This is a genomic window from Serratia proteamaculans, from assembly GCF_949794035.1.
Taxonomy (GTDB): domain Bacteria; phylum Pseudomonadota; class Gammaproteobacteria; order Enterobacterales; family Enterobacteriaceae; genus Serratia; species Serratia proteamaculans.
In genome coordinates, this window is sequence record NZ_OX461105.1 from 288,358 (window position 1) to 346,028 (window position 57,671).

Consider the following 57,671-nt stretch of genomic DNA (forward strand, 5'->3'; position numbering starts at 1 on the left):
TCTGTTTTAACTAACAGACTGATGGCTGGTGACTTTTTGGTCACCAGCCTTTTTGCGCTGTAGGGCGTCAGTAGAGTTTCACACTGTTTGGCTACTGGCTAACCCCAATATTTCTTTCTATCGACGACTTAATATATTGCCTTCCCTGCCGCAGCAAAATCTGCCGCACACCGCAACGAAATGATTTAAGCGTGATAGAAACGAGTATTGCGGAGAGTGTTCCCGCTTTCCGGTCGACAAAATGGTGTTGCGTGAACCGTCCTTATATCCGGACGGACAAATAGGTTCGACTTTCCAGCGAGCTGAGGAACCCTATGGTTTACTCCTATACCGAGAAAAAACGTATTCGTAAGGATTTTGGTAAGCGTCCACAAGTTTTGGACATACCATATCTCCTTTCTATCCAGCTTGATTCGTTCCAGAAGTTTATCGAGCAAGATCCAGAAGGGCAGCACGGCCTAGAAGCCGCCTTCCGTTCTGTTTTCCCAATCCAGAGCTACAGTGGCAATTCGGAGCTGCAATACGTTAGCTACCGTCTTGGTGAGCCGGTCTTCGACGTCAAAGAGTGCCAGATCCGTGGTGTGACGTTCTCTGCACCGCTGCGCGTAAAACTGCGCCTGGTAATCTATGAGCGTGAAGCTCCGGAAGGTACGGTCAAAGACATCAAGGAACAAGAAGTCTATATGGGCGAAATTCCGCTCATGACCGAAAACGGCACCTTTGTGATCAACGGTACTGAGAGGGTTATCGTATCTCAGCTTCACCGTAGTCCTGGCGTATTCTTTGACAGCGATAAGGGTAAAACCCACTCTTCGGGTAAAGTGCTGTATAACGCACGTATCATCCCTTACCGCGGTTCATGGTTGGATTTCGAGTTTGACCCGAAAGACAACCTGTTTGTACGTATTGACCGTCGCCGTAAATTGCCTGCGACCATCATTCTGCGTGCATTGAGCTTCACCACTGAGCAGATCCTTGACCTGTTCTTTGCGAAAGTAGTTTACGAGATCCGTGATAACAAGCTGCAGATGGAGCTGGTTCCAGAACGTCTGCGTGGTGAGACTGCTTCGTTTGATATCGAAGCCAACGGCAAGATCTACATTGAGAAAGGCCGTCGTATCACCGCTCGTCATATCCGTCAGCTCGAAAAAGACGAAATTCAGAGTATTGAAGTACCGGTTGAGTACATCGCGGGCAAAGTGGTCGCGAAGGACTATATCGATACCAATACCGGTGAGCTGATCTGCGCAGCCAACATGGAGCTGTCGCTGGATCTGCTGGCCAAACTGAGCCAGTCAGGCCACAAGCGTATCGAAACGCTGTTCACCAACGATCTGGACCACGGTGCGTACATCTCTGAGACTGTACGTGTCGATCCAACTAGCGATCGTTTGAGCGCGCTGGTAGAAATCTACCGCATGATGCGCCCTGGTGAGCCGCCAACTCGCGAAGCTGCTGAAAACCTGTTTGAGAACCTGTTCTTCTCTGAAGACCGCTACGATCTGTCTGCGGTTGGCCGTATGAAGTTCAACCGTTCTCTGCTGCGTGACGAGATCGAAGGTTCGGGTATCCTGAGCAAAGACGACATCATTGAAGTGATGAAGAAGCTCATCGGTATCCGTAACGGTAAAGGCGAAGTGGACGATATCGACCACTTGGGCAACCGTCGTATCCGTTCCGTCGGCGAAATGGCTGAGAACCAGTTCCGTGTAGGTCTGGTGCGTGTTGAGCGTGCGGTTAAAGAACGTCTGTCCCTGGGCGATCTGGATACCCTGATGCCACAGGACATGATCAACGCCAAGCCGATTTCGGCGGCGGTGAAAGAGTTCTTCGGCTCCAGCCAGCTGTCTCAGTTTATGGACCAGAACAACCCGTTGTCCGAGATTACGCACAAACGTCGTATCTCTGCATTGGGCCCAGGCGGTCTGACCCGTGAACGTGCCGGCTTTGAAGTTCGAGACGTACACCCGACTCACTACGGTCGCGTGTGCCCAATCGAAACGCCGGAAGGTCCAAACATCGGTCTGATCAACTCCTTGTCCGTGTACGCACAGACAAACGAGTATGGCTTCCTGGAAACCCCGTACCGCCGCGTGCGTGACGGTTTGGTTACCGATGAAATCAACTATCTGTCTGCTATTGAAGAAGGCAACTTCGTAATCGCTCAGGCGAACTCCAACCTGAGTGAAGACGGCCGCTTCGAAGAAGACCTGGTCACCTGTCGTAGCAAAGGCGAGTCAAGCCTGTTCAGCCGCGACCAGGTTGACTATATGGACGTATCAACCCAGCAGATTGTTTCCGTTGGTGCTTCACTGATTCCATTCCTGGAACACGATGACGCCAACCGTGCATTGATGGGTGCGAACATGCAACGTCAGGCGGTTCCAACCTTGCGCGCTGATAAGCCGCTGGTAGGTACCGGTATGGAACGTGCTGTAGCTGTTGACTCCGGTGTTACTGCCGTAGCTCGACGTGGCGGTGTGATCCAGTACGTGGATGCTTCCCGTATCGTTATTAAAGTTAACGAAGACGAGATGCTCGCGGGCGAAGCAGGTATCGATATTTATAACCTGACCAAGTACACCCGTTCTAACCAGAACACCTGTATCAACCAGATGCCGTGTGTGAATCTGGGTGAGCCAATCGAGCGCGGCGACGTGCTGGCAGATGGCCCGTCCACTGACCTGGGTGAACTGGCGTTGGGCCAGAACATGCGCGTGGCGTTCATGCCGTGGAACGGCTACAACTTCGAAGACTCCATCTTGGTGTCCGAGCGTGTAGTTCAGGAAGATCGCTTCACTACCATCCACATCCAGGAACTGGCATGTGTGTCTCGCGACACCAAGTTGGGGCCTGAAGAGATCACTGCCGACATCCCTAACGTGGGTGAAGCAGCGCTCTCCAAACTGGATGAGTCCGGTATCGTGTATATCGGTGCTGAAGTGACCGGTGGCGACATTCTGGTTGGCAAGGTAACACCAAAAGGTGAAACCCAGCTGACGCCAGAGGAGAAGCTGCTGCGTGCGATCTTCGGTGAGAAGGCATCTGATGTTAAAGATTCCTCTCTGCGTGTACCAAACGGCGTTTCCGGTACGATTATTGACGTGCAGGTCTTCACCCGCGATGGCGTGGAAAAAGACAAGCGTGCGTTGGAAATCGAAGAGATGCAGCTGAAGCAGGCGAAAAAAGACCTGACTGAAGAACTGCAAATCCTGGAAGCCGGTCTGTTTGCACGTATCCATGCGGTGCTGGTTGCCGGCGGTGTTGAAGCTGAAAAGCTGAGCAAGCTGCCACGCGATCGCTGGCTGGAATTGGGCCTGACCGACGAAGAGAAGCAAAACCAGCTGGAACAGTTGGCAGAGCAGTACGACGAGCTGAAATCCGACTTCGAGAAGAAGATGGACGCCAAGCGTCGTAAGATCACCCAGGGCGATGATCTGGCACCAGGCGTGCTGAAAATCGTTAAGGTTTATCTGGCTGTTAAGCGTCAGATCCAACCGGGTGACAAGATGGCAGGCCGCCACGGTAACAAGGGTGTTATCTCCAAGATCAACCCGATCGAAGATATGCCTTACGATGAAAACGGCACGCCGGTTGACATCGTACTGAACCCGTTGGGCGTACCATCACGTATGAACATCGGTCAGATCCTGGAAACCCACTTGGGTATGGCTGCGAAAGGCATTGGTGAGAAGATCAACCAAATGCTGAAGCAGCATCAGGAAGTGGCCAAGCTGCGTGAGTTCATTCAGAAGGCCTACGATCTGGGCGACGATGTCTGCCAGAAAGTTGACCTGAACACCTTCACCGACGACGAAGTACTGCGTCTGGCAGAGAACCTGAAAAAAGGTATGCCAATCGCAACGCCGGTGTTTGATGGTGCGAAAGAGAGTGAAATCAAGCAACTGCTGGAAATGGGCGGGGTCCCAACCTCGGGTCAGATTACGCTGTTCGATGGCCGTACCGGTGAGCAATTTGAGCGCCAGGTTACCGTAGGCTATATGTACATGCTGAAACTGAACCACTTGGTTGACGATAAAATGCACGCCCGTTCAACCGGTTCTTACAGCTTGGTTACTCAGCAGCCGCTGGGTGGTAAGGCGCAGTTCGGTGGTCAACGCTTCGGTGAGATGGAAGTGTGGGCACTGGAAGCATACGGCGCAGCTTATACCCTGCAGGAAATGCTCACCGTTAAGTCGGATGACGTTAACGGCCGTACCAAGATGTACAAAAACATCGTGGATGGCGATCACCGCATGGAACCAGGCATGCCGGAGTCCTTCAACGTACTGTTGAAAGAAATCCGCTCGCTCGGTATTAACATCGAACTGGAAGGCGATTAATCGTTTTTCCAGCTCAGGCTCCCGACCTTAGGGAGCCTGAGGGTGGTTGTTCAGGTCACACGGGTGCGCGATTTGTCAGCGTGCACCCAACAGGTTTAACTCCGACAGGAGCCAATCCGTGAAAGACTTATTAAAGTTTCTGAAAGCGCAAACTAAGACCGAAGAGTTTGATGCGATCAAGATTGCTCTGGCATCGCCAGACATGATCCGTTCGTGGTCGTTCGGCGAAGTTAAGAAGCCGGAAACCATTAACTACCGTACGTTCAAACCAGAACGTGACGGCCTTTTCTGCGCCCGTATCTTTGGGCCGGTAAAAGACTATGAGTGCCTGTGCGGTAAGTACAAGCGCTTAAAACACCGCGGCGTAATCTGTGAGAAGTGCGGCGTTGAAGTGACCCAGACCAAAGTACGCCGTGAGCGTATGGGCCACATCGAGCTGGCATCACCGACTGCGCACATCTGGTTCCTGAAATCGCTGCCATCCCGCATCGGTTTGTTGCTGGATATGCCGCTGCGTGACATCGAACGTGTACTGTACTTCGAATCCTATGTGGTTATCGAAGGCGGTATGACTAACCTCGAGCGTCGTCAGATCCTGACTGAAGAGCAGTATCTGGATGCGCTGGAAGAGTTCGGTGACGAATTCGACGCCAAGATGGGTGCGGAAGCTATTCAGGCCCTGTTGAAAAACATGGATCTGGAGCAAGAGTGTGAAACTCTGCGTGAAGAGCTGAACGAAACCAACTCCGAAACCAAGCGTAAGAAGCTGACCAAGCGTATCAAGCTGCTGGAAGCGTTCGTACAGTCTGGCAACAAGCCAGAGTGGATGATCCTGACCGTGCTGCCGGTACTGCCGCCGGATCTGCGTCCGCTGGTTCCGTTGGATGGCGGTCGTTTCGCGACTTCAGATCTGAACGATCTGTATCGCCGTGTAATCAACCGTAACAACCGTCTGAAACGCCTGCTGGATCTGGCTGCGCCTGACATCATCGTGCGCAACGAAAAGCGTATGCTGCAAGAAGCGGTAGATGCCTTGCTGGATAACGGCCGTCGCGGTCGTGCGATCACCGGTTCCAACAAGCGTCCTCTGAAATCTTTGGCCGACATGATCAAAGGTAAGCAGGGTCGTTTCCGTCAGAACTTGTTGGGTAAACGTGTTGACTACTCTGGTCGTTCTGTAATCACCGTAGGTCCATACCTGCGTCTGCATCAGTGCGGTCTGCCTAAGAAAATGGCACTGGAGCTGTTCAAACCGTTCATCTACGGCAAGCTGGAGCTGCGTGGCCTGGCCACCACCATCAAAGCCGCCAAGAAAATGGTTGAGCGCGAAGAAGCTGTCGTTTGGGACATCCTGGACGAAGTTATCCGCGAACACCCGGTACTGCTGAACCGTGCACCAACCCTGCACCGTTTGGGTATCCAGGCGTTTGAACCGGTTCTGATCGAAGGTAAAGCTATCCAGCTGCACCCGCTGGTTTGTGCGGCATACAACGCCGACTTCGATGGTGACCAGATGGCAGTACACGTTCCGCTGACGCTTGAAGCTCAGCTGGAAGCGCGTGCGCTGATGATGTCTACCAACAACATCCTGTCACCTGCGAACGGCGAGCCAATCATCGTTCCTTCTCAGGACGTTGTATTGGGTCTGTACTACATGACCCGTGACTGTGTTAACGCCAAAGGCGAAGGCATGGTGTTGAGTGGCCCGAAAGAAGCGGAACGTATTTACCGCGCCGGTCTGGCTTCTCTGCATGCGCGTGTCAAAGTGCGTATCACCGAAGAGATCAAAAACACCGAAGGCGAGTCTGTACACCAGACTTCGATCATCGACACTACCGTAGGTCGTGCCATCCTGTGGATGATCGTACCGCGCGGTCTGCCGTACTCGATCGTTAACCAGCCTTTGGGCAAGAAAGCTATCTCCAAGATGCTGAACACCTGTTACCGCATCCTGGGCCTGAAGCCGACCGTTATCTTTGCTGACCAGATCATGTACACCGGTTTTGCTTACGCTGCCCGTTCAGGCGCGTCAGTAGGTATCGATGACATGGTAATCCCTGCCAAGAAAGCAGAGATCATCGAAGAAGCAGAAACCGAAGTTGCTGAAATCCAGGAGCAGTTCCAGTCTGGTTTGGTGACCGCCGGCGAACGCTACAACAAAGTGATCGATATCTGGGCCGCAGCGAACGAACGTGTTGCCAAGGCGATGATGGAAAACTTGTCTGTTGAAGACGTCGTCAACCGTGACGGTGTTGTTGAACAGCAGGTTTCCTTCAACAGTATCTTTATGATGGCCGACTCCGGTGCGCGTGGTTCTGCAGCACAGATTCGTCAGCTGGCCGGTATGCGTGGCCTGATGGCTAAGCCGGATGGTTCCATCATTGAAACGCCAATCACAGCGAACTTCCGTGAAGGTCTGAACGTACTCCAGTACTTCATCTCCACGCACGGTGCTCGTAAAGGTCTGGCGGATACCGCACTGAAAACGGCTAACTCCGGTTATCTGACCCGTCGTCTGGTTGACGTGGCACAGGATCTGGTGGTTACCGAAGACGACTGTGGTACTCACAACGGCATCCTGATGACTCCGGTTATCGAAGGTGGTGACGTTAAAGAGCCACTGCGCGAACGTGTTCTGGGTCGTGTGACAGCAGAAGATATCATCAAGCCGGGTACGGCTGATATCCTGGTGCCACGTAACACCCTGCTGCACGAGAAGACTTGTGACCTGTTGGAAGAGAACTCTGTCGACAGCGTTAAAGTCCGTTCCGTGGTTAGCTGTGAAACCGATTTTGGTGTGTGTGCAAACTGCTATGGTCGCGACCTGGCACGTGGTCACATCATCAACAAAGGCGAAGCTATCGGCGTTATCGCGGCACAGTCAATCGGTGAGCCGGGTACACAGCTGACGATGCGTACGTTCCACATCGGTGGTGCGGCATCTCGTGCGGCTGCTGAATCCAGCATCCAGGTGAAAAACAAGGGTACTCTGAAGCTGAGCAATGTGAAGTTCGTAATGAACGCCGCAGGCAAGCTGGTGATTACCTCTCGTAACACCGAACTGAAGCTGATCGACGAATTCGGCCGTACTAAAGAGCGCTATAAAGTGCCTTACGGTTCCGTCATGGGCAAAGGCGACGGCATCGAAGTTAACGGCGGCGAAACCGTTGCTAACTGGGATCCGCACACCATGCCAGTTATCACCGAAGTGAGTGGTTTCATCCGCTTCGCTGATATGGTTGACGGCCAGACCATTACCCGCCAGACCGACGAACTGACCGGTTTGTCTTCTCTGGTAGTACTGGACAGCGCAGAGCGTACCGGTAGCGGTAAAGACCTGCGTCCGGCACTGAAAATCGTTGATGCCAAAGGCGACGACGTATTGATCCCAGGTACTGATATGCCTGCTCAATACTTCCTGCCAGGTAAAGCGATTGTACAGCTGGAAGACGGCATTCAGATCGGTGCGGGTGATACCCTGGCGCGTATTCCTCAGGAATCCGGCGGTACCAAGGATATTACCGGTGGTCTGCCACGCGTTGCGGATCTGTTCGAAGCACGTCGTCCGAAAGAGCCGGCAATCCTGGCTGAAATCAGCGGGATTATCTCGTTCGGTAAAGAGACCAAAGGCAAACGTCGCCTGGTAATCTCTCCACTGGACGGCAGCGATGCTTACGAAGAGATGATTCCAAAATGGCGTCAGCTCAACGTGTTCGAAGGCGAAGTTGTGGAGCGTGGTGACGTTGTTTCTGACGGCCCAGAATCTCCGCACGACATTCTGCGTCTGCGTGGTGTGCATGCGGTTACTCGCTACATCACCAACGAAGTGCAGGAAGTTTACCGTCTGCAAGGCGTTAAGATTAACGATAAACACATTGAAGTTATCGTTCGTCAGATGCTGCGTAAAGGGACCATCGTTAGCGCTGGTAGCACCGAGTTCCTGGAAGGCGAGCAGGCTGAAGTGTCACGCGTTAAGATTGCCAACCGTCAGCTTGCTGCTGAAGGCAAAATCGAAGCAACCTTCTCACGCGATCTGCTGGGTATCACCAAGGCTTCCTTGGCGACCGAGTCCTTCATCTCCGCAGCATCGTTCCAGGAAACGACGCGCGTTCTGACCGAAGCGGCTGTTGCCGGTAAGCGTGATGAACTGCGTGGCCTGAAAGAGAACGTCATCGTGGGCCGTCTGATCCCAGCCGGTACCGGTTACGCTTATCATCAGGACCGCATGCGTCGTAAAGCTCAGGGTGAAACGCCAGTTGTTCCGCAGGTGAGCGCGGAAGAAGCAACGGCTAACCTGGCTGAACTGCTGAATGCAGGCAACCTGGGTGGCGGCAACAACGATTAATCGTTGAATGCGCCTTGGGGTTCGGCATTACCGGACTCCGACCAGATAAACCGCTCCTTCGGGGGCGGTTTTTTTTTGCCTTTATGACACCGTTAAACAGTCCAGGGGCAACAAAGCAGATTAGCCGGATATCAACAGCGGGAGGACCCGGAGTCACGCGGGAGGGTAATCCGACGTGATCCGGGAGAGGGTAAGGCGGAGCTGTCGAGGAGGTGACGGCTCCGGCTGGCACCGGGTTTGGCAACCAGCATCGCCACTATAGCGGGGCTGATTTGCCCCGCCAGCCACGTCGCTAGCTTCTGCGCAGCGCTCCCCTGGTTTTTTCAACGACGCTGCAAGGCTTGCAGATTACTGCGGGCTGCGCCCCAGGTATCCGTCCCAGTCTTTCCACACCGGCTGTAAACCGGCGTCGCTGATGGCTTGCGCCACCTGCTGTGGGGTACGGCCATCGTGCGGTTCGAACTGTTCCAGTTCAGGGGCGACATCGTCGGCATAACCGCCAGGCTGGGTTTTGGATCCGGCACTGACGCTGTTGATCGCCACCGGGATCATATGATCGCGGAAGAACGGTGATTCACGCGTCGACAAAGACAGCTCTACATCGGGGGCGAACAGCCGGAAAGCACAGATTAACTGCACCAGTTGCGGCTCGCTCATGATCGACGCCGGTTCGATACCGCCGGCACAGGGACGCAGGCGCGGGAACGAGATGGAATAGCGGCTTTGCCAGTAGGTCTGCTGCAGGTAGAACAGGTGTTCGGCCAACATATAGCAGTCGGTACGCCAACTGTTGGAAAGCCCAATCAGTGCACCAAGACCGATCTTGTCGATCCCGGCGCGACCCAGGCGATCCGGTGTGGCCAGTCGCCAATGAAAATCCTGTTTCTGACCGCGCAGATGATGCTGCAGGTAAGTGGCGGGGTGATAGGTTTCCTGATACACCAACACGCCATCCAATCCCAGCGCTTTCAGTTCGGCGTACTCTTTCTGCTCCAGGGGTTGCACCTCCATCATCAGCGAGCTGAAATGGCGGCGGATCGCTGGAATATGCTGTCGGAAATAGTCCATGCCAACCTTGGTCTGGTGTTCGCCGGTGACCAACAGCAAGTGCTCAAAACCCAGTGCCTTAATTGCCAGACACTCGCGTTCGATCTCGGCGGCATCCAGGGTTTTACGCTTGATGCGATTGCTCATCGAAAAACCGCAGTAGGTACAGTCGTTGGCGCACAGGTTGGACAGGTACAGCGGCACGTAGAAGCTGACCACGTTGCCAAAGCGTTGGCGCGTCAACTGCTGTGCACGCTGTGCCAATGGCTCAAGGTAGGACGCGGCGGCAGGGGAGATCAGCGCCATAAAATCTTCACGCGTCAGTTTTTCCGCATTCAGCGCGTGCTCGACATCACGTGCCGTCTTGCTGTTAATACGCAGCGAGATATCGTCCCAATCCAACTGCTGCCAGCGGCTACTGAAATCATCGGCCATCACAACATCTCCTCGCTCTGGCTGAGAAAAGCGGTCAGCGGGCTGGAGGCTATGGCATTGCGCTGGCTACTGCCCAATCCGGCCTGGCGTGCCAGCTCACCGGCTTCCAGCGCCAGACGAAACGCCCGCGCCATCTGCACCGGATCGCGCGCCACGGCGATAGCGGTATTCACCAGCACCGCATCGGCACCCAGTTCCATAGCCTCTAAGGCATGACTTGGCGCACCAATACCGGCGTCGATCACTACCGGTACCCTGGCTTGCTCGATAATAATCTCGAGAAAGTCGCGGGTGCGCAGCCCACGGTTGGAACCAATAGGCGCACCCAGCGGCATAACCGCGGCGCAGCCTGCTTCCTCCAACCGTTTACACAACACCGGATCGGCACCGCAGTAAGGCAGTACCACAAACCCCTCTTTTACCAGCGTTTCCGCCGCCTTCAGGGTTTCAATCGGGTCCGGCAGCAGGTATTTCACATCGGGATGGATTTCCAGCTTCACCCAGTGGGTGCCAAGCGCTTCACGCGCCAGTCGGGCGGCAAACACCGCTTCTGCGGCGGTCTTCGCACCGGAGGTATTCGGCAGCAGGCGTACGCCCAGCTGTTGCAGCGGCGCCAGAATGGCGTCATTACCGCCACGCAGATCAACACGTTTCATGGCCATGGTGACTAACTGCGAGCCCGAGGCCTGCAGGGCATCCAGCATCAGCGTCGGCGTGGCAAATTTGCCGGTGCCGGTAAACAGGCGTGAGGTAAAAGTGGTATCGGCGATTTGCAGCATGTCAGCCTCCGGCGATCGCTTGAAACAACAGAATGTCATCACCGTCTTGCACCAGGTGGTTAGCCCAGTCGGCGCGCGGGATGATGGTTTGGTTGATAGCCAGCGCGGTGCCCGGCTGGTGGCGCTGCAATTGCTCGAGCAGGGCGGTGACGCTCAGCGGTTGCGCCAGCTCCAGCGGTTGGTCATTAAGCCGGATCTTCATGCTGAGCCTCCGCACGCCGCGCAGCAGCTGGCCTGACTGAGTTGCAAAGTGCTCCAGCTTTGTTGTCTGCCGTCGAACAACCGCAGTTTGCCGCTGAGGGAAGAAGGCAGGCCCGCCAGCATTTTTATCGCCTCCAGCGCTTGCAGCGTGCCAATGACGCCGACCACTGGGCCAAGGACGCCAGCGGTACGGCAATTGCGCTGGGGTTCCGTTTGTTCCGGATACAGACAGGCGTAGCAGCCGTGGACATAGGGAGGTTCTATCACCAGCAACTGACCACTGAAACCTACCGCACTGCCGCTGATCAGCGGTTTACCGGCCTTGATACAGGCGGCGTTTACCGCATGACGGGTTTCCATGTTATCGCTACAGTCTAAAATCAGATCGGCGCGTTCAACGGCCTGCTGCAACACTTCCCCCTGCAAACGCTGCTCCAGTGCGATGGACTCCACCATTGGGTTTAGCGCCTGTAATTGACGCTGTGCCAGGGCGGCTTTGCTTTGGGTTACGTCGGAACTGCGGTACAGGATTTGACGCTGCAGATTAGTGAGGTGCAGTGTATCGTCATCGGCCAGCAACAAGGTACCGACGCCGGCGGCGGCCAGATAGAGCGAGGCGGGGGAGCCTAATCCCCCCAACCCGACGATCAGCGCCGTCGACTGTTTTAGCTTCTCCTGGCCTTCGGGGCCAATGTCCTCCAGCAATAACTGGCGGCTGTAGCGCAGGAACTCTTGATCGTTCAACATGGCATTACTCCTTGCCTTCGATCAGTTGTAGCAGTTGTGCGGTCGCTGCGCGCCAGTCCTCAGCCTGGGTAATGGCGCTGACCACGGCTACGCTGCCGACGCCACAATCCAGCACGGCCGCCACGCGATCGATGCTGATCCCGCCGATCGCCACCGTCGGATAGTCACTCAATCCGGCAATATGACGTTTCAGCTCCACCAGACCCTGAGGGGCGGAAGGCATGTCTTTGGTTTGCGTCGGGAAGATATGCCCCAGTGCAATATAGGAAGGTTTCACCGCAATGGCGCGGGCCAGCTCGCTATCATCATGGGTAGAAACCCCCAAACGCAGCCCGGCGCGGTGAATCGCCGCCAGATCGGTGGTAGCCAAATCCTCCTGGCCGAGATGCACGCCATAGGCACCGTGTTTAATCGCCAGTTGCCAGTAGTCATTGATAAACAATCGGGCATCGTACTGTTTGCCGAGGGCAATGGCCGCGGCAATGTCATCTTCGACCTGCTCATCCGGCCGATCCTTGATGCGCAACTGAATTGTGGTGACGCCTGCTTCCAGCAAGCGGGCAATCCATTCAACGCTGTCGACCACCGGGTATAGCCCCAACTTGTACGGAGTCGCGGGGAAAGGCGTGGTGATATCAGTCATTGCTCAGCTCCTCTTGCAGGTTGCTGGCGCTGTGGTACAGCTCACTACCGCGTGAGCGGAACTCGGCAGACATCTTTTCCATGCCGGTTAGCTGCACTTCTATCGGTTTGGCCGCTTCCTGCGCGGCGGCATAGTCGCGAACTTCTTGCGAAATTTTCATCGAGCAGAATTTTGGCCCGCACATGGAGCAGAAGTGGGCAATTTTGCCGGACTCCTGTGGCAGGGTTTCGTCGTGATAAGCACGTGCGGTGGCCGGATCGAGCGCCAGGTTGAATTGGTCTTCCCAGCGGAATTCGAAGCGCGCCTTGGACATGGCGTTATCGCGGATCTGCGCGCCGGGGTGCCCTTTAGCCAGATCGGCAGCGTGGGCGGCAATCTTGTAGGTGATCAGTCCCTGTTTGACATCCTCTTTGTTCGGCAGGCCGAGGTGCTCCTTCGGCGTGACGTAACACAGCATGGCGCAGCCGAACCAGCCGATCATCGCGGCTCCGATGCCGGAGGTAAAGTGATCATAACCCGGGGCGATATCGGTGGTCAGCGGGCCGAGGGTATAGAACGGCGCTTCGTGACAGTGCTCCAGCTCCTCGGTCATATTGCGGCGGATCATCTGCATCGGTACGTGGCCGGGGCCTTCGATCATCACCTGAACATCATATTCCCAGGCAATTTTGGTCAGTTCACCCAGGGTGTGCAGTTCGGCGAACTGTGCCTCGTCATTGGCGTCCTGAATCGAGCCCGGACGCAGGCCATCGCCGAGGGACAGAGAGACATCATAGGCGGCGCAAATCTCACAGATTTCGCGGAAGTGCTGGTAAAGGAAGTTTTCCTGATGATGCGACAGGCACCACTTGGCCATGATCGAACCGCCGCGGGAGACGATGCCGGTCAGGCGTTTGGCGGTCATCGGCACGTAACGCAGCAGTACACCGGCGTGAATGGTGAAGTAGTCAACACCTTGTTCTGCTTGCTCCAGCAGCGTATCGCGGAACATTTCCCAGGTGAGGTTTTCTGCTACGCCGTTCACCTTTTCCAGAGCCTGATAGATCGGTACCGTACCAATCGGTACCGGACTGTTACGCAGGATCCATTCGCGGGTTTCGTGAATATAGCGGCCGGTAGAAAGATCCATCACCGTATCCGCGCCCCAGCGGGTGGACCACACCAGTTTCTCGACTTCTTCCTCGATCGAAGAGGTCACCGCCGAGTTGCCGATGTTGGCGTTAACCTTCACCAGGAAGTTGCGGCCGATGATCATCGGCTCCGATTCCGGGTGGTTGATATTGGCAGGGATGATGGCGCGGCCGGCGGCCACTTCCTGGCGGACAAATTCCGGCGTGATGTTCTCCGGCAGGTTGGCGCCCCAACTTTGTCCCGGATGCTGGTGGCGTAACACCTCACCGCGGATGCGTTCGCGACCCATGTTTTCGCGGATGGCGATAAACTCCATCTCCGGGGTAATGATACCGACGCGGGCGTAGTGCAACTGGGTGACGCATTTGCCCGGTTGCGCCTTGCGCGGCAACGGCAGATGTTCAAAGCGCAGGTGATCCAGGCCTTCATCGGCCAGGCGCTGCTGGGTAAAACCAGAACTGACGCCCTTGAGGGCTTCGGTGTCACCGCGTTCGGTGATCCAACACGCGCGTAACTTCGCCAAACCGGTGTGCACGTTGAGTTCGGATTGAGGATCGCCGTAAGGACCGGCAGTGTCATACACCGGGATGGCTTCGTTCTGCTCGTACTGCGGGTTGTCCTTCTCACCGCCGATCAGCGTCGGGCTGAGCTGAATTTCACGCATGGGCACCTGCAGATCGCTACGTGAGCCTTGCAGATAGATACGGCGTGAATTGGGGAAGGAGACCCCTTGCAGGGTGTCGATAAACTGCTGGGCTTCTTCGCGTTGCTCTTTACGGGCACGGGGTTTTTTAACGTTAGACATAGCAAGTTCCTACCAGTGTGTTGGGTTGGGAAAGTTGCTTGTCTGGAGCTCGGAGGGAGTAATAATGCTGGCCGGGAAGGCGGGATTATCCCAAATCGGGTCACCTGCCTATGGCGATAGATTACTCTTGTTCCCTTCGCGGGTATTAACCCGATCAGGTTCCGCGGATCCCGAATTAACGGTCTCAGCCTGGCCAATTTGATGAACAAATCAGGCGCTAGGCACTCCGACAAGATGCCCTCCAGTATAGGAGGGATAATAAAATAGACTACAACATTTTAGCGGGCTGGATCCAGTGTCTTGTCCGGCTCCGCCTGTTGCCAAGTTTCAGCCGCCAGTTGGATCAACCTGTCTTCGAGGGTAAAACGTGCTGCCAGCGTTTCACCGATGTCGGACAAAGACTGATGCAATTCCAGACACAGGTCCTGATCGATATCCACTTCGGTATAGCGATCGTGGAAAGCCATGATCTGCTCGGTATTGGCCCACAGCTTGGGATAGATGTTGACCGCCAGAGACATTTTCGGACTGGATGCGCCTTCCACTTGTTTGATAATTCTGTCATAGATATGAAAATGGCCGGCGGAGAGATAATCCACCAGATTATGGCAAAAGTTCTCCAGCGCTTTTTCATTCAGCGGCGTATGCTTTTCTTTGTTCGGTTTGATGCCCACCAGGGCGCAATAGGCGACCAGCAATTGCTTGCGCGCCTGAAGCCATTGATCTACTAATTCATTACTACCACCAACGCGCTGAGTCAGGCTTTCCAAACGGTTGAGCATGTTTGACTCCGTAAGTAATAAAACGTAACAGTAAGTTATTAAAATGTAACAAGGCCGATTTGTAGAGTGCCAGTGAAGCTGAGGTTGTGCAACAACGATATGGAACTTGCATTAACGGGTAATGAAAATGGCTGGTGGATCGTCAGCCATGAAAGCAAACTTTGGTTACCGAACGGTGAATTACCGTGCGGTTCAGCGGCGTCATTCTCCCTGCAGGGGCGGATGGCTCGCGCTATTGGCGAATGGGAAGGGCTGCCGGTCTGGCTGGTGCGCCACGCGATGCCGCAGGAAATGGGCTCGGTGCGCCAACTGCTTGAACTCGATCGCGGGCTGTTCCAGCTCGCCGGGCGTGGCGTACAACTGGCCGATTTTTACCGTTCCCACCGCTACTGCGGCTATTGTGGCCATGAAATGCACCTCAGCCGCACCGAAAGTGCCTGCCTGTGCGGCAACTGCCGGGAGCGTTATTACCCGCAGATCGCACCCTGCGTGATTGTCGCCATTCGGCGTGACGATGAGATCCTGCTGGCGCAGCATGTGCGTCACCGCGGCGGTATTCATACCGTACTGGCCGGTTTTGTCGAAGTCGGCGAAACGCTGGAGCAGGCGGCTGCGCGTGAGGTTATGGAAGAAAGTAATATTGAAATCAAAAACCTGCGTTATGTCACCTCGCAACCCTGGCCATTCCCGCATTCGCTGATGATGGCCTTTATGGCCGATTATCACCGGGGCGAGATCCGCCACGATCCCAAAGAGCTGCTTAACGCCGGTTGGTACCGCTACGATCGGTTGCCACTGCTACCGCCACCCGGCACCGTAGCGCGTCGCCTGATAGAGGACACCGTAGCCTTATGCCGTGAACAATAAATCGCTACAATACCGGCAGATGAATAAGGGAGCCCCATAATGAATGAGTTGAAGAACGATCGTTACCTGCGCGCACTGTTGCGTCAGCCGGTGGATGTGACCCCTGTATGGATGATGCGTCAGGCCGGTCGTTATTTGCCGGAGTACAAGGCTACGCGCGCCGAGGCCGGTGATTTCATGTCGCTGTGCAAGAACGCGGAGCTGGCTTGTGAGGTCACGCTGCAGCCGCTGCGTCGTTTCCCACTGGATGCTGCGATCCTGTTCTCCGATATCCTCACCATTCCCGATGCTATGGGGCTGGGCCTGTATTTCGAAACCGGTGAAGGCCCGCGTTTCTCCTCACCGATCACCAGCTGTGCCGATGTCGACAAGCTGCCGGCGTTCGACCCGGAAGTGGAACTGGGTTATGTGATGAATGCGGTACGCACCATCCGTCGTGAGCTGAAGGGCGAAGTGCCGCTGATTGGTTTTTCTGGCAGCCCGTGGACACTGGCGACCTATATGGTGGAAGGCGGCAGCAGCAAGGCCTTCACCAAGCTGAAAAAAATGATGTACGCCGAGCCGGCGACGTTGCACCTGCTGCTGGATAAGCTGGCGGACAGCGTCATCTTGTACCTTAACGCCCAGATTAAAGCCGGTGCACAATCGGTGATGGTATTCGATACCTGGGGTGGCGTGCTGACCGGTCGTGACTACCGCGAGTTCTCACTGCACTACATGCATAAGATTGTCGACGGTCTGCTACGTGAAAACGACGGCCATCGCGTGCCGGTGACGCTGTTTACCAAAGGTGGCGGTCAGTGGCTGGAGGCGATGGCGGCGACCGGTTGTGACGCGTTAGGCCTCGACTGGACAACCGATATCGGTGATGCACGCCGTCGCGTAGGGGACAAAGTCGCGTTGCAGGGCAATATGGATCCTTCCATGCTGTATGCGTCACCTGAGCGTATCGGCCAGGAAGTGGAAACCATTCTGGCTGGTTTCGGCCACGGCGAAGGGCACGTGTTCAACCTGGGGCATGGTATTCACCTGGACGTGCCGCCGGAGAACGCAGGCGCCTTTGTTGAGGCGGTTCACGCGCAGTCGGGGAAATACCATCGCTAAGGATTGGACGTGATAGATACTCAGGCCCTGCGTACGGAGCAACTGCTTCGCGCCTCTGAAGTCATTCGCCAGGATGATTTTTTGGTCGATCCACCGGCCTTTATCGCCGGTGCCGACGTGGGCTTTGAGCAGGAAGGGGCGGTAACCCGCGCCGCCATCGCCATCCTGCGCTATCCGTCGCTGGAGCTGGTGGAATACCAGGTGGCTCGTGTTAGCACTAACATGCCCTATATCCCTGGTTTTTTATCATTCCGTGAATACCCTGCGTTGCTTGCTGCCTGGGAGCAACTGCATCAGAAACCGGACCTGGTTCTGGTCGATGGTCATGGCATCTCGCATCCGCGACGCCTGGGCGTTGCCAGCCATTTTGGCCTGCTGGTTGACGTACCGACCATCGGCGTAGCCAAAAAGCGCCTGTGCGGTAAATTCGCCCCATTGGACGCAGATGCAGGCGCATTGGCTGCGCTGGAGGACAAAGGCGAGCAGTTGGGTTGGGTATGGCGCAGCAAGGCGCGCTGCAATCCGTTGTTCATCTCCACCGGCCATCGTGTTGGCGCCGACAGTGCGCTCGCCTGGGTACAACGTTGCATGGCGGGTTACCGTTTGCCAGAACCTACACGTTGGGCCGATGCCATCGCCTCGCGCCGCCCGGCCTTCCAGCGCTGGTTACAGCAGCATCCGGAGGTGTCGCAATGACCGATTTCGGGTACACTGCGGCGCAGATAACGCGTAAGAGAGTGAATAATGCTACGTAACCCGATTCATTTACGTCTGGAAAAACTTGAGAGCTGGCAACATTTGACCTTTATGGCCAGTTTGTGCGAGCGTATGTATCCGAATTACCAGATGTTCTGCCTGCAAACCGAGTTCGGCGATCCGGCAATTTATCGCCGCATTCTGGATTTGGTGTGGGAAACGCTGGTGATCAAGGACGCCAAGGTCAACTTTGACAATCAGTTGGAGAAGTTGGAAGAGGCGATCCCCTCGGCAGAAGATTACGATCTTTACGGCGTTTACCCGGCGATTGACGCCTGTATCGCATTAGGGGAACTGATCCATTCGCGACTCAGCGGGGAGACGCTAGAGCACGCCATCGCCATCAGCGAAACGTCAATTCGCACCGTGGCGATGTTGGAAATGACTCAGGCCGGTAAGGAAATGACCGACGATGAGCTCAAGGTTTTGCCTGCGGTAGAGGAAGAATGGGACATCCAATGGGAAATTTTCCGCCTGTTGGCTGACTGCGAAGAGCGTGATTTAGAACTGATCAAAGGGTTACGTTCTGACCTCCGCGAGGCCGCAGTTAGTAATATCGGGATAAATTTAACGCAATAAGGCAAGAAAACGTGATTTAACGCCTGATTTGTCATGCCTTAAGGCTTCACATCCGCACCCTGTCTGGTCTACATTTGGGGGGCGTAAAAAAAGTGGCTATCGGTGCGTGTATGCAGGGAGTGCTGTACATCGGCATATCCGTCGCACTCGATGCTTTGCAAACGATAAACACACTGTAAGGATAACTTATGAACAAGACTCAACTGATTGATGTAATCGCGGACAAGGCTGACCTTTCCAAAGCACAAGCTAAACTGGCTCTGGAATCCACCCTGGCTGCTATTACTGAGTCTCTGAAAGAAGGTGATGCAGTACAATTGGTTGGTTTCGGGACTTTCAAGGTCAACCACCGCAACGAGCGCACTGGTCGCAACCCGCAGACTGGTAAAGAAATCAAAATCGCAGCTGCTAACGTGCCTGCGTTCGTTTCTGGTAAAGCACTGAAAGACGCAGTTAAGTAATACTGCGTGTTGGTGAAAAGATTAAACAGAGGGGCTATAGCGCCCCTTTTGTTTATCCGACAGGCGCTTATGGTCATCGGCATTGCCGGCGGCCTGAGCGCCTGCAGCAGTCATTCTGATCCCCCTGCCTTTACGGCCAGCGGCTATGTAGCCGACCAGGGCGTTATGCGTCTGTGGCGTAAAGATGACGATCGGCATCATCCACTGGTGTTGATGAGCGTCTACAGTCCCTATCGTGGTCCGGGTACCGTCACCACGCTGTACGAATATGAAAACGGCAAGCTGCGTCAGATTAAACGCACTGACGCCGATGGCGATCAAGACTCTATTCAATTGCGCTTTGCCGATGACGGCGGAGTGAGCTTTATGCAGCGCCAATTGGCTACGCGGCGTGAACAACTGACCGCCGATGAAATCGCGCTGTATCAATACCAGGCCCGACGAGTGCTGGAATTAAGCAATGCGCTGCGCGCCGGCAAGGTGAAGCTGCTGCAGGGGCGTTGGCAGCAAGGAGTAGTACAAACCTGCGATGGCCAAACGCTGAAGCCGGAACTGGACAGCAGTGCCGAAGCCTGGATTGCGCGACGCGCCCGCAATAGCAGCCAGCCGGTGAATATAGCCTGGTTGGATGCACCGGAAGGGCGTGAACTGCTGCTGGTGGCGAACGATGATTTTTGCCGCTGGGAACCGAAAGAAGACCAGCTATAAAAAAGGCTCCGCATTGCGGAGCCTGGCTAGCATTTCAGTGTTCAGATCATTTGCCGCGTGCAATCGCACGATAGCCAATATCCTTGCGGCAGAAACTCCCCGGCCACTGAATACCTTCCGCTAATTGATAGGCGCGTTGTTGCGCTTGTGCCACCGTTTCACCCAATGCGGTTACGCACAACACGCGCCCACCGCTGGTGACCACGTCATCGCCCTGCATGCGGGTACCGGCGTGGAACACCTTACCGTCGGCACTTTCCTGCTGTGGCAGGCCCTGAATGACTTCACCGTTGTTGTAATCACCCGGATAACCGCCGGCTGCCAGTACCACGCCCAGCGCAGGACGCTCATCCCACTCGGAGGTTTTCTCTCCCAGTTTGCCTTCTGCACCGGCCAGGCACAGTTCGATCAGATCAGAACGCAGACGCAGCATGATGGGTTGGGTTTCCGGATCGCCAAAGCGACAGTTGAACTCAATCACCTTTGGCTGGCCGTCGGCGGAGATCATCAGCCCGGCGTACAGGAAACCGACGTAGGTGTTACCTTCCGCTGCCATGCCGCGCACGGTTGGCCAGATGACCTGATCCATGGCGCGCTGGTGGATTTCATCGGTAACGACCGGTGCCGGGGAGTAAGCCCCCATGCCGCCGGTGTTTGGGCCGGTATCACCGTCGCCGACGCGCTTGTGATCCTGGCTGGTGGCCATCGGCACCACGTTCTCGCCGTCGACCATCACGATAAAGCTGGCTTCCTCACCTTCAAGGAACTCTTCCACCACGATGCGGTGACCTGCATCGCCAAAGGCGTTACCGGCCAACATGTCCTGTACTGCGTCTTCCGCTTCCTGCAACGTCATGGCGACGATCACGCCCTTGCCGGCGGCCAGGCCGTCGGCCTTGATAACGATGGGGGCACCTTTACTGCGCAGATAGGCCAGCGCCGGCTCAACCTCGGTAAAGTTTTGGTACTCGGCGCTTGGGATGTTATGGCGCGCCAGGAAGTCTTTGGTGAAGGCTTTGGAGCCTTCCAATTGGGCTGCCGCCTGGGATGGGCCAAAGATTTTCAGGCCCGCGGCCTGGAAGGCATCAACCACGCCAATCACCAACGGCGCTTCCGGCCCGACGATGGTGAGATCGATATCATGGCTCTGGGCAAAGGCAAGCAGCGCTGGAATATCGGTAGCAGAGATCGCCACATTCTCCAGATTGCTTTCCAGTGCGGTGCCGGCGTTACCCGGTGCAACGTAGACTTTATCTGCCAACGGCGACTGGGCCGCTTTCCAGGCCAGCGCATGTTCGCGCCCGCCGTTGCCGATAATTAAAATGTTCATTAGGTGCTCCACGCAGAGCGTGCGCCGGAGCGCACGCGGCAAAAGGGATTAATGGCGGAAGTGGCGCATGTCGGTGAAGATCATCGCGATGCCGTGCTCGTTGGCAGCGGCAATCACTTCATCATCGCGGATCGAACCGCCAGGCTGGATCACACAGCTGATACCTACCGCAGCGGCGGCATCGATGCCATCACGGAACGGGAAGAAGGCGTCAGACGCCATGGCGGAGCCTTTGACTTCCAGGCCTTCGTCCGCAGCTTTGATCCCGGCGATCTTGGCGGAGTAAACTCGGCTCATCTGGCCGGCGCCTATGCCGATAGTCATGTTGTCACGCGCATAGACGATGGCGTTGGACTTCACGAACTTGGCAACCTTCCAGCAGAACAGCGCATCACGCAGTTCTTGTGCGGTCGGCTGGCGTTCGGATACCACGCGCAGGTCGCCTTCGCTCACCATGCCCAGATCGCGATCCTGTACCAGCAGGCCGCCGTTGACACGTTTGAAGTCGAGAGCGGCAATACGTTGCTGCCATTGGCCACAGGCCAATACGCGCACGTTCTGCTTGGCCGCCAGCAGGGAGCGAGCCTCCTGGCTGATGCTCGGCGCGATAATCACTTCCACAAACTGGCGGCTGATGATCGCCTGTGCGGTGGCGGCGTCCAGTTCGCGGTTGAAGGCGATAATACCGCCGAAAGCAGAGGTAGGGTCGGTTTGATAGGCTCGCTCATAGGCCGCGAGAACATCATCACCGATCGCCACACCGCACGGGTTGGCGTGCTTGACGATCACACAGGCCGGCTCGGCGAACTCTTTCACACATTCCAGTGCGGCATCGGTATCGGCGATGTTGTTGTAAGACAGCGCTTTGCCTTGCAATTGTTCCGCGGTGGCGACAGAGGCTTCCTGAACGTTCTCTTCTATATAGAAGGCAGCTTGCTGGTGGCTGTTCTCACCGTAGCGCATATCTTGCTTCTTTATATAGTTGAGGTTCAGGGTGCGAGGGAAACGGCCGGCAGGTTGCTCAGTATCACCGTGGTAGGCCGGAACCAGCGCGCCGAAGTAGTTGGCGATCATGCTGTCGTAAGCGGCGGTGTGTTCGAAGGCTTTGATGGCCAGATCGAATCGCGTGGTGTATTGCAGCGAACCGTCGTTGTTATCCATCTCGGTAATGATAGCGGCGTAGTCGCTGCTCTTCACCACGATGGCAACGTCTTTATGGTTCTTGGCGGCGGAGCGCACCATGGTAGGGCCGCCGATGTCGATGTTCTCGACCGCGTCTTCCAGTGAGCAGTTCGGACGCGCCACGGTTTGGGCGAACGGATAAAGGTTTACTACCACCATGTCGATTGGCTTGATGTCATGTTGGTCCATGATGGCATCGTCCTGGCCACGACGGCCCAGAATACCGCCATGTACTTTGGGGTGCAGGGTCTTTACTCGTCCGTCCATCATTTCCGGGAAGCCGGTATAGTCGGAAACTTCGGTAACAGACAGGCCGGCATCTGCCAGCAGGCGGGCAGTGCCACCGGTGGAGAGCAGTTCAACGCCACGCTGGGATAGCGCTTCGGCGAATTCAACGATACCGGCTTTGTCAGAGACGCTGAGCAGGGCCCGGCGGATTGGACGAGGTTGTTGCATGGTTTTATCCCTTGGCTTTGGAGTCGCAATAAAAGAGCGTTACGTGAATTTCCACCTTCTACTCTCTATAAGGAAAGGTTTTTCTCTCTATAAAGGGGTGATCAGGCACAGATTCAGGTAACGCCCCCATAAAAAGGGGAGCGTTTCGTCGCGGGGAATTGTAGCGAAAACGTTTGCGTGGCGCTCGTAAATTTTCCGTGCAAATGACTTCTGTGGATAAGTTTGTGTACAACAAGGTATAAAGCGGGGTTTTGCTGTGGAATGCAGCAAACGATCGTTTTTGTCGAAAATACCTATTGCGGCCTGCTGAGAACTCCCTATAATGCGCCTCCATCGACACGGAACATGTGAACAACTTCACAGAGTCTCCGGGGTTCGAAGAGAAAAAATCCTGAAATTTAGGGGTTGACTCTGAAAGAGGAAAGCGTAGTATACGCCACCTCGAGATAGCAAGCTACGGCGGCTAACTCACTGCTCTTTAACAATTTATCAGACAATCTGTGTGGGCACTCCACAAGACGATATCCAGAACCTTCGGGTTCGAAAAAATATCAAGTCTTGAAGAGTGACCAAGCAATACGTTGTTTCGTTGGCTTGTCCAACAGAATGACTATTACGAAAGTTATTTTCGAGCATCGCTTCACGAGTTGAAGCAAATCAAGCTTTTAATTGAAGAGTTTGATCATGGCTCAGATTGAACGCTGGCGGCAGGCCTAACACATGCAAGTCGAGCGGTAGCACAGGAGAGCTTGCTCTCTGGGTGACGAGCGGCGGACGGGTGAGTAATGTCTGGGAAACTGCCTGATGGAGGGGGATAACTACTGGAAACGGTAGCTAATACCGCATAACGTCTTCGGACCAAAGTGGGGGACCTTCGGGCCTCACGCCATCAGATGTGCCCAGATGGGATTAGCTAGTAGGTGGGGTAATGGCTCACCTAGGCGACGATCCCTAGCTGGTCTGAGAGGATGACCAGCCACACTGGAACTGAGACACGGTCCAGACTCCTACGGGAGGCAGCAGTGGGGAATATTGCACAATGGGCGCAAGCCTGATGCAGCCATGCCGCGTGTGTGAAGAAGGCCTTCGGGTTGTAAAGCACTTTCAGCGAGGAGGAAGGGTAGTGTGTTAATAGCACATTGCATTGACGTTACTCGCAGAAGAAGCACCGGCTAACTCCGTGCCAGCAGCCGCGGTAATACGGAGGGTGCAAGCGTTAATCGGAATTACTGGGCGTAAAGCGCACGCAGGCGGTTTGTTAAGTCAGATGTGAAATCCCCGCGCTTAACGTGGGAACTGCATTTGAAACTGGCAAGCTAGAGTCTTGTAGAGGGGGGTAGAATTCCAGGTGTAGCGGTGAAATGCGTAGAGATCTGGAGGAATACCGGTGGCGAAGGCGGCCCCCTGGACAAAGACTGACGCTCAGGTGCGAAAGCGTGGGGAGCAAACAGGATTAGATACCCTGGTAGTCCACGCTGTAAACGATGTCGACTTGGAGGTTGTGCCCTTGAGGCGTGGCTTCCGGAGCTAACGCGTTAAGTCGACCGCCTGGGGAGTACGGCCGCAAGGTTAAAACTCAAATGAATTGACGGGGGCCCGCACAAGCGGTGGAGCATGTGGTTTAATTCGATGCAACGCGAAGAACCTTACCTACTCTTGACATCCACAGAATTCGGCAGAGATGCCTTAGTGCCTTCGGGAACTGTGAGACAGGTGCTGCATGGCTGTCGTCAGCTCGTGTTGTGAAATGTTGGGTTAAGTCCCGCAACGAGCGCAACCCTTATCCTTTGTTGCCAGCGCGTAATGGCGGGAACTCAAAGGAGACTGCCGGTGATAAACCGGAGGAAGGTGGGGATGACGTCAAGTCATCATGGCCCTTACGAGTAGGGCTACACACGTGCTACAATGGCGTATACAAAGAGAAGCGAACTCGCGAGAGCCAGCGGACCTCATAAAGTACGTCGTAGTCCGGATCGGAGTCTGCAACTCGACTCCGTGAAGTCGGAATCGCTAGTAATCGTAGATCAGAATGCTACGGTGAATACGTTCCCGGGCCTTGTACACACCGCCCGTCACACCATGGGAGTGGGTTGCAAAAGAAGTAGGTAGCTTAACCTTCGGGAGGGCGCTTACCACTTTGTGATTCATGACTGGGGTGAAGTCGTAACAAGGTAACCGTAGGGGAACCTGCGGTTGGATCACCTCCTTACCTAATGATATTGATTCGAGTGAAGTGCTCACACAGATTGTCTGATGAAAAAGTAATGAGCAAAAGCGCTACCTGTTGATGTAATGAGTCTCTGACTCATGCTGATACGAACCGATTAAGACGTTCAGTTTAATCGGATTTTCGTGTCCCCATCGTCTAGAGGCCTAGGACACTGCCCTTTCACGGCTGTAACAGGGGTTCGAATCCCCTTGGGGACGCCATCCGATAATGAGTGAAAGACATTATCACCGGTTCTTGCCGAACCGAAAACATCTTAAAGATGACTTTAACGAGTCGTGTTTAAGATATTGCTCTTTAACAATCTGGAACAAGCTGAAAATTGAAACATGACAGCTGAAACTTACTCCTCCGTAGATGTATTGGAGTAAGGATTAACCTGTCATAGAGTCTCTCAAATGTAGCAGCACGAAGGTGGAAACACTTTTGGGTTGTGAGGTTAAGTGACTAAGCGTACACGGTGGATGCCTAGGCAGTCAGAGGCGATGAAGGGCGTGTTAATCTGCGATAAGCGTCGGTAAGGTGATATAAACCGTTATAACCGGCGATACCCGAATGGGGAAACCCAGTGCAATTCGTTGCACTATCATACGATGAATACATAGTCGTATGAGGCGAACCGGGGGAACTGAAACATCTAAGTACCCCGAGGAAAAGAAATCAACCGAGATTCCCCCAGTAGCGGCGAGCGAACGGGGAGGAGCCCAGAACCTGAATCAGTTCTTGTGTTAGTGGAAGCGTCTGGAAAGTCGCACAGTAAAGGGTGATAGTCCCGTACACTAAAATGCATTAATTGTGAGTTCGATGAGTAGGGCGGGACACGTGACATCCTGTCTGAATATGGGGGGACCATCCTCCAAGGCTAAATACTCCTGACTGACCGATAGTGAACCAGTACCGTGAGGGAAAGGCGAAAAGAACCCCGGCGAGGGGAGTGAAATAGAACCTGAAACCGTGTACGTACAAGCAGTGGGAGCCTACTTTGTTGGGTGACTGCGTACCTTTTGTATAATGGGTCAGCGACTTATATTTTGTAGCAAGGTTAACCGTATAGGGGAGCCGTAGGGAAACCGAGTCTTAACTGGGCGAATAGTTGCAAGGTATAGACCCGAAACCCGGTGATCTAGCCATGGGCAGGTTGAAGGTTGGGTAACACTAACTGGAGGACCGAACCGACTAATGTTGAAAAATTAGCGGATGACTTGTGGCTGGGGGTGAAAGGCCAATCAAACCGGGAGATAGCTGGTTCTCCCCGAAAGCTATTTAGGTAGCGCCTCGTGAACTCATCTTCGGGGGTAGAGCACTGTTTCGGCTAGGGGGCCATCCCGGCTTACCAAACCGATGCAAACTCCGAATACCGAAGAATGTTATCACGGGAGACACACGGCGGGTGCTAACGTCCGTCGTGAAGAGGGAAACAACCCAGACCGCCAGCTAAGGTCCCAAAGTCATGGTTAAGTGGGAAACGATGTGGGAAGGCATAGACAGCCAGGATGTTGGCTTAGAAGCAGCCATCATTTAAAGAAAGCGTAATAGCTCACTGGTCGAGTCGGCCTGCGCGGAAGATGTAACGGGGCTAAACCATGCACCGAAGCTGCGGCAGCGACGCTTAGGCGTTGTTGGGTAGGGGAGCGTTCTGTAAGCCGTTGAAGGTGGCCTGTGAGGGTTGCTGGAGGTATCAGAAGTGCGAATGCTGACATAAGTAACGATAAAGCGGGTGAAAAACCCGCTCGCCGGAAGACCAAGGGTTCCTGTCCAACGTTAATCGGGGCAGGGTGAGTCGACCCCTAAGGCGAGGCCGAAAGGCGTAGTCGATGGGAAACAGGTTAATATTCCTGTACTCGGTGTTACTGCGAAGGGGGGACGGAGAAGGCTAGGCTAGCCGGGCGACGGTTGTCCCGGTTTAAGCGTGTAGGGGGAGTGACTTGGTAAATCCGGTTACTTATCTAACCCTGAGGCGTGATGACGATGCACTACGGTGCAGAAGTAGTTGATGCCAAGCTTCCAGGAAAAGCCTCTAAGCATCAGGTAACATCAAATCGTACCCCAAACCGACACAGGTGGTCAGGTAGAGAATACCAAGGCGCTTGAGAGAACTCGGGTGAAGGAACTAGGCAAAATGGTGCCGTAACTTCGGGAGAAGGCACGCTGGCGCGTAGGTGAAGAGACTTGCTCTCGGAGCTGAAGCCAGTCGCAGATACCAGCTGGCTGCAACTGTTTAATAAAAACACAGCACTGTGCAAACACGAAAGTGGACGTATACGGTGTGACGCCTGCCCGGTGCTGGAAGGTTAATTGATGGGGTCAGCCGCAAGGCGAAGCTCTTGATCGAAGCCCCAGTAAACGGCGGCCGTAACTATAACGGTCCTAAGGTAGCGAAATTCCTTGTCGGGTAAGTTCCGACCTGCACGAATGGCGTAATGATGGCCAGGCTGTCTCCACCCGAGACTCAGTGAAATTGAACTCGCTGTGAAGATGCAGTGTACCCGCGGCAAGACGGAAAGACCCCGTGAACCTTTACTATAGCTTGACACTGAACATTGAGCCTTGATGTGTAGGATAGGTGGGAGGCTTTGAAGCGTGGACGCCAGTCTGCGTGGAGCCAACCTTGAAATACCACCCTTTAATGTTTGATGTTCTAACTCGGCCCCATAATCTGGGGTGAGGACAGTGTCTGGTGGGTAGTTTGACTGGGGCGGTCTCCTCCCAAAGAGTAACGGAGGAGCACGAAGGTTAGCTAATCACGGTCGGACATCGTGAGGTTAGTGCAAAGGCATAAGCTAGCTTGACTGCGAGAGTGACGGCTCGAGCAGGTACGAAAGTAGGTCTTAGTGATCCGGTGGTTCTGAATGGAAGGGCCATCGCTCAACGGATAAAAGGTACTCCGGGGATAACAGGCTGATACCGCCCAAGAGTTCATATCGACGGCGGTGTTTGGCACCTCGATGTCGGCTCATCACATCCTGGGGCTGAAGTAGGTCCCAAGGGTATGGCTGTTCGCCATTTAAAGTGGTACGCGAGCTGGGTTTAGAACGTCGTGAGACAGTTCGGTCCCTATCTGCCGTGGGCGTTGGAAGATTGAGAGGGGTTGCTCCTAGTACGAGAGGACCGGAGTGAACGCACCACTGGTGTTCGGGTTGTCATGCCAATGGCATTGCCCGGTAGCTAAGTGCGGAAAAGATAAGCGCTGAAAGCATCTAAGCGCGAAACTTGCCTCGAGATGAGTCTTCCCTGGGGACTTGATCCCCCTGAAGGAACGTTTAAGACTAAGACGTTGATAGGCTGGGTGTGTAAGTGCAGCGATGCATTGAGCTAACCAGTACTAATGATCCGTGAGACTTAACCTTACAACACCAAAAGTGTTTTAGAGAGACAGATTTTCAGCGAATGTTCCGAGATTGGTTCTGATGGCTACGGGTAGTAGCGGTTGGAATGAAACAGAATTTGCCTGGCGGCAATAGCGCGGTGGTCCCACCTGATCCCATGCCGAACTCAGAAGTGAAACGCCGTAGCGCCGATGGTAGTGTGGGGTCTCCCCATGCGAGAGTAGGACACTGCCAGGCATTAATTAAAGTCGAAAGCCTCATGCGAAAGCATGAGGCTTTTTGCTGTGTGCACAATAAAGAATTGCCGCCATTCCTCTCAATTTTCACCCCAGTCTTCAATGTGCATCACATAAATCACGCTATATTCTTCGCCCGCTATTTCTGAGATATCCCTTCTAATATATAAACCTGGTTGTATGATTTATCACACGACATGGATAAATTTTCGTCTTAATACCCTCATGATATTGTCGGCCTACTTTTAAATCCTTTTAAAATGTAGGTGAAATAATATGAGCGAAGAATATAAAGAAACCGTCTCCCTGAGGGAACATGCTGATAAAACGGCTGCTTTATTGGCAAGAATAGACTTTAATACGGAAATTAAAGATGTTTCAGGTAATAACAGTATAGAAAAAGTCACAGGAAATATTGTTCTCACTAAAAACAATATTGGTCAGGACGGATATTTCGAAAAAGGCTCTATTTCTTTGGTGAAGGATAAATTTTTATTCTCTACCGATCGTAACCTGAGTCTATCATTCTGGATTAAATCTGGTACATCAAGTGATGGCGTAATTATCTCTAATAAAGACTGGGGGAAAGGTTCTAATATTGGTTGGTTGCTGGGTATTAATAAGGATTATTTGGTTTGTAACTGGAAAGGTGCCTCCCGATCCCGCCTGGACCTGGGAGCTGAACAAAACATTAAAATTGCAGACAACCGTTGGCATCATGTTGCCGTTACGTTTGATCGTCAGGGTGACGCTGTCTTCTATAAGGATGGAGAAGAGGTTTATACCATTAACATTGCCAACTCTGGCAATATTGATAGTAACTATGCCACGGTGATTGGGGCTGATGCGCTGGGTAAATATTCTCTGGATGGTTGTCATCTGGATGAGTTGGAGATCCATGATAAGCTCCTAAGCCACGAGGAAATTAAGCAAAGATTTTATGATCTAAAAGATAAACTACAAAAGTCATTAGCAGTATTGATGAACTTTGACGATGATTTGAAAGACAGTTCAGACCAAGGCTACCATGGTGTGGCTACCGGAGATATTAGCTTTGTTCGTGGTTTTGACGGCAAAGCGGCTAAGTTGACGAAATCTTATATTACACTGCCTCAAAGTGAGCTGTTCCCGGCGCTGGATGAGGATTTCAGCGTTTCTTTCTGGATTAAAAGCAATGCACAATATGAGGGTGTTATATTTTCGAATAAAGACTGGAGTGTTGGTGGAAATATAGGTTGGGTTATCGGTATTAGTGGTGAAAAAATGCGATGGAACTGGAAAGGTATTTATGGTGGCCGGTTAGATGTCAGTGATATTCTCATCGCTGACTTTAAATGGCACCATGTTGCTATTACGCATAATAGGCGTGGAGACGCTATTTTTTATATCGATGGGCAGGAGAGAAAACGCATCTCCATCGCCGGCAGTGGCCATACCAATACTCATTTGGATTTCAATATTGGCGCCGATGGATGGGGTAAGTACCGCCTGGAAAATGCTTTGCTTGACCGCGTTCAGATATCAAACACTATTATTTCGCCTCAGCAGGTTCAACAGGAGTATGAAGCTTATGCCCAACAGCTTGTTCCTGTTCTTAAAACCCTTCACTACTCGTTTGATGGCACTTTGAATGAAAGCACAGATAAAGGCTACCATGCTATCGCTCACGGCAAAGAGGCATATACACCAAACTTTGCCACCAGTGCATTTCTGTTCGACGGAAAAACCTTCCTCACTGTTCCCAATGCAGAATTACCAAACGATTTAGCCGGTGATTTCAGCCTGTGTTTTTGGATCAACTCCCCAACGGTGAATCAAGAACAAACGATTATCGCGAATAAAGACTGGAACAGCGGCAGCAATCCAGGCTGGCAGGTGGGGATCCATGAAAATACGTTGAGCTGGAACTGGAAAGGCAGTAATGCAAGTCGTTACGATCTTGGCGCGGACCACCCGATCCATATGGCTGATGGCAGATGGCACCAAATCACGGTGAGTCACGATCGTGCTGGCAATGCTTGTTTTTATAAAGATGGTGTACTGCAACGACAGATTGATATTCGCTCTTCGGGTGATACAACAACGGTTCTGGATATCGCTATTGGTGCAGATGCCAAGGGCCAATTTCGTTTAAGTAACGAAACGCAGATTGATGAATTACGGATTATCAACCGAGTCGTCAGTGCACCAGAGGTGCTGGCATTTTACGAGGAATACCGTGATCTCGTCGTTAAACCGTTAACAGAGAAATTTAGCGGCAGCCTGGCATTAGTTGGGGCAGAACAAACGGTAGCGGACTCTGCGTTTACGCTCAATCTGCATTTGCGTACCGAAAATATGGTCAACGTGATTGATGAGTTCACCAGTGAACTTCATTATGATCCTTCATCATTTGAATTTATTGAGGCTATCGGTAGAGATATCTCTGTGCAGGTGACTGATGGGGGGATCTTGAAAATCAGCGGCTATGGCGGTCGTACATTTAATGATAATGATCCTCTAGACTGGCAAAAAACGAAAATGGGGGAATTACGTTTCAACACCACCGCTGTATTGGGTAATGGTGCATTCTCTTTATTGAATAGTCAGTTCTATGAAAATGGTCGCTTATATCAGATTGATTCTTTGAATGCAGAAACGCATCACGTGACTATTAATCCGGCATTATCTCTGGATCGCAATCAGGATGGCGTGATCACGCTGGCTGACGTTATTGGCGCACCCGCTGAGCAGCAAACCCGAATTGCAGAACAGCTTATTTTTATGCCTTATAAGAGAGTGTTATTTATTGGCATGGATGGTGCGGGAGCCAGTGTGAGCCCACAAGCCCCTTATTGGCCTTCAGTCGATGCGAAAAAAGAAATTGTTGGTGATCGGTTAGGTATTCCATGTTTACGAGGAGTGATCGAGCATGGTGCGGTGACCTACACGGCACAGTCAGTCATGCCATCCGACTCGGCCCCAAACTGGGGCGCGATACTTACCGGTGTAGATACCAGTAAACACGGGGTTACCAATGGTGTGGCTGCCGAAAGTTATTATCCGGAAAATAGCCCCTATCCGACGTTGTTCAAGCGGCTGCGCCAGGCGATGCCAAACCGTAAGCTTGCGGCCTACGTCTCTTGGGAGGCCATTGCCAACAGTTTGATTGAGCCTTCGCTCGGGGTGGAATGCGTCAAGGGTGATGACGAGGCCATTGTGAACAAGGCTACGGCTTATATTGCTGCAGGCAAGTTGAAAGATACCGCATTCATGATGGTTCATCTGAGCGAGATCGACTTGGCCGGGCATGTGAATGGCTATTATGGCCCTGCGTACTATCAGGCATTAGCCATTGCCGACAAACAAATAGAAACACTGCTCAGTGAGTTGGATCGGCAGGGCTTACGTGAAGATACCCTGGTGATTGTCTCGCCCGATCATGGTGGTGGCACTGAACAAGTCGATGGAACCCAAACTCAGAATTTTAGTCATGGACAAAATTCCGCCATGGCGCGAACCATCTTTATCGCGGCGAATGGTCGAACCGTGGCCAGAGAAACTCGGGGTGAAAAAATTGTTTCAGGGGGATCGACTAAAGATATTGCCGGTATGGTGCTACATGCTTTGAATATTCCCTACGTCAGCAATGAGACAGGTTTACAAAGTATGTTTGCGGCGCAGGAGAATTTGTCAGATGCCGACCTGCCGGAATGGGTAATGACCAAAGTGGTGAATACACCTTCGAATAGTGTCGCTAGCTACCAGCTGGCGCTGAAAAATAGCGAATACGATCTTTGTGCCGGTGATTTGACTATCGAATTGGAGAATACTCTGGTAGAGCGGGTTACTCCTCATTTGGAGGGTATTACCCTATTGCGTCAGGAACTGACGGCAGAAAGGTTACGTTTGGTGTTTATCTCTGACCAGCCGTTACCTGCCGGGCAGGCATTATTTACCTTCACAACGCGCAGACATTCAGCTCAGCACGGCCTGCATATTAAGGATGCGATGGTAGCCACTCAGCAAGGACGCGAGATCTTGCCGAAATTAACAGAGCAGCAGCAGACGCAAGACGATCCATTTGGCATCACGCTAAATGAAGAGATGATGACGTTGGAAGTCGGTAAAGGTTTTACTTTAATCGCCAATATTAAGGCAGTGAATGCCGGGGATCTGAACTGGGGCAATACGCACAAAGAAGTTGCTGGCTTGCAAGTGAATGAAACCTCTTGCGTGGTTACGGCGTTCCATCCTGGTCTCACCCAAATAACGGTCACCAGTGCTGACGGTGCCTATTCTGCCGTTTGTGAGGTGACGGTGGTTGCGGCTTTCACCCTGGATAACCAAGGCGTTACCGATAAAAGTCGTTATTTAATGGGCGCGGCAACGCCGGGTAGCACCCTTGAAATTACCACGGACAGCGGGGTATCGCTGAGCGGTTTGGTGGCTGATGATGGGCGTTTCAAACTTGAGCTACCGCCATTGTTGGAACATTCTCAACTTTATATTCAGGAACGTTATCCTCACGGCATCAAAGGGGTGACGCACCAATTTGAGGTGCGGCCAAGCTATAACCTGTTGTGGGATATCGCTGCCAAGGCCAGTGCCAGCAGCATATGGTTTAACCAGGCACAGTATACGGCGGATAAAGCCATTGATGGTGATAGCGGGAGCCGCTGGGCATCTCATAACCTTCCGCTGCCCGCATGGCTTACTGTGGATTTTGGGAACGAGATTAATGTCGATCTGGTGCAGATTAAAGAGTATGAGTCTCGGGTAAGTGCTTTTACCCTTGAAATTCTGCAAAACGGGCAGTGGTTACCGGTTTATCAGGGAACGACTCTTGGCCCACAGGCCAAACTTTATTTCCCGCGCGTTAAAGCATCACAAATCCGGCTGAATATTACGGCAGCAAGCGATTTACCTTCCATCTATGAACTGCAAGTTTTTGATACGGAAAAGCCGCCGGTTCGTGAGATTAGCGATTCAGCGTTGATTGATCTGGAAGCCAGAAAAAGCTTCAATTTCTTCTGGGAAATGGCGAATAGTGATCCTGCCAGCCCTGGTTACGGATTGGTGAGCGATTCGAAAACATCCGAAATTTGTAATGTGGCACAGGTCGGTTTTGCCTTGTCGGCGATTCCGATTGGCATTGATTATGGGTGGATTAGCAGAGAAGAAGGGGTTTCCCGCACGGTGGGCACGCTGAATATGCTGCTGAACCATGCCGAACAGCACAAGGGGTTCTTCTATCATTTCCTGAACAAGTCGACCGGGAAACGAGCCTGGACTTCTGAACTTTCAACCATTGATACCACGCTGGCGCTGAATGGGGTGATTGTTGCCGGCGAATACTTCGGTGGTGAGATAAAACAAATGGCGGACCAGATTTATCATAAGGTCGAATGGCCATGGTTCCGCGATGCCAAGACCAATCAGTTTTATATGGCCTGGTTCCCGGAAAATGGCGGCGGGTTCCATGATATCAAATGGTCAGGTCCGGTAGAGCAAGCCAGCATGTATGTTCTGGCGGCAGGTTCCCCGACGTATCCGGTCAGTGGCGATATGTTCTATAGCATTGGTCGTGACAAGCGATCCTATCGTGGCAGTAAACCGGTATTTGACACCTGGTTCGGGTCCAGTTTTACCAATCAGTTCTCGAATGCCTGGGTCGATTTCCGTGGCAAGGTCGATAAGCTGGGTGATGACTGGTTTAATGACGGGGTGCTTAGCTCGCAAATCAGTCGCCAATACAGCATTGATGAACAGGATAACTTCAAGACCTTCGGTCCTGACTCATGGGGGTTATCGGCGGGCCAGGGGCCGGATGGCAGTTATCATGGCAACTATGGTGCGCCGCCGGCAACCGCTGCCAATACGGATGGCACCATGGTGATCTCCGGTGCGGTAGGGGCAATGGTGTTCACGCCAAAAGAGTCACTGGCAGCCATGCAAAACTATTACCGAAATCACCCATATACCTGGGGGAAATACGGTTTTAACAGCGGGTATAACCTGGATGTTACGCCACACTGGTACGCTTCATCGGTCAACGGCCTGGAAAAAGGGATTAGCATTGTCATGCTTGAAAACTATCGCACCGGCATCATTTGGCGGCTGTATATGCAAAATGAGGCGATTAAGCAGGGGATTGCGGCTATTGGCTTGAAGGTACACGAAGAGTAAAGTCACTGACAGGAAAGAGCCTATTGCCTTGTCTTGGTGATGCGATAAGAGCGGGTTCAGCATGCTGAACCCGCTGGTTTATGGTTAATGTGAACTGCCCTGGGAAATACCCAGGCCGGTTTGTGAACGTACAAATTGGAAGCGGAAACGTTCACGCTCTTGCTGCCCGGCCAATGAGCTGTCGGTCACCGAGAACAGCCAGGTACCGATAAAGGCGACCAGCATCGAGAACAGTGCTGGATATTCATAAGGATAAATGGCTTTCTCGTGTCCCAGGATCTGCACCCAGATGGTTGGGCCGAGGATCATCAGGATCACCGCCGTCAGCAGACCTAACCAACCGCCGATCATCGCGCCGCGAGTGGTCAGGCGTGACCAGTACATCGAAAGAATGATAATCGGGAAGTTACAACTGGCCGCAATCGAGAAGGCCAGCCCGACCATAAAGGCGATATTCTGTTTCTCGAACAAAATCCCCAGTGCAATGGCCACAATACCCAGGATCACCACGGTAATCTTTGAAACCCGCAGTTCATCACGTTCAGTCGCCTTGCCGTTTTTAATTACACTGGCGTACAAATCATGAGATACCGCAGAGGCCCCTGCCAGCGTCAGGCCGGCAACCACCGCCAGAATGGTGGCAAAAGCAACCGCCGAGATAAAGCCGAGGAAGAAGTTGCCGCCCACCGCGTTGGCCAAATGCACCGCCGCCATGTTGGTGCCACCTAATAATGCCCCGGTGGCGTCTTTGAATACCGGATTAGGGCCAACTAACAGGATCGCACCGAAACCGATAATAAAGGTCAGGATGTAGAAGTAACCGATAAAACCGGTGGCATAGAACACGCTCTTACGGGCCTCTTTAGCGTCACTGACGGTAAAGAAGCGCATCAGAATGTGCGGCAGACCAGCGGTACCAAACATCAGCGCCAGCCCCAGTGAGAGTGCAGAAATAGGATCGGACACCAGCCCGCCAGGGCTCATGATGGCGATGCCTTTCGGATGAACCTTCACGGCCTCGGCAAACAGGGTATTGAAGTCAAAATTGACCGATTTCATCACCATTAGCGCCATAAAGCTGGCACCAGCCAATAACAGCACGGCTTTGATAATCTGCACCCAGGTGGTCGCCAGCATGCCGCCGAACAGCACGTACAGCACCATCAAAATACCGACCAGGATGACCGCCACGTGATAGTTAAGGCCAAACAGCAACTGGATCAGCTTACCGGCGCCCACCATCTGAGCAATCAGGTACAGCGCGACCACCACCAGTGAACCACAGGCGGAGAGGGTGCGGATCGGCTTTTGCTTCAGTCGGTAAGAAGCCACGTCAGCAAAGGTATAACGGCCCAGGTTGCGCAGGCGTTCTGCAATCAGGAACAAAATGATTGGCCAGCCGATCAGGAAGCCGATGGAGTAAATCAGCCCGTCATAGCCAGAGGTATACACCAGGGCGGAAATACCGAGGAAAGAGGCGGCTGACATAAAATCGCCGGCAATCGCCAGACCGTTCTGCAAACCGGTAATTTTCCCACCTGCAGTGTAATAATCCTGGCGTGAGCGGGTGCGTTTGGAAGCCCAGTAGGTGATGTATAGCGTAGCGCCGACAAACAGCACGAACATGACGATCGCCTGAATGTTCAAGGGTTGACGCTGAACTTCCCCCCCAATGGCATCGGCAAAGGCCAGGCCCGGTAGCGTCAGCAGGGCGGCGGCAGGCAGTAAACGCTTCATTTCTTCACCTCACGCAGGATTTCTGCAGTCAGGCGATCGAACTCGCCGTTGGCGCGGAATACGTAGATCCCGGTCAGCACAAAAGAGATCACGATCAGGCCTACGCCTACCGGGATCCCGCGGGTAATGGTTGATCCTTCGGCGATCGGCGTGCCCAACCACTGAGGATCGAAAGCGATCAATAAAATAAAGCTGACATACAGTGCCAGTGTAATCAGTGAAAGCAGCCAGGCGAAGCGGCTACGTTTTCGCACCAATTCTATAAAGCGCGGGTTTTCCTCAATCCCTTGATAAATGGTGTCATTCATCAGAGCATCTCCAGTAGGTATTGATAGAGTCCGCCGCGCTTGAAGCCGACCATCGGGGACTTCCCGCTGATCGGCCTGAGGCGGCGGAAATTAGGACGGAACTTTCATTGATTGTTTTTCTTCCAACAGCTTTTCGACTACGGCCGGATCTGCCAGCGTTGAGGTATCCCCCAGGTTGCTGGTATCGCCGGCGGCAATTTTGCGCAGGATGCGGCGCATGATCTTGCCGGAACGCGTTTTAGGCAGTGAATCTGTCCAATGCAGGACATCCGGCGTGGCGATCGGCCCTATCTCTTTGCGTACCCAGTTACGCACTTCGGTATACAGCTCAGGCGTGGGCTCTTCGCCGTGGTTCAGCGTGATATAGGCGTAAATCGCCTGGCCCTTGATGTTATGTGGAATGCCGACCACCGCCGCTTCGGCGATTTTTGGGTGGGAGACCAGTGCTGACTCAATCTCGGCGGTGCCCAGACGGTGACCAGAGACGTTAAGCACGTCATCGACGCGACCGGTGATCCAGTAGTATCCGTCTTCGTCACGGCGTGCGCCGTCACCGCTGAAATACATGCCTTTAAAGGTGGAGAAGTAGGTTTGCTCGAAACGATCGTGGTCGCCGAACAGGGTGCGAGCCTGGCCAGGCCAGGAGTCGGTGATCACCAGGTTACCCTCACAGGCACCTTCTTGCGGGTTACCGAGGTTATCGACCAGCGCCGGCTGTACGCCGAAGAATGGTCGCGTAGCGGAACCGGCTTTCAGTTCGGTGGCGCCAGGCAGCGGGGTGATCATAAAGCCGCCGGTTTCGGTCTGCCACCAGGTGTCGACGATCGGGCATTTACCGTTGCCGATTTTATTGTAATACCACTCCCAGGCTTCCGGGTTGATCGGCTCTCCAACCGAACCCATGATGCGCAGCGAGTCACGTTTGGTCCCTTCGATCGCCTTGTCACCTTCGGCCATCAGGGCTCGAATGGCGGTCGGTGCGGTGTACAGGATATTAACCTGATGCTTGTCGATCACCTGCGACAGACGGTTAACACCCGGGTAGTTTGGCACCCCTTCGAACATCAGCGTAATGGCGCCGCAGGCCAGCGGGCCGTACAGCAGATAGCTGTGGCCAGTGACCCAACCGACGTCGGCGGTACACCAGTACACGTCGCCGTCGTGATAATCGAATACGTATTTAAAGGTCATGGCGGCATACACCAGATAGCCGCCGGTGGTGTGCAGCACGCCCTTGGGTTTACCGGTCGAGCCAGAGGTATAAAGGATAAACAGCGGGTCTTCCGCATTCATCTCTTCCGGTGGGCAGTCGGCCGAAACATCCTGGGTCAGTTCATGCCACCACAGATCGCGGCCTTCCTGCCAGTAACCCGGTTTACCGGTACGCTGGAATACCACCACGTTGGTGATGCTTTTTACGCCTGGATTTTTTAGCGCGTCATCGACGTTTTTCTTCAGCGGGACGGCACGTCCGGCACGCAGGCCTTCGTCAGCGGTGATAACCAGTTTGGAGTTGGAGTCGATAATGCGCCCGGCGACCGCTTCCGGAGAGAAACCGCCAAAGATCACCGAATGCACTGCCCCGATACGGGCGCAGGCCAGCATGGCGACGGCGGCTTCCGGCACCATTGGCATATAGATAGCCACGACGTCGCCTTTCTTCACGCCCAGCTTTTTCAGCACGTTGGCGAATTGGCAGACATCATGGTGCAATTGTTTGTAAGTCACCTGTTTTGACTGAGTGGGATCGTCACCTTCCCAGATAATGGCGGTTTGGTCGCCGCGTTCGGCCAGGTGGCGATCGAGGCAGTTAGCCGCCAGGTTCAGGGTGCCGTCTTCAAACCAGCGAATGCTGATATGGCCCGGATCGAACGAGGTGTTTTTGACCCGGCTATAAGGTTTAATCCAGTTCAGGATTTTTCCCTGCTCGCCCCAGAACGTTTCTGGGTCTTGCACAGATTGTTGATAATATTGTTGATATTGTGTCGAATTAATCAGGGCGTGTTCTGCAATTGCAGAAGGAATAGCGTGTTTATGCACTTGGCTCATGGCTTTTCTCCTTGAAGTTGTTAATAATATGTCAACTGAAGGTTAAGTATAGTTTGCTCCGATTCTTTGTTTCTTTTTTGCGCGGCAGATCACGCAACGAAGATATTGATTTGTAATAGTTCTACCTCATTTGCGCTAGGCATCCACCCGCTTGGTGGGACAAAACGCTTAGATAGGCGGTTTTTGCCAGAAAACGCTATCTAAAGAACTAAAAAGAATAACCAACCCGATAATAAATTCACTTTTTATCGCTAATAGTTAATGTCATACACCCGGTATTAAATCCCGATTAAATCATTTTGGAACATGGCTGATTGTTAATATTCGATATTGATATTAATAATTGGATAGTCAGCCAACTTCACTAATAAATAAACTTACTTGAAGTTTTCCGGCTGAAATATGATGGAGGTATAGGGGCATATTGTCAGGGATTTTCATTTTGAAAACTTTAATGCAACATAATATAAACATCCTCATTGGACTAAATATGCAAGTTTAGTGGGAATTAACGCATTTTCATCAGGTGTAAATATTAATCCATCAGAGTATTCCGTGACCTGCATCACATAAAATTATGCTTTTAATAACAGTGAATTATGCCATTTAGAATTAAAATTAAAATTTAATGCGGTTAAATGTTACACAAAGGCCTGATGAAACAAGGCTTGCAGACTATGCCTTTCAAATGGTAAAGATTTAAACAGCGTCACACTAAGGGCAGGTGAGCGCTTGCTTGTCATTAACATAAGCCTGTATTAAATGATTAATTATTCTTTTCGGCGCATTACTATAAATGTGCTGAAAAGAGTCTTTGAGGACTTTTAGGGTATGAAGAGTGTAAAAATAAGTCTTGCCTGGCAAATTATGATCGCGCTGGTGCTGGGTATTATCGTCGGAGCCGTGCTCCATAATCAGGTTGAATCACGAGAGTGGTTGGTCAGTAATATTCTTAGTCCGGCCGGTGACATATTTATTCGCCTGATTAAGATGATTGTGGTGCCGATCGTTATTTCTACGCTGGTTGTGGGTATTGCCGGTGTGGGGGATGCGAAGAAGCTGGGCCGTCTCGGGTTGAAAACCATTATTTATTTCGAAGTGATCACCACTATCGCCATAGTGGTGGGGCTGACACTGGCTAACGTTTTTCAACCCGGTCACGGCATCGACATGTCGACGCTGACTGCGGTCGATATCTCGCAGTATCAAAAAACCACCGAACAGGTGCAAAGTGGCTCGCACAGCCTGGTTGGCACCCTTCTGTCGTTGATTCCGTCGAACATCTTCGCTTCGATGGCCAAAGGCGACATGCTACCGATTATCTTCTTCTCGGTGCTGTTTGGTCTTGGGTTGTCTTCATTGCCGAAAGAAACCAAAGAGCCGCTGCTGAAGGTGTTTAAAGCCGTTTCGGAAAGCATGTTCAAAGTCACCCATATGATCATGCGTTATGCGCCGATTGGGGTGTTTGGTTTGATCTCAGTGACGGTCGCCAATTTTGGTTTCGCCTCGTTGTTACCCTTGGCCAAGCTGGTATTGCTGGTGTACTTCGCTATCGCTTTCTTTGCGCTGGTGGTATTGGGTGCCGTTGCCCGCATCTGTAACCTGCGTATCTGGACGCTGATCCGTATTCTGAAGGACGAACTGATCCTGGCTTTCTCTACCGCCAGCTCGGAAACGGTGTTGCCGCGCATCATTGAAAAGATGGAGGCTTATGGCGCACCCAAGGCGATCACCAGTTTTGTGGTCCCGACCGGTTATTCCTTCAATCTGGATGGTTCGACGCTGTATCAGAGCATTGCAGCCATCTTTATTGCCCAGCTGTACGGCATTGAGCTTTCTCTGGGCCAGGAGATTGTGCTGGTGGTGACGTTGATGCTTACCTCTAAGGGCATTGCCGGCGTGCCGGGTGTTTCCTTTGTGGTGCTGTTGGCGACCCTGGGGAGTGTAGGGATCCCGCTGGAAGGTTTAGCGTTTATTGCTGGCGTAGATCGCATCCTGGATATGGCACGTACCGCACTGAATGTCGTGGGCAATGCGCTGGCGGTGCTGGTGGTGGCTAAATGGGAGCATCAGTTCGACAGCAAAAAGGCGTTGGCCTTCGAGAAAGAGTTCTTGTCCGGCAAGATGAAACAGATAAAAGAGTCTTAATCGCCATTCTGCGCGATGATTGGAAAACCCGCCTGGTGGCTAACACCATTCGGTTAAGCATTTGATTAAAATATTAATCATCAAAATGCTTAACAAGAGAAATGATGGCCCCCAATCCAACAGGGGTTCTCAGAAACAGAGGATGCCTGTTTACATCCTCATTTCTCTTAAGCGAACGGTGTTAGCCTGGTGGCGGGTTTTTTTTATCGTCTATCTCGGGATCAACATGCGGGTGCGGAGCCCTGAGGCGGCAGGAAGCGCAGCGGATCCAATGCGGTAGCACGATAACGGATTTGGAAATGCAGCATCACCTTGTCGGTACCGGTGCTGCCCATGGTGGCAATCTTCTGCCCGGCTTTCACTTCCTGAGCGTTGCGAACCAGCAGGGTGTTGTTGTGGGCGTAGGCGCTGATGTACTCATCATTGTGTTTTATCATAATCAGATTGCCGTAACCCCGCAGCTGGTTGCCAACGTACACCACCCGTCCTTTGGCTGCGGCAAACACCGGCTGACCACGGTTACCGGCGATATCAATACCTTTATTGCCTCCGTCGGCGGTGGAATACTTGCTGACGATATTGCCCTGGGTTGGCCAACGCCAGCATTTGATACTGCTGCGGATCGGTGGCGTAACGGCTGCAATCTGGCTGGTAGACTGCGTTTTGCGTGATTTGCCCTTCTTCGCCGTCGCATTATTCAGCGCCAGCTTTTGGCCAATCTCCAGGTTGTAGGGTTTGGGGATCTTATTACGCCGCGCCAACTCGCTGACTTCACTGTTGGTGATCCAGGCAATATAGAACAGCGTATCGCCGCGTTTAACGGTATAGGTGTTGCCGTTATAACTGCCTCTGGCCAACTGATCATAATCACGGTTGTAGCTGTTCGATTTTTTTCCGGAGCCGCACCCCAGTAATCCCAGACTGATCATGCACACGGCAATCAGTCGCCATACAGCGAATGTGCTTCCCATACTCAAATATCGTCCTTAAACGTCGTCGCGCCCTATTGTGATCCGCCTATAGTAACATCAACGGTCAGGTGGTCAAAAACGCCGCCATGGACTAAATTTGCCGGGATTAAGATATGGCGGGCAGGGAGTTAAGGCATCCTGTTTTGCCCCGGGGCTCAATAACATTCATGGATGGGAAAAAGCTCACGTGCAGGAAACCTTAACGTTCTCGAGTTATCTGGTGCTGGCAGCCACATTACTGGTGGCGTATGTCATTTTCGGCATCGCCGGTTTTGGTTCTGCGTTAGTCGCCAGTCCGATAATGGCACTCTATATGCCGGTGGCGAAAATCGTTCCCTTACTGGCTCTGCTGGATATGTGTGCGGCGATTGTTAATGTCAGTTGCGACGGGCGGAACGCGCAATGGCCTGAATTAAAACGGCTGATTCCATTAATGGTCATCGGCAGTCTGCTAGGGGCGGCGATCCTGCTGAAAACCCGGCCAGAGATCCTGTTGCTGGCGCTGGGGATTTTTGTGGTGTTTTACGCGCTCTATTCACTCAGTGGTTTAAAGCCTGACCGGCAATTTTCACCCAGGGCGGCTGTGCCTTTCGGTTTGGTTGGCGGGGTATTCAGCGCGCTTTTTGGCAGCGGCGGTTTTATTTACGCTATTTATCTCAGTGGGCGGATTGAGAAAAAAGAAGCTTTCCGCATCACTCAGACCACGCTGATAGGCATGAGTACGCTGACCCGAGTGGTGATTTTTGCCCTGGCCGGTGTTTATCTGGACGTTGATTTATTACTGCTGGCATTAGTGCTGGTGCCGGGCATGTTGGTGGGGATTACTCTGGGCCGTTACTTCACGTTGAAGATGTCGCGTGAGCAATTCCTCAGGCTTATCAATGTGATCTTGCTGGGCTCGGGCGCCATGCTGGTTGTCAGGTACTTTAGTTAACGACGATGGCGGGGCAGCCTGTGGGGAGAAGGCATTATACCTACCAAGATTGCCCTCGATGATATGTCAATGGATGGGTATTTGAGGCAGAAAACAATTTCCGAATGTCGTTGAGTATTCGTATTAAAATTAGATGGATAATTGTTTTTAGACTGAATGCTTGATTGTGCAAATAATATTATTCTATGGATATTTTTATACGTAATTAACGTATGAACCGGTATCGATTATTTTTGTTGGCTGGCAAGTTGATAATGCATTACCTATAACTAATTGGGTGTTTAATTTATAGAATTGTAAGCGTGCTAACAATTCAAGATCTATTAATATCTAATTGATAGGGTATTTATTTAAGGAATAGGAAAAATCTTAACTGGCGGTGATTGAAAACATCTAACATGAACTTTTGGATAAGGTGCGTTGCTTTTTTATTGTAAAAATACAGTAAAAATAGTGTGTTGTGTGTGAGTTATTTGTGGGTGAGCCGGGGCATTACAAGGCTTGATTTTATTATTGTGAATAATAAGGTGATCTTGTTTTTCCTGCTTTGCTCGTAATTATAACCGGTTGAAAATAATATTTTAACCGGTTATTGGGTGGTGAGGAATTAGGGTCGTGAGGGGGCGATTCGCGTGATGATATATCGCCAAGTTAATTCTGAAACGGTATTTGCACTTTTTAGATTAGATTCTAGTCTGAATTAGAACCTAATTTAACATCTCCACTACTTCCTATGGGAGAGTGTCATGAGCAAACCGATCAAGAATATCGTCATCGTGGGTGGCGGCACTGCGGGCTGGATGTCCGCCTCGTACCTCGTCCGGGCGCTCCAACAGCAGGCGAACATTACGCTCATCGAATCTGCGACGATCCCCCGGATCGGTGTGGGCGAGGCGACCATCCCAAGTTTGCAGAAGGTGTTCTTCGACTTCCTCGGGATACCGGAACAGGAGTGGATGCCCCAGGTGAACGGCGCGTTCAAGGCCGGCATCAAGTTCGTGAATTGGAGAGCGTCTCCCGACCACTCGCGCAACGATTACTTCTACCATTTGTTCGGCAATGTGCCGAGCTGCGACGGTGTGCCGCTTACCCACTACTGGCTGCGCAAGCGCGAACAGGGCTTTCAGCAGTCGATGGCTTACGCCTGCTATCCGCAGCCCGGGGCGCTCGATGGCAATCTGGCACCGTGCCTGCATGACGGCACCCGTCAGATGTCCCACGCGTGGCACTTCGACGCGCACTTGGTGGCCGATTTCTTGAAGCGCTGGGCCGTCGATCGCGGGGTGAACCGAGTGGTCGACGAGGTCGTGGAGGTTAACCTGAACGAGCACGGCTTCATCTCCAGCCTGTTCACCAAAGAGGGCCGGAAGCTGGAGGCGGATCTGTTCATCGACTGCTCAGGCATGCGGGGGCTGTTGATCAACCAGGCCCTGAAAGAGCCCTTCATTGACATGTCCGACTACCTGCTGTGCGACAGCGCGGTCGCCACCGCCGTACCCAACGACGACGCGCAAGGGGGGGTCGAACCCTATACCTCCTCGATTGCCATGAACTCGGGGTGGACCTGGAAGATTCCGATGCTGGGTCGGTTCGGCAGCGGCTACGTCTTCTCAAGCAAGTTCACCTCCCGCGACCAGGCCACCACCGACTTCCTCAACCTCTGGGGCCTTTCGGACAATCAGCCGCTCAATCAGATCAAGTTCCGGGTCGGGCGCAACAAGCGGTCGTGGGTCAACAACTGCGTCTCTATCGGGCTGGCGTCGTGCTTTTTGGAGCCCCTGGAATCGACGGGGATTTACTTCATCTACGCGGCGCTTTACCAACTCGTGAAGCACTTCCCCGACACCTCGTTCGACCCGCGGTTGGCCGACGCGTTCAACGCCGAGATCACCTACATGTTCGACGACTGCCGAGACTTTGTCCAAGCGCACTATTTCACTTCGTCACGCGAAGACACGCCGTTCTGGCTTGCGAACCGGCACGACCTGCGGCTCTCCGACTCCATCAAAGAGAAGGTTGAGCGCTACAAGGCGGGGCTGCCGTTGACCACCACGTCGTTCGACGATTCCACGTACTATGAGACCTTCGACTTCGAATTCAAGAACTTCTGGTTGAACGGAAACTACTACTGCATCTTTGCCGGCCTGGGCATGCTGCCCGACCGGTCGCTGCCGCTCTTGCAATTGCGACCGGAGTCGATCGAAAAGGCCGAGGTGATGTTCGCCCGCATCCAGCGTGAGGCCGAGCGTCTGCGGGCGAGTCTGCCGACGAACTATGACTACCTGCGGTCGCTACGCGAGCGCGGAGCGGGGCTGTCTCGACCCGTGCCGACGCCCGCGTCGCCGGAGAGCCGGTAGTGGAGCGCGCCCTGGACCGGGCATGCGTATTCGCCGCCACGCACGCTGCCGTGTCAACCTGCGATCCGCTGCAGGCTCGCTCGCTCGTTTTGCAACTGCCGGGCCTGAACCGTAACAAGGACGTGCCCGGTATCGTCGGCCTGCTGCGTGAGTTCCTCCCGGTGCGCGGCGTGCCCTCCGGCTGGGGCTTCGTCGAAGCCGCCGCCGCGATGCGGGACATTGGGTTCTTCCTGGGATCGCTCAAGCGGCACGGACACGAACCCGTGGACGTGGTGCCCGGGCTCGAGCCGGTGCTGCTCGACCTGGCGCGCATGACCGACTTGCCGCCGCGTGAGACGCTCCTGCATGTGACGGTCTGGAACCCCACGACGGCCGAAGCGCAACGGAGCTACACCGGGCTCAGCGACGAAGCGCACCTGCTTGAGAGCGTGCGCATCTCGATGGCGGCCCTCGAGGCGGCCATCACGGTGACCGTCGAGCTGCACGACGTACCCTTGAGGTCGCCCGCGTTCGCGCAAGGGTGCGACGACCTGGCAGCCTATCTGCAAAAAATGGTCGAATCGATTGTTTACGCGTACCGCTTCATCTCGCCGCAGGTCTTCTACGATGAACTCCGCCCCTTCTATGAACCGATTCGCGTCGGGGGCCAGAGCTACCTTGGCCCCGGTGCCGTAGAAATGCCCCTCTTCGTGCTGGATCACGTCCTGTGGGGCTCGCAATCGGACCACCAGGCTTATCGAGAATTCAAAGAGACGTACCTGCCCTATGTACTTCCCGCGTACAGGGCGGTCTACGCTCGATTCGCTGGGAGGCTGTCGCTCGTCGATCGCGCGATCGGCGAGGCGCGAGTAGGTGCGCAGGGCGAACCCGTCCGGGCCGGGCTGGCGGCCCTCAACCGGATCTTCGTGGTCCTGCTGCGCTTTCGGGCACCTCATGTTCAATTGGCGGGGCGGGTGTACGAAGCCGGGCGAAGCGGCCCGGCAATCGGCAGTGGAGGGTACGCGCCCAGCATGCTCGGCGATCTGGTCACGCTCACGCTTGCCGCGCGCTCCCGCATTCGCACCGCTCTCAACGAGTTCTGACGCGCACGGCCATCTGTTCCATCTCATTAAGGAGATTTGCCCTCATGACTCAGAAGATCCCCGAGAACGGGCGCGATAACAACCACTTCGACGTGATCATCCTCGGCTCGGGCATGTCCGGCACCCAGATGGGGGCTATCCTGGCCAAACAGCAGTTTCGCGTGCTGATCATCGAGGAGTCGTCGCACCCGCGGTTCACGATCGGCGAATCGTCGATTCCCGAGACGTCTCTAATGAACCGTATCATCGCCGATCGCTACGGCATTCCGGAGCTCGACCACATTACGTCGTTCTACTCGACGCAGCGTTACGTCTCGTCGAGCACGGGCATTAAGCGCAACTTCGGCTTCGTATTCCACAAACCCGGTCAGGAGCACGACCCGAAGGAGTTCACACAGTGCGTCATCCCCGAGTTGCCCTGGGGACCGGAGAGCCATTATTACCGGCAAGACGTCGACGCCTACCTGTTGCAAGCCGCCATTAAATACGGCTGCACGGTCCGCCAGAAGACTAAAGTGACCGAATACCACGCCGATAAAGACGGCGTCGCGGTGACCACCGCCGAGGACGAACGGTTCACCGGCCGGTACATGATCGACTGCGGAGGACCCCGCGCGCCGCTCGCGACCAAGTTCAATCTCCGCGAAGAGCCGTGTCGCTTCAAGACGCACTCGCGCAGCCTCTACACGCACATGCTCGGGGTCAAGCCGTTCGACGATATTTTCAAGGTCAAGGGGCAGCGCTGGCGCTGGCACGAGGGGACCTTGCACCACATGTTCGAGGGCGGCTGGCTCTGGGTGATTCCGTTCAACAACCACCCGCGGTCGACCAACAACCTGGTGAGCGTCGGCCTGCAGCTTGACCCGCGTGTCTACCCGAAAACGGACATCTCCGCGCAGCAAGAATTCGACGAGTTCCTCGCGCGGTTCCCGAGCATCGGGGCGCAGTTCCGCGACGCCGTACCGGTGCGTGACTGGGTCAAGACCGACCGCCTGCAGTTCTCGTCGACCACCTGCATCGGCGATCGCTACTGCCTGATGCTGCACGCGAACGGGTTCATCGACCCGCTCTTCTCCCGGGGGCTCGAGAACACTGCGGTGACCATCCACGCGCTCGCGGCGCGCCTCATCAAGGCGCTGCGCGACGATGACTTCTCCCCTGATCGCTTCGAGTACATCGAACGCCTGCAGCAAAAGCTTTTGGACCACAACGACGACTTCGTCAGCTGCTGCTACACGGCGTTCACGGACTTCCGCTTGTGGGACGCGTTCCACAGGCTGTGGGCAGTCGGCACGATCCTCGGGCAGTTCCGGCTTGTGCAAGCCCACGCGAGGTTCCGTGCGTCGCGCGATGAGGGCGACCTCGATCATCTCGACAACGACCCCCCGTACCTCGGGTACCTGTGCGCAGACATGGAGGGGTACTACCAGTTGTTCAACGACGCCAAAGCCGAGATCGAGGCCGTAAGCGCCGGGCTCAAGCCGACCGGGGAGGCCGCGGCGCGGATCCACGCCCTCATCGACGAACGAGACTTCGCCAAGCAGATGTTCGGTTTCGGGTACTGCATCACCGGGGACAAGCCGCAGCTCAACAACTCGAAGTACAGTCTACTGCCGGCGATGAAGCTGATGCACTGGACACAAACCAGCGCGCCGGCAGAGGTGAAAAAGTACTTCGACTACAACCCGATGTTCGCGCTGCTCAAGGCGTACATTACGACCCGTATCAGCTTGACTCGGAAGAAGTAATCGGCCGTTGAGGACACAAAAATGATGAGCGACATTCAATGGGTTCAAACGAGCGTCGAGGAGCATCCTTCGAGGGCGTACGACGCGACCACGAGCGTGGCCGCGAGTTGGTACGTCGCGATGCGCTCGGACGACCTCAAGGATAAGCCGACGGAGTTGACGCTCTTCGGCCGTCCGTGTGTGGCATGGCGTGGCGCGATGGGGCAGGCCGTGGTGATGGACCGCCACTGTTCGCACCTCGGCGCGAACCTGGCCGACGGGCAGGTCAAGGACGGGTGCATCCAGTGCCCGTTTCATCACTGGCGGTACGACGAGCAGGGCCAGTGCGTTCATATCCCCGGTCACAACCAGACGGTGCGCCGGCTGGAGCCCGTGCCGCGATCGGTGCGCCAGCCGACGTGGGTCACCGCCGAGCGATACGGCTACGTGTGGGTCTGGTACGGCTCCCCAGAGCCGCTGCACCCGCTGCCCGAAATCGCCGCAGCCGATATCGACAACGGCGACTTTATGCACCTGCACTTCGCGTTCGATACGACGACAGCTGTCTTGCGGATCGTAGAGAACTTCTACGACGCGCAACACGCGTCCCCCGTGCACGAGCTCCCGATCTCGGCCTTCGAGCTCAAGCTGTTTGACGATTGGCACCCGTGGCCGGAGGTTGAGTCTCTGGCACAGGCGGGCGCGTGGTTCGGTGCCGGGATCGACTTCACCGTGGACCGGTATTTCGGGGCCTTCGGCATGCTGGCACGTGTGCTCGGCCTGAACATGTCGCAGATGAACCTGCACTTCGATGGCTACCCCGGCGGGTGCGTCATGACCGTCTCCCTGGACGGAGACTTCAAATACAAGCTGCTCCAGTGTGTGACGCCGGTGAGCGACGGCAAGAACGTCATGCATATGCTCATCTCGATCAAAAAGGTGGGGGGCGTCTTGCGCCGCGCGACCGACTACGTGCTGTTCGGGCTGCAGACCCGACAGGCAGCGAAGTTCGACGTTAAAATCTGGAACGGGATGAAGCCGGACGGCGGCGGCGCGTACAGCAAGTACGATAAGCTCGTGCTCAAGTACCGTGCGTTCTACCGGGGCTGGGTCGACCGCGTAGCGAGTGAGCGGTGATGCGTAGGTCGGCGCCGCTTTTTCCGAGGCATTCATGACTGTCTGGCTGTTGCAACTGGTGCTGGTGATCGCGCTCTGCAACGTCTGCGGCCGGATTGCCGAACGGCTCGGCCAGTGCGCGGTCGTCGGCGAGATCGCAGCAGGTTTGCTGTTGGGTCCTTCGCTGTTGGGCGCTATCGCCCCGGATTTTTACGATGCGTTGTTCGGCCCACACACGCTGTCGGCGATGGGGCAAGTCGGTGAAGTCGGCCTGATACTGCTGATGTTTCAGGTTGGTCTGCATATGGAGTTGGGCGAGACGCTGCGCGACAGGCGTTGGCGCATGCCCGTCGCGATCGCCGTGGGTGGGCTCGTCGTACCGGCCGCGATCGGCATGATCGTCGCCACTGTCTCGAAAGACATGCTCGCCAGCGATGCGCCGGCGCTGCCCTATATACTCTTCTGCGGTGTCGCGCTTGCGATATCAGCGGTACCGGTGATGGCGCGCATCGTCGACGACCTGGCGCTCAACGCCATGGTGGGCGCACGGCACGCCATGTCTGCCGCGATGCTGACGGATGCGCTCGGATGGATACTGCTTGCAACTATTGCTTCGCTATCGAGCGGGCCTGGTTGGGCATTTGCGCGCATGCTCGTCAGCCTGCTGGCGTATCTGGTGCTGTGCGCGTTCCTGGTGCGCTTCGTGGTTCGACCGACGCTTGTGCGGCTCGCATCGACTGCGCATGCGGCGCGCGACCGCTTGGCCGTGTTGTTATGTTTCGTCATGGCGTCGGCACTCGTGACGTCGCTGATCGGATTTCATAGCGCATTTGGCGCACTTGCGGCGGCGCTGTTCGTGCGGCGAGTGCCCGGTATTGCAAATGAGTGGCGGGAGAACGTTGAAGGTTTTGTCAGGCTTGTGCTGATGCCGGTGTTTTTCGCGTATGCGGGGCTGCATGCGTCGATCGGCACGATCGACGACGCGGCATCATGGATGTGGTTCGGCGTATTCTTCGCGGGCGGATTCATCGGCAAGTTCGGCGGCAGTTATCTGGGCGCGCGTGCCACCGGACTTGAGCCACGCGATGCGATGTTGGTGAGCTCGCTGATGAATACGCGCGGCTTGATGGAGCTCATCGTCCTGTCAATCGGTCTGCAGATGCAGATCCTTCCGCCAAAGGTCTATACGATCCTCGTGGTGTTCGCGCTGGTGACGACGGCGCTGACCGTACCGCTGGTTCGATTCACGCTGCGCGTGCAATCGCGCGCGACGTCAGCAATCCCGGACGCCGATAAGTGACGCGCATCTGGTAGGCTTCACTTTTCAACCGTTCAGGGTTATAACCAGCGTGCTTTCATGCAGAATTAGTGGTGCCCGGACTCGGACAACCGGCGTTTACGCCGTGTTGAACAACGCTTTAGCGTTGGCCCGTAGGGTGAGGCCTTTGGCCGAATAATCGAACGTGTTCGATGCAGAGTCCGTATCTCAGAAAGTAAAAAACCCGCCATAGGCGCAATGCCGTTCACTTAAGTGGTGAGGCATAACGATTCACCGGATAACGGGTTTTTGATATCTTAACCGCCCTCGGCCTTGATGGTCGGGGGCGTTTTGTTATGAACATCGCCTCCAAACTCCCCCTCAGGTGCATCAGCCGTTTCGGTATCGTTCCGGGGGATACCGTATTACCCAGCACTATCAGTTCCGTCGCTATTACCCCAAAAGCAAATTTAAAACTCATCTCCGACGGCGCTCTTTTATACTGTTTTGCCGTCAGCGCCGCTTCCCGCCTGATAAGGTTGTAAGCCAGCAGCAACCCCCACACTTCCTGATGCAGCAACTCCACTTTGCGGCTTCTCAGCACCATCGCATTACTCTGCAGGCTGCTTTTGATATTGCGAAAACCCACTTCGATTTCCCATCGGGAATGATAAAGCTCCGCCACCGCTTTGGCCGGATAACGATCCGCAGGCAATGAAGTCAGCACGGTTTTCTCCACACCGCCGATATCGTAACTGACCGCCCGGGCATACCAGGACTCAGGAAGGGCCGGGTTTTGCTTTCGAGCCTGCGCAGAGACTTTCATTTTTAGCAGACGGTCGCCCGCTCCGTAGCTTTCCTGCACGTCTGCGACCATCCCTTTGCGGGCAGGCAGTAGCCAGTGGCGATTTTCGCCGCCATGGTTCACCCCTGTTAGTAAATCCGCACTAAAAAATAGCTTATCAAACAGGGTGATGGAGTTATCCGGTAACGCCTTAATCAGGTCATGCGCCAACCGGGTCTCGCTACACCGGTAAGGCCCGGTGACCGCATCCAGCAGAACATGACTGCTCAGGTTCATCAACGCCACCAGACGCATCACCGGAAAAGGACTCTGTCGGTCTGTAGAGGTGTTACTGGAACCAAAATGCGCACGAAGTTCCGGTTCATCGGGCGTACGCAGTTGTGCACCGTCGACGGCAAAGAGCTGCAATCCTCTCCAGTCATCTTTGGGATAGCGTTCAGTCCCCCAGGTTCGTGCTGTCTGGCGAAACAGCCATTCAACAGGGGCAGCACCGACACGCTGGCGTGCCTGTGTAATGGCGCTGCGTGCCAGAAGCTGCGTGCCGGCTTCGCCATCGGCACTGAGGTTAAGGCGGCGGACAATATCGGTAATGGGCTCATTACGAAAGAAGGCCATACAAACGACCATCCAGACCACCATGTCCCCGGGCAGGCGGCGGCGTCTGACGGTGGCATGGGTAGACAGAGAAAGGCAATGCTGGAGCCATTCAACAGGAAGATGTTCAGCAAAAATCTGCGCAGAAGGTGGCGGTAACAAAGGCTGGTCGCTAAAACTGAGCAGGTCATCGAGAAGTGGCATAAGAAAACGGCTCCCTGTAATGGAAGCCGTTATATTGCCGCAGATTAAGGATCGGTCAACCGATCCTTAACTGATCGGCATTGCGCCATAGGCGGGTTCTTCTAAATAGGGTGCCCGGACTCGGACAACCGGCGTTTACGTCGTGTTGAACAACGCTTTAGCGTTGGCCCGCAGGGTGAGGCCTTTGGCCGAATAATCGAACGTGTTCGATGTAGAGTCCTACCCCTGAAATGCAAAAACCCAGCCATAGGCTGGGTTCTTTAAATATGGTGCCCGGACTCGGAATCGAACCAAGGACACGGGGATTTTCAATCCCCTGCTCTACCGACTGAGCTATCCGGGCAACGCGCAGCATTAAACCGTATTGGCCGAAGGCAGTCAACGGCTTTGTGAATGAAATCAGGTAAAACGCGACTGGTTGCTGGCTTTTCGGTCAAAGGGTTCGAAAATTGTGCCGAGTTGGCTGCCATTCTGCGGCGGCGGTATACCGCCGCACACTGAATTAGCTTAACGCCCCGTTTCTGCGGCACTGGGCCACCTGCAAGATATCTTCCGCCAGCCGCTTGGCGACGGATACGTCCTGTAGCTGGCGTTTTACCAGCAGTTTGCTCAGGCAGCCTTCCTGGATCAGCTCCATTTGCTGCGCCACCATGTCGGCGTCGTCGGCGTCCATTTCCCGCAGCAGATCGCGGGTCAGATCCAGCGAGGTGAGTTTCTGTTGCTCAGCCAGCTGGTGGATCGGGTGATCCACTTCCGGGAAGAAACTGCAGGCGGCGATAAACAGGCAGCCGGGGTAGCGGTCGTGTTTGACGTATTCTTCCAAAACGTCATAGCGTGCCAGCAGCTTTTGCTGTGGGCTCAGAGTCTCGTCCAGCAGTAACTGGCGGCGCCAGGTATCAATTTGCTGACCATGATAGCGCAGGCAGTCATACAGCAGCGCTTCGCGATCCGGCCAGAACCGTTTCAGGTCGCCCGGTTGCACCTCGAGTTTATCTGCCAGCATTTCCAATGTGGTGGTCGCCAGGCCCTGTTGTTCCAACAGCCCCAGTGCCGTATCAAGGACGTGTTCACGTTGCACTTGTGCTTCCTCCAAATTCGGTTCCGATCCTCAGTGTTATTTATTGCACCGTTTTCTGCAAATGCGCGTTGAACGCCGCCGCATCCATAAATCCGGTAACCCGTTGGGCCGTTAACTCTTGCCCGGTACCGTTAAAGAACAGAATCGTTGGCAATCCCAGGACTTTCAGGTGCTTAAGCAATGCGACCTGTTCGGCGTCGTTGGCCGTGACATCGGCCTGTAACAGCACCGCGTTAGCCAGCTTAGCCTGAACGCTGGCATCGCTGAAGGTATATTTCTCGAACTCCTTACAGGCGACGCACCAGTCGGCGTACAAATCCAGCATCACCGGCTTTCCCTGCGCCTGCTGTAGCGCCAGATTGAGTTGATCTACATTACTGATCCGCGTGAAGTTCAGGTGTTGCACCGCTGCCTGCTGTGCGCTGTTGGCGCCAAAGGCCCAGTCTTGCAGCGGTCGTGCGGCGATCACTGCCGCCGCCAGCAGCAATAATTGCAGTGCACGGACCCAACCACGGGAAGTCTTCAGGCTTAACGCAAATGCCCAACCGAAGAACGCCAGACCGAGCAGGCTCCACAACCGCAGTCCCCACAGATCGCCAATCACTCGCTCCAGCAGGAACACCGGCAGAGCGAGGATCACGAAGCCAAAGGCTTCTTTGACATACTGCATCCATGGGCCGCTGCGCGGCAGCAGGCGGTTGCCGAACAGGGTCACCAGCACCAGCGGGATCCCCATCCCCAGCGCATAGAGATACAAGGTGCCACCACCGGCCCACATATTGCCGCTTTGGGCGATGTACAGCAGGATCGCGCTGAGCGGCGCCGTGGTGCAGGGGGAGCAAATCAGTCCGGCCAGTGCGCCCATCAGGAATACGCCGGGCAGCGAACCGCCTTGCTGGCTGTTACTCCAGCCCGCCAATCGCGTTTGCAGCGAAGAGGGCAACTGCAGCGAATACAGACCGAACATCGACAGGGCCAGCGCGATAAACAGCACTGACAGGCCGATCAATACATACGGGTGTTGCAGCGCCGCCTGGAACTGCAACCCGGCGGCGGCGACTACCAGGCCTAGCACCGTGTAGGTCAGTGCCATGCCCTGCACGTAAACCACCGCCAGCGCCAGTATGCGGCCGCTGCTGTGTGGCTTTTCACGCCCAAGGATGATGCCGGAAATCAAAGGATACATCGGCAACACGCAAGGGGTGAAGGCAATGCCAATACCAATCAGCAGCGCCCACAAAGGGGAGAACGGCAGACTGGCGGGTGCCGGTTCTTCCGGTGCGCTGGCCGGCGGTGCGGTTGAAGCACTCACCGCATCCAGAGGGATCACCCGCGTCTCCGGCGGATAGCAGAAACCCGCTTCGGCGCAGCCCTGATAAGTCACGCTCAGGCTGGCACCGCTGGCCGCCTTTTGCAGTGGGATCGGCAGATTCAGCTGTTGTTTGAAAATGGCGACTTCGCCGAAGAATTCATCCTTGTGGCTCAGCCCGGCCGGCAGCTCAAAGGAGCCTAACGTCGCTTGCTGTGGCACCAGTTTAATCTGCTGGCGATAGAGGTAATAACCGGGGCGGATTTGCCAGTTCAGCGTCAACTGGTGGTCCTGCTGCTTAAAATCGAAGGCAAAAGCCTGATCGACCGGCACGAACTGGTTGCCGCCGTTCGGGGAGAATAGCGATGCCTGGGCCGCCTGCGGCAAAAAAAACAGGCTGCAAAGCAGGAATATCAATTTAATGAGGCGTTGATCCATAACAGGTAGTCTTTATCTCCAGCCATCACCGGCAGCACCAGCAGCTCGGGCGTTTGATACGGGTGATGTTGTTTCAGGTAGTTGAGCAGGGCGTCTTGATGGCGGCGATCGCTTTTGAACAGCATTTGCACTTCATACTCCTGTTCCAGTTTCCCTTCCCAGTAGTATAACGATGATGCGCCGGGCAGCAGCGTGACGCAGGCCGCCAGTTTTTCCCCCAGAACCCGGGCCGCCAGGTCTTGAGCCGTGCCCTCATCGGGTGCGGTGCAGAGTATGACGACAGCTTCGCAATCAGACATCTTCAGCCCTCTCATCCAGATTATCAGTGGGCACTATACCTTGAAGGGCGGTCGGCTAGAAGGCGAGTTTATCGCCAATGGGAAGGGGGGAGAAACCGGGGCCGCAGCCCCGGTGAAAGCATTACAGCATCACGCTACCCAGCAAGAAGCCGAACAGCACCGACAATATTACCCCGATGGTGCCGGGAATAAAGAACGGGTGGTTAAACACAAAACGTCCGATGCGCGTGGTACCGGTGTCATCCATCTGTACTGCGGCGACCAGCGTAGGGTAGGTCGGCAGGATGAACAGGCCGGAGACGGCGGCAAAGGATGCGACGGCGGTCAATGGCGAGACGTTCAGCGCCAGTGCCATTGGCATCAGCGCCTTGGCGGTAGCGGCCTGAGAGTACAGCAGCGCCGAACAGAAGAAGAAAATCACCGCCAGCAGCCACGGATGTGATTGGATCACGGTACCCGCAGTCTCTTTGATCCAGTCGATATTGGCCTGTACAAAGGTGTCACCCAGCCAGGCCACGCCCAAAATACAGATACAGGCGCTCATACCGGCCTTAAAGGTGCTGGAGTTGAGCACCATATCGGTATCGACTTTGCACAGCAGGGTGGTCAGGGTGGCGACGCTCAGCATGATGATCAAAATCGCGTTGGTGGTGTTCATCAAGGGTTTTGCCACCAGGCCGAGACCCGGGCTGTTGATGATGGCGTAGGCCACCACGCACAGTACGCCCAACAGGAACAGCAGCACCGAGACTTTGGCGCGTGGTTTGATTTCCACCACCTTGTTGCCGCGCAGGGTAACCAGACCTTCTTCAAGGCGTTTCTGGTAAACCGGATCGTCAGACAGTTTGGAGTCGAACATCCAGCTGACCAGCAGCGACATCAGCACCACGGCGCAGAAGGTAGAAGGCATTACCACCATCAACAAGTGCAGATAGCTGACGCCATGGCCTTCCATCACGGAGGACATGTAGACCACCGCAGCGGAAATGGGGGAGGCGGTGATGGCAATCTGGGCAGATACCACGGCGGTAGATAGCGGACGGCAAGGCTTGATGCCCTGTTCTTTCGCCACTTCGGCAATCACGGGCAAGGCAGAAAGCGAAATATTGCCGGTACCGGCGAAGATAGTCAGAAAATAAGTGACGATCGGCGCCAGAATAGTGATGTGTTTGGGGTTCTTGCGCAGCAGCTTTTCAGTTTGCTGCACCAGATAATCCATCCCGCCTGCGACCTGCATTGCCGAGATCGCGGCAATCACTGCCATGATGATGGAAATGACATCGAACGGAATGCTGCCCGGCTTCACGCCAATCAGTGCCAGGACCAAAACGCCGAGCCCGCCTGCAAATCCAATCCCGATACCGCCCAACCTGGCCCCTAAAAAAATGGCCAGCAGAACGATAACCAATTCTACGGCTAACATAGTGTCTACTCCTCAAAATAAGATTATTTGAAAATAAAAAGTTAAATTTTTGTGGGCGATGGAAAGTAAAAAGGCACGCTATCCAGAGGATTTAGCGTGCCTTTTTGGGCTACCGGGTGTGTCTGTTATTGTTCATTTTCATCCGTATAGCGTTTGGCTTTATAGGCCGGGTGCATCAGGTTCTCCACGGAGAAGATGTCATCCAGCTCGGCTTCGGTCAGCAGACCGCGTTCCAGCACCACTTCGCGTACGCTCTTGCCGGTTTCGGCACAGATCTTCCCGACGATGTCACCATTATGGTGGCCAATGAACGGGTTCAGATAGGTGACGATACCGATAGAATTGAAGACGTAGTGCTCGCAGACTTCTTTATTCGCGGTGATGCCGTTAATGCATTTTTCCAGCAGGTTATAGCAGGCGTTGGTCAGGATGTGGATGGACTCAAACATCGCTTGGCCAATCACCGGCTCCATCACGTTCAACTGCAACTGGCCTGCTTCGGCCGCCATGGTAACGCAAGTGTCGTTGCCAATCACCTTGAAACACACCTGATTGACCACTTCCGGGATCACCGGATTCACCTTGGCAGGCATGATAGAAGAGCCCGCCTGCAGTTCCGGCAGGTTGATTTCGTTCAGGCCGGAGCGTGGGCCTGAAGACAGCAGGCGCAGGTCGTTACAGATTTTGGAGAGTTTGACCGCCAAACGTTTCAGCGCGCTGTGCACCATGACGTAGGCACCGCAGTCGGAAGTGGCTTCGATCAAGTCTTCGGCCAGCACGACCGGCAGATTACTGACTTCCGCCAGTTTCTGTACCGCCAATTGCGCGTAACCTTCCGGAGTGTTCAGAGCGGTACCGATCGCCGTGGCCCCCAGGTTCACTTCCAGCAGCAGTTCGGCAGTGCGGTGCAGGTTGCGAGTCTCTTCTTTCAGCAGCACGCTGAAAGCATGGAATTCCTGACCCAGAGTCATAGGTACCGCATCCTGCAACTGGGTGCGGCCCATTTTCAGAATGGTTTCGAATTCTTTGGCCTTGTGGTCAAAACCTTCGCGCAGCTGGTTGATGGCGTCGATCAGCTTTTGGTTGGAAGCGTAAACGGCAATGCGGAAACCGGTAGGGTAGGCATCGTTGGTGGACTGGCATTTGTTGAGGTGATCGTTAGGGTTCAGGTATTGG

At 54.3% G+C, this 57,671-nt stretch carries 35 protein-coding genes, 2 tRNA genes, 3 rRNA genes and 1 riboswitch (1 of these 41 running past the window's edge); of the genes, 20 read left to right on the top strand and 20 right to left on the bottom strand.

Annotated elements, in window-relative coordinates:
* The first annotated feature begins 314 nt into the window (after positions 1–314).
* Both rpoB and rpoC read left to right on the top strand, forming a co-directional pair.
* Positions 315–4,343, top strand: coding sequence for a DNA-directed RNA polymerase subunit beta (gene rpoB, locus QOT07_RS01330; protein ID WP_099064213.1), 4,029 nt, complete (start codon positions 315–317; stop codon positions 4,341–4,343).
* Positions 4,344–4,461: 118 nt separating this feature from the next.
* A complete protein-coding gene (gene rpoC / locus QOT07_RS01335; RefSeq protein ID WP_099064212.1) occupies positions 4,462–8,688 on the top strand; it encodes a DNA-directed RNA polymerase subunit beta' in 4,227 nt (1,408 codons plus the stop codon).
* A 348-nt stretch (positions 8,689–9,036) separates the two neighbouring features.
* Here rpoC and thiH read toward each other — a convergent pair whose 3' ends face one another.
* The 7 genes from thiH to rsd form a co-directional block, all read right to left on the bottom strand.
* A complete protein-coding gene (gene thiH, locus QOT07_RS01340; protein ID WP_207980139.1) occupies positions 9,037–10,170 on the bottom strand; it encodes a 2-iminoacetate synthase ThiH in 1,134 nt (377 codons plus the stop codon).
* Positions 10,170–10,949, bottom strand: a complete 780-nt coding sequence (locus tag QOT07_RS01345) for a thiazole synthase (protein ID WP_099064210.1) — start codon at positions 10,947–10,949, stop codon at positions 10,170–10,172. The genes thiH and QOT07_RS01345 overlap by 1 nt, the downstream gene beginning before the upstream one ends.
* Before the next feature lies 1 nt (position 10,950).
* Positions 10,951–11,151: a sulfur carrier protein ThiS gene (gene thiS, locus QOT07_RS01350; RefSeq protein ID WP_085118477.1), complete on the bottom strand. Its 201-nt coding sequence runs from the start codon at positions 11,149–11,151 to the stop codon at positions 10,951–10,953.
* Entirely contained in the window at positions 11,148–11,897 is a 750-nt protein-coding gene (locus QOT07_RS01355; RefSeq protein ID WP_207980135.1) for a HesA/MoeB/ThiF family protein, read from the bottom strand. The genes thiS and QOT07_RS01355 overlap by 4 nt, the downstream gene beginning before the upstream one ends.
* Positions 11,898–11,901: 4 nt before the next feature.
* On the bottom strand, positions 11,902–12,540 hold the full coding sequence (gene thiE, locus QOT07_RS01360; protein ID WP_283602437.1) for a thiamine phosphate synthase: 639 nt from the start codon (positions 12,538–12,540) through the stop codon (positions 11,902–11,904).
* Positions 12,533–14,476: a phosphomethylpyrimidine synthase ThiC gene (gene thiC / locus QOT07_RS01365; RefSeq protein ID WP_283602438.1), complete on the bottom strand. Its 1,944-nt coding sequence runs from the start codon at positions 14,474–14,476 to the stop codon at positions 12,533–12,535. The genes thiE and thiC overlap by 8 nt, the downstream gene beginning before the upstream one ends.
* 114 nt (positions 14,477–14,590) lie before the next feature.
* A riboswitch (TPP riboswitch) is annotated at positions 14,591–14,715 on the bottom strand.
* A gap of 39 nt (positions 14,716–14,754) precedes the next feature.
* Entirely contained in the window at positions 14,755–15,258 is a 504-nt protein-coding gene (gene rsd / locus QOT07_RS01370) for a sigma D regulator (RefSeq protein WP_085118484.1), read from the bottom strand.
* A 99-nt stretch (positions 15,259–15,357) separates the two neighbouring features.
* Between rsd and nudC the strand changes: the two genes are divergently transcribed.
* The 6 genes from nudC (at position 15,358) to QOT07_RS01400 (ending at position 19,733) form a co-directional block, all read left to right on the top strand.
* Complete coding sequence (nudC, locus tag QOT07_RS01375) at positions 15,358–16,125, top strand: NAD(+) diphosphatase (protein ID WP_099064204.1); 768 nt, start codon at positions 15,358–15,360, stop codon at positions 16,123–16,125.
* A 39-nt stretch (positions 16,126–16,164) separates the two neighbouring features.
* Positions 16,165–17,229 carry a uroporphyrinogen decarboxylase gene (hemE, locus tag QOT07_RS01380; protein WP_283602439.1) on the top strand — a complete coding sequence of 355 codons (1,065 nt, stop codon included), beginning with the start codon at positions 16,165–16,167 and terminating at the stop codon, positions 17,227–17,229.
* Between the two features lie 9 nt (positions 17,230–17,238).
* Positions 17,239–17,925, top strand: coding sequence for a deoxyribonuclease V (nfi, locus tag QOT07_RS01385; protein WP_283602440.1), 687 nt, complete (start codon positions 17,239–17,241; stop codon positions 17,923–17,925).
* Between the two features lie 48 nt (positions 17,926–17,973).
* Positions 17,974–18,564, top strand: a complete 591-nt coding sequence (locus QOT07_RS01390; protein ID WP_099064201.1) for a YjaG family protein — start codon at positions 17,974–17,976, stop codon at positions 18,562–18,564.
* 188 nt (positions 18,565–18,752) lie between these two features.
* The gene (hupA, locus tag QOT07_RS01395; RefSeq protein WP_012004757.1) at positions 18,753–19,025 is read left to right on the top strand and encodes a nucleoid-associated protein HU-alpha; all 273 of its coding nucleotides are present in this window, start codon (positions 18,753–18,755) and stop codon (positions 19,023–19,025) included.
* A 69-nt stretch (positions 19,026–19,094) separates the two neighbouring features.
* A complete protein-coding gene (locus QOT07_RS01400; RefSeq protein ID WP_221344852.1) occupies positions 19,095–19,733 on the top strand; it encodes a DUF1481 domain-containing protein in 639 nt (212 codons plus the stop codon).
* Positions 19,734–19,779: 46 nt separating this feature from the next.
* Here the strand turns inward: QOT07_RS01400 and purD are convergent, their stop codons facing one another.
* Both purD and purH read right to left on the bottom strand, forming a co-directional pair.
* Positions 19,780–21,063 carry a phosphoribosylamine--glycine ligase gene (purD, locus tag QOT07_RS01405; protein ID WP_261418169.1) on the bottom strand — a complete coding sequence of 428 codons (1,284 nt, stop codon included), beginning with the start codon at positions 21,061–21,063 and terminating at the stop codon, positions 19,780–19,782.
* 48 nt (positions 21,064–21,111) lie between these two features.
* Complete coding sequence (gene purH, locus QOT07_RS01410; protein ID WP_283602441.1) at positions 21,112–22,701, bottom strand: bifunctional phosphoribosylaminoimidazolecarboxamide formyltransferase/IMP cyclohydrolase; 1,590 nt, start codon at positions 22,699–22,701, stop codon at positions 21,112–21,114.
* Between the two features lie 666 nt (positions 22,702–23,367).
* Here purH and QOT07_RS01415 point away from each other — a divergent pair.
* The 5 genes from QOT07_RS01415 (at position 23,368) to QOT07_RS01435 (ending at position 34,658) form a co-directional block, all read left to right on the top strand.
* Positions 23,368–24,910: ribosomal RNA gene (locus QOT07_RS01415) — 16S ribosomal RNA — on the top strand.
* A gap of 145 nt (positions 24,911–25,055) precedes the next feature.
* A tRNA-Glu gene (locus tag QOT07_RS01420) sits at positions 25,056–25,131 on the top strand.
* 234 nt (positions 25,132–25,365) lie between these two features.
* Positions 25,366–28,275 (top strand): 23S ribosomal RNA (locus QOT07_RS01425).
* 100 nt (positions 28,276–28,375) lie between these two features.
* A 5S ribosomal RNA gene (gene rrf, locus QOT07_RS01430) occupies positions 28,376–28,491 on the top strand.
* Together the 16S, 23S and 5S rRNA genes with 1 tRNA gene alongside form the textbook arrangement of a ribosomal RNA operon.
* Before the next feature lie 275 nt (positions 28,492–28,766).
* Positions 28,767–34,658: a LamG-like jellyroll fold domain-containing protein gene (locus QOT07_RS01435; RefSeq protein ID WP_283602442.1), complete on the top strand. Its 5,892-nt coding sequence runs from the start codon at positions 28,767–28,769 to the stop codon at positions 34,656–34,658.
* Between the two features lie 84 nt (positions 34,659–34,742).
* Here the strand turns inward: QOT07_RS01435 and actP are convergent, their stop codons facing one another.
* The 3 genes from actP to acs form a co-directional block, all read right to left on the bottom strand.
* The gene (gene actP / locus QOT07_RS01440) at positions 34,743–36,395 is read right to left on the bottom strand and encodes a cation/acetate symporter ActP (RefSeq protein ID WP_099065613.1); all 1,653 of its coding nucleotides are present in this window, start codon (positions 36,393–36,395) and stop codon (positions 34,743–34,745) included.
* On the bottom strand, positions 36,392–36,703 hold the full coding sequence (locus QOT07_RS01445; protein ID WP_112347862.1) for a DUF485 domain-containing protein: 312 nt from the start codon (positions 36,701–36,703) through the stop codon (positions 36,392–36,394). Before QOT07_RS01445 ends, actP begins: the two co-directional genes overlap by 4 nt.
* A 90-nt stretch (positions 36,704–36,793) precedes the next feature.
* Positions 36,794–38,752, bottom strand: coding sequence for an acetate--CoA ligase (gene acs / locus QOT07_RS01450; RefSeq protein ID WP_283602443.1), 1,959 nt, complete (start codon positions 38,750–38,752; stop codon positions 36,794–36,796).
* Between the two features lie 831 nt (positions 38,753–39,583).
* Between acs and gltP the strand changes: the two genes are divergently transcribed.
* Complete coding sequence (gltP, locus tag QOT07_RS01455; protein ID WP_112347864.1) at positions 39,584–40,900, top strand: glutamate/aspartate:proton symporter GltP; 1,317 nt, start codon at positions 39,584–39,586, stop codon at positions 40,898–40,900.
* Between the two features lie 221 nt (positions 40,901–41,121).
* On the opposite strand, the gene actS is transcribed toward gltP, so the two are convergent.
* Positions 41,122–41,871 carry an amidase activator ActS gene (gene actS / locus QOT07_RS01460; RefSeq protein ID WP_099065733.1) on the bottom strand — a complete coding sequence of 250 codons (750 nt, stop codon included), beginning with the start codon at positions 41,869–41,871 and terminating at the stop codon, positions 41,122–41,124.
* A gap of 187 nt (positions 41,872–42,058) precedes the next feature.
* On the opposite strand from actS, the gene QOT07_RS01465 reads away from it, so the two are divergent.
* The 6 genes from QOT07_RS01465 (at position 42,059) to QOT07_RS01490 (ending at position 50,387) form a co-directional block, all read left to right on the top strand.
* Positions 42,059–42,805: a sulfite exporter TauE/SafE family protein gene (locus QOT07_RS01465; RefSeq protein WP_283602444.1), complete on the top strand. Its 747-nt coding sequence runs from the start codon at positions 42,059–42,061 to the stop codon at positions 42,803–42,805.
* Positions 42,806–43,551: 746 nt separating this feature from the next.
* Positions 43,552–45,162, top strand: a complete 1,611-nt coding sequence (locus QOT07_RS01470) for a tryptophan 7-halogenase PrnA (protein WP_283602445.1) — start codon at positions 43,552–43,554, stop codon at positions 45,160–45,162.
* Complete coding sequence (locus tag QOT07_RS01475; RefSeq protein WP_283602446.1) at positions 45,162–46,244, top strand: monodechloroaminopyrrolnitrin synthase PrnB; 1,083 nt, start codon at positions 45,162–45,164, stop codon at positions 46,242–46,244. Before QOT07_RS01470 ends, QOT07_RS01475 begins: the two co-directional genes overlap by 1 nt.
* 44 nt (positions 46,245–46,288) lie before the next feature.
* On the top strand, positions 46,289–47,992 hold the full coding sequence (locus QOT07_RS01480; protein ID WP_099065729.1) for a monodechloroaminopyrrolnitrin halogenase PrnC: 1,704 nt from the start codon (positions 46,289–46,291) through the stop codon (positions 47,990–47,992).
* Between the two features lie 21 nt (positions 47,993–48,013).
* Positions 48,014–49,108 carry an aminopyrrolnitrin oxygenase PrnD gene (locus QOT07_RS01485; protein ID WP_283602447.1) on the top strand — a complete coding sequence of 365 codons (1,095 nt, stop codon included), beginning with the start codon at positions 48,014–48,016 and terminating at the stop codon, positions 49,106–49,108.
* Positions 49,109–49,142: 34 nt separating this feature from the next.
* Positions 49,143–50,387, top strand: a complete 1,245-nt coding sequence (locus tag QOT07_RS01490; protein WP_283602448.1) for a cation:proton antiporter — start codon at positions 49,143–49,145, stop codon at positions 50,385–50,387.
* A gap of 223 nt (positions 50,388–50,610) precedes the next feature.
* Here QOT07_RS01490 and QOT07_RS01495 read toward each other — a convergent pair whose 3' ends face one another.
* From QOT07_RS01495 to aspA, 7 genes are all read right to left on the bottom strand, one after another.
* Positions 50,611–51,948 carry an IS4 family transposase gene (locus tag QOT07_RS01495; RefSeq protein WP_219017319.1) on the bottom strand — a complete coding sequence of 446 codons (1,338 nt, stop codon included), beginning with the start codon at positions 51,946–51,948 and terminating at the stop codon, positions 50,611–50,613.
* Positions 51,949–52,215: 267 nt separating this feature from the next.
* Positions 52,216–52,291 (bottom strand) — tRNA-Phe (locus QOT07_RS01500).
* Positions 52,292–52,450: 159 nt separating this feature from the next.
* Positions 52,451–53,026 carry a transcriptional regulator gene (locus QOT07_RS01505; RefSeq protein ID WP_099065434.1) on the bottom strand — a complete coding sequence of 192 codons (576 nt, stop codon included), beginning with the start codon at positions 53,024–53,026 and terminating at the stop codon, positions 52,451–52,453.
* Between the two features lie 40 nt (positions 53,027–53,066).
* Positions 53,067–54,773, bottom strand: a complete 1,707-nt coding sequence (locus QOT07_RS01510; RefSeq protein ID WP_099065433.1) for a protein-disulfide reductase DsbD — start codon at positions 54,771–54,773, stop codon at positions 53,067–53,069.
* The gene (cutA, locus tag QOT07_RS01515; RefSeq protein ID WP_099065432.1) at positions 54,749–55,072 is read right to left on the bottom strand and encodes a divalent cation tolerance protein CutA; all 324 of its coding nucleotides are present in this window, start codon (positions 55,070–55,072) and stop codon (positions 54,749–54,751) included. The genes QOT07_RS01510 and cutA overlap by 25 nt, the downstream gene beginning before the upstream one ends.
* A gap of 121 nt (positions 55,073–55,193) precedes the next feature.
* Entirely contained in the window at positions 55,194–56,495 is a 1,302-nt protein-coding gene (locus tag QOT07_RS01520; RefSeq protein WP_207978134.1) for an anaerobic C4-dicarboxylate transporter, read from the bottom strand.
* Between the two features lie 125 nt (positions 56,496–56,620).
* Positions 56,621–57,671 carry the 3' portion of an aspartate ammonia-lyase gene (gene aspA, locus QOT07_RS01525; protein ID WP_099065431.1) on the bottom strand. 386 nt of this gene lie beyond the right edge of the window, so the window shows 1,051 of its 1,437 coding nt (coding positions 387–1,437); its start codon lies off the right edge, out of view — the gene reads right to left on this strand; its stop codon occupies positions 56,621–56,623.

Excerpts from the sequence above, each read along its gene's own strand:
- rpoB (WP_099064213.1), top strand. The coding sequence starts at position 315 with ATGGTTTACTCCTATACCGAGAAAAAACGTATTCGTAAGGATTTTGGT.
- thiH (WP_207980139.1), bottom strand. The coding sequence starts at position 10,170 with ATGGCCGATGATTTCAGTAGCCGCTGGCAGCAGTTGGATTGGGACGAT.
- QOT07_RS01345 (WP_099064210.1), bottom strand. The coding sequence starts at position 10,949 with ATGCTGCAAATCGCCGATACCACTTTTACCTCACGCCTGTTTACCGGC.
- thiS (WP_085118477.1), bottom strand. The coding sequence starts at position 11,151 with ATGAAGATCCGGCTTAATGACCAACCGCTGGAGCTGGCGCAACCGCTG.
- QOT07_RS01355 (WP_207980135.1), bottom strand. The coding sequence starts at position 11,897 with ATGTTGAACGATCAAGAGTTCCTGCGCTACAGCCGCCAGTTATTGCTG.
- thiE (WP_283602437.1), bottom strand. The coding sequence starts at position 12,540 with ATGACTGATATCACCACGCCTTTCCCCGCGACTCCGTACAAGTTGGGG.
- thiC (WP_283602438.1), bottom strand. The coding sequence starts at position 14,476 with ATGTCTAACGTTAAAAAACCCCGTGCCCGTAAAGAGCAACGCGAAGAA.
- rsd (WP_085118484.1), bottom strand. The coding sequence starts at position 15,258 with ATGCTCAACCGTTTGGAAAGCCTGACTCAGCGCGTTGGTGGTAGTAAT.
- nudC (WP_099064204.1), top strand. The coding sequence starts at position 15,358 with ATGGAACTTGCATTAACGGGTAATGAAAATGGCTGGTGGATCGTCAGC.
- hemE (WP_283602439.1), top strand. The coding sequence starts at position 16,165 with ATGAATGAGTTGAAGAACGATCGTTACCTGCGCGCACTGTTGCGTCAG.
- QOT07_RS01390 (WP_099064201.1), top strand. The coding sequence starts at position 17,974 with ATGCTACGTAACCCGATTCATTTACGTCTGGAAAAACTTGAGAGCTGG.
- hupA (WP_012004757.1), top strand. The coding sequence starts at position 18,753 with ATGAACAAGACTCAACTGATTGATGTAATCGCGGACAAGGCTGACCTT.
- QOT07_RS01400 (WP_221344852.1), top strand. The coding sequence starts at position 19,095 with ATGGTCATCGGCATTGCCGGCGGCCTGAGCGCCTGCAGCAGTCATTCT.
- purD (WP_261418169.1), bottom strand. The coding sequence starts at position 21,063 with ATGAACATTTTAATTATCGGCAACGGCGGGCGCGAACATGCGCTGGCC.
- purH (WP_283602441.1), bottom strand. The coding sequence starts at position 22,701 with ATGCAACAACCTCGTCCAATCCGCCGGGCCCTGCTCAGCGTCTCTGAC.
- QOT07_RS01435 (WP_283602442.1), top strand. The coding sequence starts at position 28,767 with ATGAGCGAAGAATATAAAGAAACCGTCTCCCTGAGGGAACATGCTGAT.
- actP (WP_099065613.1), bottom strand. The coding sequence starts at position 36,395 with ATGAAGCGTTTACTGCCTGCCGCCGCCCTGCTGACGCTACCGGGCCTG.
- QOT07_RS01445 (WP_112347862.1), bottom strand. The coding sequence starts at position 36,703 with ATGAATGACACCATTTATCAAGGGATTGAGGAAAACCCGCGCTTTATA.
- acs (WP_283602443.1), bottom strand. The coding sequence starts at position 38,752 with ATGAGCCAAGTGCATAAACACGCTATTCCTTCTGCAATTGCAGAACAC.
- gltP (WP_112347864.1), top strand. The coding sequence starts at position 39,584 with ATGAAGAGTGTAAAAATAAGTCTTGCCTGGCAAATTATGATCGCGCTG.
- actS (WP_099065733.1), bottom strand. The coding sequence starts at position 41,871 with ATGGGAAGCACATTCGCTGTATGGCGACTGATTGCCGTGTGCATGATC.
- QOT07_RS01470 (WP_283602445.1), top strand. The coding sequence starts at position 43,552 with ATGAGCAAACCGATCAAGAATATCGTCATCGTGGGTGGCGGCACTGCG.
- QOT07_RS01480 (WP_099065729.1), top strand. The coding sequence starts at position 46,289 with ATGACTCAGAAGATCCCCGAGAACGGGCGCGATAACAACCACTTCGAC.
- QOT07_RS01485 (WP_283602447.1), top strand. The coding sequence starts at position 48,014 with ATGATGAGCGACATTCAATGGGTTCAAACGAGCGTCGAGGAGCATCCT.
- QOT07_RS01490 (WP_283602448.1), top strand. The coding sequence starts at position 49,143 with ATGACTGTCTGGCTGTTGCAACTGGTGCTGGTGATCGCGCTCTGCAAC.
- QOT07_RS01495 (WP_219017319.1), bottom strand. The coding sequence starts at position 51,948 with ATGCCACTTCTCGATGACCTGCTCAGTTTTAGCGACCAGCCTTTGTTA.
- QOT07_RS01510 (WP_099065433.1), bottom strand. The coding sequence starts at position 54,773 with ATGGATCAACGCCTCATTAAATTGATATTCCTGCTTTGCAGCCTGTTT.
- cutA (WP_099065432.1), bottom strand. The coding sequence starts at position 55,072 with ATGTCTGATTGCGAAGCTGTCGTCATACTCTGCACCGCACCCGATGAG.
- QOT07_RS01520 (WP_207978134.1), bottom strand. The coding sequence starts at position 56,495 with ATGTTAGCCGTAGAATTGGTTATCGTTCTGCTGGCCATTTTTTTAGGG.